Source organism: Bacillus sp. MYb56, from assembly GCF_002976445.1.
Classification (GTDB): Bacteria; Bacillota; Bacilli; order Bacillales; family Bacillaceae_G; genus Bacillus_A; species Bacillus_A mycoides.
Genome location: NZ_PCOH01000028.1, coordinates 1 through 55,865 on the forward strand (window position 1 = coordinate 1; position 55,865 = coordinate 55,865).

At 36.1% G+C, this 55,865-nt stretch carries 65 protein-coding genes, 6 pseudogenes and 1 other annotated feature (1 of these 72 running past the window's edge); of the genes and pseudogenes, 26 read left to right on the top strand and 45 right to left on the bottom strand.

Annotated features, from left to right (window positions below; all coding sequences use genetic code 11):
* Positions 1-628: alanine dehydrogenase (locus tag CQ058_RS24490; protein ID WP_142396408.1), on the bottom strand; the 628-nt coding region annotated here is incomplete at its 3' end.
* Positions 629-842: 214 nt separating this feature from the next.
* Positions 843-1,634, bottom strand: coding sequence for an SDR family oxidoreductase (locus CQ058_RS24495; protein ID WP_002034312.1), 792 nt, complete (start codon positions 1,632-1,634; stop codon positions 843-845).
* Positions 1,635-1,781: 147 nt separating this feature from the next.
* Here CQ058_RS24495 and CQ058_RS24500 point away from each other — a divergent pair, with 147 nt between their 5' ends.
* Positions 1,782-2,240, top strand: a complete 459-nt coding sequence (locus CQ058_RS24500; protein WP_001066676.1) for a universal stress protein — start codon at positions 1,782-1,784, stop codon at positions 2,238-2,240.
* A gap of 43 nt (positions 2,241-2,283) precedes the next feature.
* Here the strand turns inward: CQ058_RS24500 and CQ058_RS24505 are convergent.
* Positions 2,284-2,975 (bottom strand): annotated as a pseudogene (locus CQ058_RS24505) (hypothetical protein).
* Between the two features lie 225 nt (positions 2,976-3,200).
* Here CQ058_RS24505 and CQ058_RS24510 point away from each other — a divergent pair.
* On the top strand, positions 3,201-3,380 hold the full coding sequence (locus CQ058_RS24510) for a hypothetical protein (protein ID WP_002129390.1): 180 nt from the start codon (positions 3,201-3,203) through the stop codon (positions 3,378-3,380).
* Positions 3,381-3,477: 97 nt separating this feature from the next.
* Complete coding sequence (locus CQ058_RS24515) at positions 3,478-4,044, top strand: DinB family protein (protein ID WP_002138616.1); 567 nt, start codon at positions 3,478-3,480, stop codon at positions 4,042-4,044.
* Between the two features lie 37 nt (positions 4,045-4,081).
* On the opposite strand, the gene CQ058_RS24520 is transcribed toward CQ058_RS24515, so the two are convergent.
* From CQ058_RS24520 to CQ058_RS24530, 3 genes are all read right to left on the bottom strand, one after another.
* Positions 4,082-4,435, bottom strand: a complete 354-nt coding sequence (locus CQ058_RS24520; RefSeq protein WP_002190875.1) for a DUF3139 domain-containing protein — start codon at positions 4,433-4,435, stop codon at positions 4,082-4,084.
* A gap of 98 nt (positions 4,436-4,533) precedes the next feature.
* Positions 4,534-5,922 carry an argininosuccinate lyase gene (argH, locus tag CQ058_RS24525; RefSeq protein WP_105590024.1) on the bottom strand — a complete coding sequence of 463 codons (1,389 nt, stop codon included), beginning with the start codon at positions 5,920-5,922 and terminating at the stop codon, positions 4,534-4,536.
* Positions 5,919-7,124 (bottom strand): argininosuccinate synthase, encoded by a 1,206-nt coding sequence (locus CQ058_RS24530; RefSeq protein ID WP_105590025.1) that lies wholly within the window; start codon positions 7,122-7,124, stop codon positions 5,919-5,921. The genes argH and CQ058_RS24530 overlap by 4 nt, the downstream gene beginning before the upstream one ends.
* Positions 7,125-7,291: 167 nt before the next feature.
* On the opposite strand from CQ058_RS24530, the gene CQ058_RS24535 reads away from it, so the two are divergent.
* Positions 7,292-7,609: a radical SAM protein gene (locus CQ058_RS24535; protein ID WP_105590026.1), complete on the top strand. Its 318-nt coding sequence runs from the start codon at positions 7,292-7,294 to the stop codon at positions 7,607-7,609.
* 28 nt (positions 7,610-7,637) lie between these two features.
* Here CQ058_RS24535 and CQ058_RS24540 read toward each other — a convergent pair whose 3' ends face one another.
* Positions 7,638-7,832, bottom strand: coding sequence for a hypothetical protein (locus tag CQ058_RS24540; protein WP_002034321.1), 195 nt, complete (start codon positions 7,830-7,832; stop codon positions 7,638-7,640).
* 856 nt (positions 7,833-8,688) lie between these two features.
* On the opposite strand from CQ058_RS24540, the gene CQ058_RS24545 reads away from it, so the two are divergent.
* Positions 8,689-9,351, top strand: coding sequence for a YitT family protein (locus CQ058_RS24545; protein WP_002015542.1), 663 nt, complete (start codon positions 8,689-8,691; stop codon positions 9,349-9,351).
* Positions 9,352-9,382: 31 nt separating this feature from the next.
* On the opposite strand, the gene CQ058_RS24550 is transcribed toward CQ058_RS24545, so the two are convergent.
* Entirely contained in the window at positions 9,383-10,216 is an 834-nt protein-coding gene (locus tag CQ058_RS24550) for an EcsC family protein (protein ID WP_002129397.1), read from the bottom strand.
* Positions 10,217-10,353: 137 nt separating this feature from the next.
* Between CQ058_RS24550 and CQ058_RS24555 the strand changes: the two genes are divergently transcribed.
* Positions 10,354-10,989 (top strand): DUF1796 family putative cysteine peptidase, encoded by a 636-nt coding sequence (locus tag CQ058_RS24555; protein ID WP_002129398.1) that lies wholly within the window; start codon positions 10,354-10,356, stop codon positions 10,987-10,989.
* A 71-nt stretch (positions 10,990-11,060) separates the two neighbouring features.
* On the top strand, positions 11,061-11,495 hold the full coding sequence (locus CQ058_RS24560; protein ID WP_002190878.1) for an NUDIX hydrolase: 435 nt from the start codon (positions 11,061-11,063) through the stop codon (positions 11,493-11,495).
* A 28-nt stretch (positions 11,496-11,523) separates the two neighbouring features.
* Here the strand turns inward: CQ058_RS24560 and ackA are convergent, their stop codons facing one another.
* The 5 genes from ackA to CQ058_RS24585 form a co-directional block, all read right to left on the bottom strand.
* Positions 11,524-12,717: an acetate kinase gene (gene ackA, locus CQ058_RS24565; RefSeq protein ID WP_002129402.1), complete on the bottom strand. Its 1,194-nt coding sequence runs from the start codon at positions 12,715-12,717 to the stop codon at positions 11,524-11,526.
* A 299-nt stretch (positions 12,718-13,016) separates the two neighbouring features.
* The gene (locus CQ058_RS24570) at positions 13,017-14,003 is read right to left on the bottom strand and encodes a class I SAM-dependent methyltransferase (protein WP_002088985.1); all 987 of its coding nucleotides are present in this window, start codon (positions 14,001-14,003) and stop codon (positions 13,017-13,019) included.
* A gap of 211 nt (positions 14,004-14,214) precedes the next feature.
* Positions 14,215-14,715 carry a thiol peroxidase gene (tpx, locus tag CQ058_RS24575; RefSeq protein WP_002015549.1) on the bottom strand — a complete coding sequence of 167 codons (501 nt, stop codon included), beginning with the start codon at positions 14,713-14,715 and terminating at the stop codon, positions 14,215-14,217.
* Between the two features lie 135 nt (positions 14,716-14,850).
* The gene (gene ytfJ, locus CQ058_RS24580; RefSeq protein ID WP_000350005.1) at positions 14,851-15,246 is read right to left on the bottom strand and encodes a GerW family sporulation protein; all 396 of its coding nucleotides are present in this window, start codon (positions 15,244-15,246) and stop codon (positions 14,851-14,853) included.
* 12 nt (positions 15,247-15,258) lie between these two features.
* The gene (locus CQ058_RS24585) at positions 15,259-15,897 is read right to left on the bottom strand and encodes a DUF2953 domain-containing protein (protein ID WP_002129404.1); all 639 of its coding nucleotides are present in this window, start codon (positions 15,895-15,897) and stop codon (positions 15,259-15,261) included.
* 205 nt (positions 15,898-16,102) lie between these two features.
* Here CQ058_RS24585 and CQ058_RS24590 point away from each other — a divergent pair, with 205 nt between their 5' ends.
* The gene (locus tag CQ058_RS24590) at positions 16,103-16,906 is read left to right on the top strand and encodes an NAD kinase (RefSeq protein ID WP_002015552.1); all 804 of its coding nucleotides are present in this window, start codon (positions 16,103-16,105) and stop codon (positions 16,904-16,906) included.
* Positions 16,907-17,167: 261 nt separating this feature from the next.
* Here the strand turns inward: CQ058_RS24590 and CQ058_RS24595 are convergent, their stop codons facing one another.
* The 8 genes and pseudogenes from CQ058_RS24595 to CQ058_RS24630 all read right to left on the bottom strand — a co-directional run.
* On the bottom strand, positions 17,168-18,736 hold the full coding sequence (locus CQ058_RS24595; protein ID WP_002190881.1) for an amidohydrolase: 1,569 nt from the start codon (positions 18,734-18,736) through the stop codon (positions 17,168-17,170).
* 88 nt (positions 18,737-18,824) lie between these two features.
* Positions 18,825-19,256 carry a VOC family protein gene (locus CQ058_RS24600; RefSeq protein ID WP_002190882.1) on the bottom strand — a complete coding sequence of 144 codons (432 nt, stop codon included), beginning with the start codon at positions 19,254-19,256 and terminating at the stop codon, positions 18,825-18,827.
* Positions 19,257-19,358: 102 nt separating this feature from the next.
* A complete protein-coding gene (gene mbcS / locus CQ058_RS24605) occupies positions 19,359-20,945 on the bottom strand; it encodes an acyl-CoA synthetase MbcS (protein ID WP_002167572.1) in 1,587 nt (528 codons plus the stop codon).
* Between the two features lie 212 nt (positions 20,946-21,157).
* Complete coding sequence (locus CQ058_RS24610; protein WP_000168891.1) at positions 21,158-21,352, bottom strand: alpha/beta-type small acid-soluble spore protein; 195 nt, start codon at positions 21,350-21,352, stop codon at positions 21,158-21,160.
* A gap of 79 nt (positions 21,353-21,431) precedes the next feature.
* A complete protein-coding gene (gene thiI / locus CQ058_RS24615; protein ID WP_002067574.1) occupies positions 21,432-22,646 on the bottom strand; it encodes a tRNA uracil 4-sulfurtransferase ThiI in 1,215 nt (404 codons plus the stop codon).
* A gap of 6 nt (positions 22,647-22,652) precedes the next feature.
* Positions 22,653-23,795: a cysteine desulfurase family protein gene (locus CQ058_RS24620; RefSeq protein ID WP_002190883.1), complete on the bottom strand. Its 1,143-nt coding sequence runs from the start codon at positions 23,793-23,795 to the stop codon at positions 22,653-22,655.
* Positions 23,796-24,069: 274 nt separating this feature from the next.
* Positions 24,070-25,779, bottom strand: a complete 1,710-nt coding sequence (gene ezrA / locus CQ058_RS24625; RefSeq protein WP_002190884.1) for a septation ring formation regulator EzrA — start codon at positions 25,777-25,779, stop codon at positions 24,070-24,072.
* Between the two features lie 248 nt (positions 25,780-26,027).
* Positions 26,028-26,321, bottom strand: a pseudogene (locus CQ058_RS24630) (LysR family transcriptional regulator substrate-binding protein); the annotation flags it as partial.
* Here CQ058_RS24630 and CQ058_RS32920 point away from each other — a divergent pair.
* Positions 26,269-26,397: pseudogene (locus CQ058_RS32920) on the top strand (EamA family transporter); the annotation flags it as partial. The pseudogenes CQ058_RS24630 and CQ058_RS32920 sit on opposite strands and share 53 nt — an antisense overlap.
* Before the next feature lie 11 nt (positions 26,398-26,408).
* On the opposite strand, the gene refZ reads toward CQ058_RS32920, so the two are convergent.
* Complete coding sequence (gene refZ, locus CQ058_RS24635) at positions 26,409-27,047, bottom strand: forespore capture DNA-binding protein RefZ (RefSeq protein ID WP_002160225.1); 639 nt, start codon at positions 27,045-27,047, stop codon at positions 26,409-26,411.
* 147 nt (positions 27,048-27,194) lie between these two features.
* On the opposite strand from refZ, the gene CQ058_RS24640 reads away from it, so the two are divergent.
* A complete protein-coding gene (locus CQ058_RS24640; RefSeq protein WP_002190885.1) occupies positions 27,195-27,674 on the top strand; it encodes a GAF domain-containing protein in 480 nt (159 codons plus the stop codon).
* A 62-nt stretch (positions 27,675-27,736) separates the two neighbouring features.
* Here CQ058_RS24640 and megL read toward each other — a convergent pair whose 3' ends face one another.
* Positions 27,737-28,915, bottom strand: a complete 1,179-nt coding sequence (gene megL, locus CQ058_RS24645) for a methionine gamma-lyase (protein WP_002190887.1) — start codon at positions 28,913-28,915, stop codon at positions 27,737-27,739.
* 398 nt (positions 28,916-29,313) lie between these two features.
* Between megL and rpsD the strand changes: the two genes are divergently transcribed.
* Positions 29,314-29,916 (top strand): 30S ribosomal protein S4, encoded by a 603-nt coding sequence (rpsD, locus tag CQ058_RS24655; RefSeq protein ID WP_002015568.1) that lies wholly within the window; start codon positions 29,314-29,316, stop codon positions 29,914-29,916.
* Between the two features lie 308 nt (positions 29,917-30,224).
* A complete protein-coding gene (locus tag CQ058_RS24660) occupies positions 30,225-30,563 on the top strand; it encodes a GNAT family N-acetyltransferase (RefSeq protein WP_002190888.1) in 339 nt (112 codons plus the stop codon).
* 139 nt (positions 30,564-30,702) lie between these two features.
* Here the strand turns inward: CQ058_RS24660 and CQ058_RS24665 are convergent, their stop codons facing one another.
* Positions 30,703-31,176, bottom strand: coding sequence for a hypothetical protein (locus tag CQ058_RS24665; protein WP_002190890.1), 474 nt, complete (start codon positions 31,174-31,176; stop codon positions 30,703-30,705).
* A gap of 244 nt (positions 31,177-31,420) precedes the next feature.
* Between CQ058_RS24665 and CQ058_RS32405 the strand changes: the two genes are divergently transcribed.
* Entirely contained in the window at positions 31,421-31,570 is a 150-nt protein-coding gene (locus CQ058_RS32405; RefSeq protein ID WP_002190891.1) for a hypothetical protein, read from the top strand.
* 187 nt (positions 31,571-31,757) lie between these two features.
* Entirely contained in the window at positions 31,758-32,180 is a 423-nt protein-coding gene (locus CQ058_RS24675; protein WP_002190892.1) for an immunity 70 family protein, read from the top strand.
* A gap of 345 nt (positions 32,181-32,525) precedes the next feature.
* Here CQ058_RS24675 and CQ058_RS24680 read toward each other — a convergent pair whose 3' ends face one another.
* Positions 32,526-32,654 (bottom strand): hypothetical protein, encoded by a 129-nt coding sequence (locus CQ058_RS24680; RefSeq protein ID WP_000050938.1) that lies wholly within the window; start codon positions 32,652-32,654, stop codon positions 32,526-32,528.
* A 150-nt stretch (positions 32,655-32,804) separates the two neighbouring features.
* Between CQ058_RS24680 and CQ058_RS24685 the strand changes: the two genes are divergently transcribed.
* On the top strand, positions 32,805-33,107 hold the full coding sequence (locus tag CQ058_RS24685) for a YjdJ family protein (RefSeq protein ID WP_002190894.1): 303 nt from the start codon (positions 32,805-32,807) through the stop codon (positions 33,105-33,107).
* Between the two features lie 78 nt (positions 33,108-33,185).
* Here the strand turns inward: CQ058_RS24685 and tyrS are convergent, their stop codons facing one another.
* The 6 genes from tyrS to acsA all read right to left on the bottom strand — a co-directional run bounded on the left by tyrS (position 33,186) and on the right by acsA (position 38,469).
* Positions 33,186-34,442 carry a tyrosine--tRNA ligase gene (gene tyrS / locus CQ058_RS24690; protein WP_002190895.1) on the bottom strand — a complete coding sequence of 419 codons (1,257 nt, stop codon included), beginning with the start codon at positions 34,440-34,442 and terminating at the stop codon, positions 33,186-33,188.
* Between the two features lie 70 nt (positions 34,443-34,512).
* Positions 34,513-34,741: a binding site (T-box leader), on the bottom strand.
* Between the two features lie 77 nt (positions 34,742-34,818).
* Complete coding sequence (locus CQ058_RS24695) at positions 34,819-35,064, bottom strand: hypothetical protein (RefSeq protein ID WP_002190896.1); 246 nt, start codon at positions 35,062-35,064, stop codon at positions 34,819-34,821.
* Positions 35,045-35,590 carry an RNA polymerase sigma factor gene (locus CQ058_RS24700; RefSeq protein WP_002190897.1) on the bottom strand — a complete coding sequence of 182 codons (546 nt, stop codon included), beginning with the start codon at positions 35,588-35,590 and terminating at the stop codon, positions 35,045-35,047. Before CQ058_RS24700 ends, CQ058_RS24695 begins: the two co-directional genes overlap by 20 nt.
* On the bottom strand, positions 35,571-36,026 hold the full coding sequence (locus tag CQ058_RS24705) for a hypothetical protein (protein WP_002190898.1): 456 nt from the start codon (positions 36,024-36,026) through the stop codon (positions 35,571-35,573). The genes CQ058_RS24700 and CQ058_RS24705 overlap by 20 nt, the downstream gene beginning before the upstream one ends.
* A 66-nt stretch (positions 36,027-36,092) precedes the next feature.
* Positions 36,093-36,650 (bottom strand): maltose acetyltransferase domain-containing protein, encoded by a 558-nt coding sequence (locus CQ058_RS24710; protein ID WP_002129424.1) that lies wholly within the window; start codon positions 36,648-36,650, stop codon positions 36,093-36,095.
* A gap of 100 nt (positions 36,651-36,750) precedes the next feature.
* On the bottom strand, positions 36,751-38,469 hold the full coding sequence (gene acsA / locus CQ058_RS24715; RefSeq protein ID WP_002190899.1) for an acetate--CoA ligase: 1,719 nt from the start codon (positions 38,467-38,469) through the stop codon (positions 36,751-36,753).
* Between the two features lie 176 nt (positions 38,470-38,645).
* On the opposite strand from acsA, the gene acuA reads away from it, so the two are divergent.
* The 4 genes from acuA to CQ058_RS24735 all read left to right on the top strand — a co-directional run bounded on the left by acuA (position 38,646) and on the right by CQ058_RS24735 (position 42,107).
* Positions 38,646-39,278, top strand: coding sequence for an acetoin utilization protein acetyltransferase AcuA (gene acuA, locus CQ058_RS24720; protein WP_002190900.1), 633 nt, complete (start codon positions 38,646-38,648; stop codon positions 39,276-39,278).
* A gap of 17 nt (positions 39,279-39,295) precedes the next feature.
* Positions 39,296-39,940, top strand: coding sequence for an acetoin utilization AcuB family protein (locus CQ058_RS24725; RefSeq protein ID WP_002190901.1), 645 nt, complete (start codon positions 39,296-39,298; stop codon positions 39,938-39,940).
* Positions 39,937-41,103: an acetoin utilization protein AcuC gene (acuC, locus tag CQ058_RS24730; protein WP_105590027.1), complete on the top strand. Its 1,167-nt coding sequence runs from the start codon at positions 39,937-39,939 to the stop codon at positions 41,101-41,103. Before CQ058_RS24725 ends, acuC begins: the two co-directional genes overlap by 4 nt.
* A gap of 143 nt (positions 41,104-41,246) precedes the next feature.
* Positions 41,247-42,107, top strand: a complete 861-nt coding sequence (locus tag CQ058_RS24735) for an alpha/beta fold hydrolase (protein WP_370458374.1) — start codon at positions 41,247-41,249, stop codon at positions 42,105-42,107.
* Positions 42,108-42,173: 66 nt separating this feature from the next.
* On the opposite strand, the gene CQ058_RS24740 is transcribed toward CQ058_RS24735, so the two are convergent.
* The 3 genes and pseudogenes from CQ058_RS24740 to CQ058_RS24750 all read right to left on the bottom strand — a co-directional run bounded on the left by CQ058_RS24740 (position 42,174) and on the right by CQ058_RS24750 (position 44,712).
* The gene (locus tag CQ058_RS24740) at positions 42,174-42,443 is read right to left on the bottom strand and encodes a hypothetical protein (protein WP_002129432.1); all 270 of its coding nucleotides are present in this window, start codon (positions 42,441-42,443) and stop codon (positions 42,174-42,176) included.
* A 123-nt stretch (positions 42,444-42,566) separates the two neighbouring features.
* Positions 42,567-43,256: pseudogene (locus CQ058_RS24745) on the bottom strand (response regulator transcription factor).
* 1 nt (position 43,257) lies between these two features.
* Positions 43,258-44,712: a sensor histidine kinase gene (locus tag CQ058_RS24750; protein ID WP_002129434.1), complete on the bottom strand. Its 1,455-nt coding sequence runs from the start codon at positions 44,710-44,712 to the stop codon at positions 43,258-43,260.
* A 171-nt stretch (positions 44,713-44,883) separates the two neighbouring features.
* Between CQ058_RS24750 and CQ058_RS24755 the strand changes: the two genes are divergently transcribed.
* The 3 genes from CQ058_RS24755 to mscL all read left to right on the top strand — a co-directional run bounded on the left by CQ058_RS24755 (position 44,884) and on the right by mscL (position 47,157).
* Positions 44,884-45,564 carry an ankyrin repeat domain-containing protein gene (locus CQ058_RS24755; RefSeq protein ID WP_105590028.1) on the top strand — a complete coding sequence of 227 codons (681 nt, stop codon included), beginning with the start codon at positions 44,884-44,886 and terminating at the stop codon, positions 45,562-45,564.
* A 136-nt stretch (positions 45,565-45,700) separates the two neighbouring features.
* Positions 45,701-46,627 (top strand): Gfo/Idh/MocA family protein, encoded by a 927-nt coding sequence (locus CQ058_RS24760; RefSeq protein ID WP_002129436.1) that lies wholly within the window; start codon positions 45,701-45,703, stop codon positions 46,625-46,627.
* 128 nt (positions 46,628-46,755) lie between these two features.
* Positions 46,756-47,157, top strand: a complete 402-nt coding sequence (gene mscL, locus CQ058_RS24765) for a large-conductance mechanosensitive channel protein MscL (protein WP_002015591.1) — start codon at positions 46,756-46,758, stop codon at positions 47,155-47,157.
* A gap of 50 nt (positions 47,158-47,207) precedes the next feature.
* Here the strand turns inward: mscL and CQ058_RS24770 are convergent, their stop codons facing one another.
* Positions 47,208-47,480, bottom strand: coding sequence for a DUF3917 domain-containing protein (locus CQ058_RS24770; protein WP_002129437.1), 273 nt, complete (start codon positions 47,478-47,480; stop codon positions 47,208-47,210).
* Between the two features lie 111 nt (positions 47,481-47,591).
* Between CQ058_RS24770 and CQ058_RS24775 the strand changes: the two are divergent.
* Positions 47,592-47,699: pseudogene (locus CQ058_RS24775) on the top strand (DUF3949 domain-containing protein); the annotation flags it as partial.
* Between the two features lie 15 nt (positions 47,700-47,714).
* The gene (locus tag CQ058_RS24780; protein WP_002190907.1) at positions 47,715-48,077 is read left to right on the top strand and encodes a DUF4288 domain-containing protein; all 363 of its coding nucleotides are present in this window, start codon (positions 47,715-47,717) and stop codon (positions 48,075-48,077) included.
* A 34-nt stretch (positions 48,078-48,111) separates the two neighbouring features.
* Here CQ058_RS24780 and ccpA read toward each other — a convergent pair whose 3' ends face one another.
* The 5 genes and pseudogenes from ccpA to CQ058_RS24815 all read right to left on the bottom strand — a co-directional run bounded on the left by ccpA (position 48,112) and on the right by CQ058_RS24815 (position 52,006).
* The gene (gene ccpA / locus CQ058_RS24785; protein WP_002034370.1) at positions 48,112-49,110 is read right to left on the bottom strand and encodes a catabolite control protein A; all 999 of its coding nucleotides are present in this window, start codon (positions 49,108-49,110) and stop codon (positions 48,112-48,114) included.
* 275 nt (positions 49,111-49,385) lie between these two features.
* Positions 49,386-49,865, bottom strand: a pseudogene (locus CQ058_RS32410) (bifunctional 3-deoxy-7-phosphoheptulonate synthase/chorismate mutase); the annotation flags it as partial.
* 172 nt (positions 49,866-50,037) lie between these two features.
* On the bottom strand, positions 50,038-51,054 hold the full coding sequence (locus tag CQ058_RS24805; RefSeq protein WP_002190909.1) for a CamS family sex pheromone protein: 1,017 nt from the start codon (positions 51,052-51,054) through the stop codon (positions 50,038-50,040).
* Between the two features lie 113 nt (positions 51,055-51,167).
* On the bottom strand, positions 51,168-51,494 hold the full coding sequence (ytxJ, locus tag CQ058_RS24810) for a bacillithiol system redox-active protein YtxJ (protein ID WP_033728252.1): 327 nt from the start codon (positions 51,492-51,494) through the stop codon (positions 51,168-51,170).
* A 2-nt stretch (positions 51,495-51,496) separates the two neighbouring features.
* On the bottom strand, positions 51,497-52,006 hold the full coding sequence (locus CQ058_RS24815; protein ID WP_050001013.1) for a DUF948 domain-containing protein: 510 nt from the start codon (positions 52,004-52,006) through the stop codon (positions 51,497-51,499).
* Between the two features lie 187 nt (positions 52,007-52,193).
* On the opposite strand from CQ058_RS24815, the gene CQ058_RS24820 reads away from it, so the two are divergent.
* A complete protein-coding gene (locus CQ058_RS24820; protein ID WP_002167560.1) occupies positions 52,194-53,309 on the top strand; it encodes an aminopeptidase in 1,116 nt (371 codons plus the stop codon).
* Positions 53,310-53,346: 37 nt separating this feature from the next.
* Here the strand turns inward: CQ058_RS24820 and CQ058_RS24825 are convergent, their stop codons facing one another.
* The 5 genes from CQ058_RS24825 to CQ058_RS24845 form a co-directional block, all read right to left on the bottom strand.
* Positions 53,347-53,781 carry a hypothetical protein gene (locus CQ058_RS24825; RefSeq protein WP_002190911.1) on the bottom strand — a complete coding sequence of 145 codons (435 nt, stop codon included), beginning with the start codon at positions 53,779-53,781 and terminating at the stop codon, positions 53,347-53,349.
* 16 nt (positions 53,782-53,797) lie between these two features.
* The gene (locus CQ058_RS24830) at positions 53,798-53,980 is read right to left on the bottom strand and encodes a hypothetical protein (protein ID WP_078175974.1); all 183 of its coding nucleotides are present in this window, start codon (positions 53,978-53,980) and stop codon (positions 53,798-53,800) included.
* Positions 53,977-54,381, bottom strand: coding sequence for a PH domain-containing protein (locus CQ058_RS24835; RefSeq protein ID WP_002164959.1), 405 nt, complete (start codon positions 54,379-54,381; stop codon positions 53,977-53,979). Before CQ058_RS24835 ends, CQ058_RS24830 begins: the two co-directional genes overlap by 4 nt.
* 77 nt (positions 54,382-54,458) lie before the next feature.
* Positions 54,459-54,950, bottom strand: a complete 492-nt coding sequence (locus CQ058_RS24840) for a GNAT family N-acetyltransferase (protein WP_002190912.1) — start codon at positions 54,948-54,950, stop codon at positions 54,459-54,461.
* Positions 54,947-55,495 (bottom strand): GNAT family N-acetyltransferase, encoded by a 549-nt coding sequence (locus CQ058_RS24845; RefSeq protein WP_002034364.1) that lies wholly within the window; start codon positions 55,493-55,495, stop codon positions 54,947-54,949. Before CQ058_RS24845 ends, CQ058_RS24840 begins: the two co-directional genes overlap by 4 nt.
* 143 nt (positions 55,496-55,638) lie before the next feature.
* Here CQ058_RS24845 and CQ058_RS24850 point away from each other — a divergent pair, with 143 nt between their 5' ends.
* Positions 55,639-55,865 carry the 5' portion of a PadR family transcriptional regulator gene (locus CQ058_RS24850; RefSeq protein ID WP_002190913.1) on the top strand. Its footprint extends 118 nt past the window's final position, so 227 of the gene's 345 nt are visible here — the first part of the coding sequence; the start codon lies at positions 55,639-55,641; the stop codon falls past the right edge of the window.

Sequence of the window (55,865 nt, forward strand, 5' to 3'; positions counted from 1 at the left end):
AAATGTCATCTAATTGACGAAGACGTTCTGCACTTAAGTCGATGATTGTTACATCTGCACCTAAACCTACTGCAATTTTCGCTGCGTTTGTACCAGCTTGACCACCGCCGATAATTGTTACTTTACCGCGTTTCACCCCTGGAACACCTGCAAGTAAAATACCTTTACCACCTTTGTTTTTCTCAAGGAACTGTGCACCGATTTGCGCAGACATACGACCAGCTACTTCACTCATAGGTGCAAGTAATGGTAAAGAACGATTGTCTAATTGTACTGTTTCGTATGCAATTGATACCACTTTGTTATCAATTAATGCTTTCGTTAATTCTGGCTCTGGAGCTAAGTGTAAGTATGTGAATAAAATTAAACCTTCGCGGAAATAACCGTATTCACTTTCAACTGGCTCTTTTACCTTCATAACCATATCTTGATTCCATGCTTCTTCAGCAGTTTCAACAAGTTTCGCACCAGCTTGTACGTATTCTTCATCTGTAAAGCCTGATCCTACACCTGATCCTTTTTGAACAAAAACTTCATGACCATTTTGTACTAAATGTACAGCTCCCGCTGGCGTCATTGCCACGCGGTTTTCATTGTTTTTAATTTCTGTTGGAATACCGATACGCATTATTAGTTCCCCCTTGAGTTATGAAATGACCCCTGAATCATTTTTTAAAGCGCTTTCTATACTCTTATATTCTAACATAATATCTCAATATTTGACAAAAAAATAATACAAGTTTTCCGATAGATTTAATCTTACATGAAAGGACAGTATTATCCGTACCTCTCAGTATAAAGGATAAACTGTCCAATTATTCGAAACTTCACTTTATTTAATTCTATCGATGTCTATGAATAACATCAACAGCGCCTGTTACTTCAATAATCGTGCCAGTAATCATATCAGAATCGTCCTCACATAAAAACGAAATGGTTCTTGCGATATCTTCCCCTGTTCCAGATCTACCAATTGGTGTGTTACTACCTTTCAGATTTCGTGCTTCTTCAATCGTTGCCTCTTTCATTTCACCAATTATATCACCAGGACATACCATATTCGCAGTAATACCGTATTCAGCTTCTTCGTATGCGACTGTTTTCGTTAAAGAAACAAGTCCGACTTTCGCAGCTGCAAAGGCTGAACGATAAATCCATCCAGGCGCGCTATCTGCCCCTTGAAATCCATAGTTAATAATACGGCCAAATTGCTGGTTTCTCATAATCGGTACGACAAGTTTTAATAAATGAAACACCGCTGTTAAATTACCCTGGATCATTTCATTCCATTCGTCTTCTTCGTAATCGACTAATTTTTTCCTTTCAAATACGTAAGGACCAGCATTATTAATTAAGAAGTCAATTTTGCCAAAACGGCTCATCGCTTCTTCTACTATTTTATGTAAATCTTCCTTTTTCGTGACATCAGCTTGCACGAACTGTAGACGTTCTTCCATATTTTTATATGTTTCTTTCATTGTTTCCATAGCACTTGTATCGCTATGATATGTTACTGTTACTGAATATCCTTTAGCCAATAACTTTTCTGTTACTTGCTTTCCTAAACCTTTCGTACCGGCTGTAATGAGCGCGTGTCTCACAAACATGCCTCCTTTTAAATTGCTATACTCCATATGTAACAAGTTCTCGCTTCAATTACAACTAAAATGAATTAAGGCAAAGTTTTCAAAATTCTGTAACGTTTCCAACAAGCACATTACCAAAATTTGTTTTATAATAAAGTTGTAAACGGTAATAAAAATGATTGGGAGGAATTTACTATGAATAATACATATACAAATATTTTAATTGCGGTGGACGGTTCTAAAGAAGCAGAAAAAGCCTTTAAAAAAGCAATTCAAGTTGCAAAACGAAACAACGCAACATTAACAATTGCTCATATCGTTGATGTAAAAGCATACTCAGCAGTAGAGGCTTATAGCCGCGCAATTGCTGAACGTGCAAATCTATTTGCAGAAGACTTATTAGAAGACTACAAAAAAACTGCGCTTGAAGCTGGTCTTGAAAAAGTGGAAACTGTATTAGAATTTGGTAATCCTAAATCTAAAATTTCAAAAGAAATCGCTCCAAACCATAAAGTGGATTTAATTATGTGTGGTGCAACTGGTTTAAATGCTGTAGAACGTTTCCTAATTGGTAGCGTCTCTGAACATATTATTCGCTATGCGAAATGCGATGTCCTTGTTGTTCGTGGTGACGAGGAGCAAGGTGATCTTTAATTTATAATAAAAAAACACCAAGTCCACATGGGCTTGGTGTTTTTCATTTCACATATTTCACTACAAATACGAGACAAGCTAGAACAACAATGACAACTGCAAACACATAAGGCGGAAGGAACTTCAAAGACCATAACGCCATCATTAACGTCGCAACCGTTAAGTACGTTTGTTTTGCATCTTCTGTCATTTTTTTGCGAAGTAAAAAAACATACAAATAACCAATTGGCGGCGTAATAAAACAAAGAACATATATGATTTTAGATTTTAAATACCACTTGTGTTCTCCAAGTTTCTTTATGTCTTCTTCTATTCTCTTACTCTCTTGTTCTCTCGCTTTTCTTTCATATAAGGAAGAAAGTGCATGAAAAAATAACATGTAAATATAATTGCCCAAAATTCAATATCCAATCTTTCTAGTGGAATATGCTCACTAAAAAATGCAGCAGCAATCACTAAAGAAAAACAATACGTCATCATCCAAAATGAACGTTTTCTCTTTTTCCGTTCTATTTCTTTTTTATCTTTTACTTCTTGTACTTTCTTTTTTCTAGAAAGCCATACAGAAATACAGCAATCTACTACAAATAAAGTAAAGATAAAGATTGCTATATGCATTGTTGTTACATTCTCAAATGAAAATACTTCTGGGAATGCAACGTGTAATACAATTAGCGTGTACAAAATTAACCCTACAAAATAAAGTGAAACTTTAATCAGTGGGGTTTTGTTCATCCCCCACTGATTATTAGTTGAACCAATCGGGCTTTTACGGGCAGTTGATCCCCCACCTAACTTCTTTGCTTTCGCTGAATTTTGAGGTGGGGGTCTTACTGCCCGTTAATGCGGGATAAATACGTCTCATCTTCCATTCCTTTCTCATTTCCTAACATTAGGTTAACATACATTTTTTAGAAATAGACGGACAAAATATATGTGTTTAGAAAAGGAGGATGCTACATGGATGATTATGAACGCATTATTTTAGATGTGAATGGGAAAGAAATCGAAATGTTAGATATGATTCGCGAGCATTTTAAAGAAAAACATGGTGTTGAACTAAGTCACGGTGCATTACTTAGAGATTTAATGGATATTGAATACATTCGAATTACAGAAGATCGCCACAAGTATGATTAATCAATGAAGCTTTAAGCCTAGAACATATTGTTCTAGGCTTAATTACATCTATACGAAAAATGTTATAATTAGGAAAAAACGCAGAGGATACCAGAATATGAAATCTGAAAATATCTCAAAACATTTTCACACATTACATGTGCAAAGAAACCAGTTCCTTCCTGAGCTTCATTCACTTTCACAAGAACAACTATGGCATAGAAAAGAGGACGGAAAATGGTCTATTGGTGAACACTTTTATCACTTATATTTAATTGCAAGGATGCTAAAAGTAGCGATTAAATTCTCTTTCACTCTTATCCCTTATGCCAAACTAAGAAAAAACGCCCCATTTGCAACTGACATGCATGACATTTATGCCGAATATAAAGAAAAACACGGTAAAGGAATGAAAGCTCCTTGGATTTTAATCCCTTCAAAAAAAGTCTATTACTCTATGAATGTAAACGAATTAGAAGAATTACTTTCACGTGAAACAGATGAAATAAAAAAACTAGTTCAAAATATAGAAGAAGATATTGCAGGACATATCGTATTTTTAGATCCAATTGCTCACTATCCTAACCTTATTCAATCTATCCAACTATTAGCGATTCATGAGAAGCATCATTTTAGCATTATGAAGAACAACTATAAAATGCTCGACTCCCTTCTAAAAATATAAAAGACTGCTCATATTACTTATCAGCAGTCTCCTATATCTATTTAAGCTCTTGATGCTTCCCACCCATACCACCTGGCTCATTGCTATCTTGGTGTACAGTTATTTTATTTATTTTAGCATCTTTCGAAACTCTATATGTATACGATTCATTTGGTTCATCTTTAAACTGTACATTCATACCGTAAGAACCGATTTCACTATAAAAGGCCGGTTTTATGTATGAAATATCACTTTCTTTATATCCTTTCTCTTGCAAGTGCCACATCGTTGCGATAATCGCTTCTTCTCGCTTTTCTTGTTCACCAACAAACATATATTTGTCCAAAAGAAATACTTTCACGTTTGCAATTAAGCTAATTAACAGTAAAATGATAAATACTATTTTTTTCATAAATTTCCCCTAAATTGTGTTTTTTCACTATACTATAACTTACACACTAGTAAAAAAGAAAGTACGCCAGACTTTCACAGACTGGCGTACTTTCCAACTCAATTCCTAATAACTTCTTTAGTTAACCCCTTCGCCTTCTCCAAAGCCTTTTCAATCTGCTCAAATCCTGTCCCGCCAGCACTGTTACGGCGCTTTACAGCTGCATAAGGTGAAAGAACTTCATATAAATCTTCTTCAAATAACGGACTCATTTCTTTATACGTTTCAAGTGGTACATCTAATAAATAGATTCCTTTTTGCGTACAATGAAGAACTAGTTTCCCGACAATTTCATGAGCTTGACGGAACGGCAGTCCCTTGCTTGCTAAATAGTCGGCAATTTCTGTTGCGTTAGAGAAGTCTTGCGTCACAGCTTGCCCCATTTTTTCTTTGTTTACAGTCATCGTTTCAAGCATGCCTGCCATAATATGAAGGCATCCTTCTACTGTTTTCACTGTATCAAACATTCCTTCTTTATCTTCTTGTAAGTCTTTATTGTAAGCGAGCGGCAATCCTTTCATTACTGTAAGTAAACTGAATAAATTACCGTATACTCTGCCAGTTTTACCACGAATAAGTTCCGCCATATCCGGATTTTTCTTCTGCGGCATAATACTGCTTCCTGTTGCGTATTGATCGCTCATTTCAATAAATTGAAATTCTTGACTACTCCATAAAATAAGTTCTTCGCAAAAGCGTGATAAGTGCATCATAAGCATAGATGAGTTACTTAAAAACTCCAGTATGAAATCACGATCACTTACCGCATCTAAACTATTTTCATAGATTCCATTAAATCCAAGAAGCTCCGCACTATATTCTCGGTCAATCGGGAATGTTGTACCAGCTAGTGCTCCTGCTCCTAATGGTGAAATGTTAATACGCTTTAACGAATCTTCATAACGATTCACATCGCGCTCTAACATCCAAAAGTAAGCAAGAATATGATGCGCAAATGAAATCGGCTGTGCACGTTGCAAGTGCGTATAGCCGGGCATAATTGTTTCAATGTTATTTTCTGCTTGATGAACAAGAACAATTTGCAATTGTTTTGTAGCTTTTATAATATCTTCTACTTTTTCTTTTAAATACAAATGCATATCTGTCGCTACTTGATCGTTACGGCTTCGGCCTGTATGAAGTTTCCCTCCTACTTCACCGATTCTTTCAATTAACATCTTTTCAATGTTTAAATGAATGTCCTCAGCCTCAACTGAGAAATTCAATTTATTTTCTTTCGCTTCCTCTAGTAAATATTGAAGCCCTATCTTTATTTTCTCTGCTTCTTCTTTCGTAACAATGCCTTGCTTTGCTAACATCGTTACGTGTGCGATACTCCCTTTTATATCTTGATTTACTAATTGTTGATCAAAGGAGATGGATGCTCCAAACTCTTCAACCCACGCTTCCGCTTCTTCTGTAAAACGTCCGCCCCAAAGTTTGCTCACGCTTCCACCTTCTTTTGATTCACTTGGCTGTATACTTTCGTAGGTAAACCGAATAATGAAATGAATCCAACTGCTGCATCATGATTAAATTCATCCTGGGCAGTATACGTTGCTAATTTTTCATCGTATAAAGAGTACTCAGATTTACGCCCTTCTACAATCGCATGACCTTTAAATAATTTCACACGTACTGTACCTGTTACATTTTTTTGCGTTTCTTGTAAGAAAGCATTGAGCGCTTGTTTTAAAGGTGAGAACCATAAACCGTTATAAATTAATTCTGTTAGTTTTTGCTCAATCATCGGTTTGAAATGAGCGATCTCTTTCACAAGTGTTAAATCTTCAAGTTCTTTATGCGCTGTTATTAATGTCATTGCTGCTGGGCATTCATATACTTCACGAGATTTAATACCGACAAGGCGATTTTCTACATGGTCGATACGTCCCACGCCATGTTTTCCAGCAAGTGCATTTAACGTTTTAATTAGTTCTGAGAGTGGGTATGCAGTGCCGTTTAAAGTCGTCGGTACCCCTGCTTCAAATCCGATTTCTACAAACTCTGGTTTATTCGGTGTATCTTCTAATGCCAACGTCATCTCGTATGCGTCTTCTGGCGGCGCTGCCCATGGATCTTCTAAAATTCCACATTCGTTGCTGCGTCCCCATAAGTTTTGATCGATTGAAAACGGGCTATCTAAATTAATTGGAATCGGTATATCATTTTCTTTTGCATATGCAATTTCTTCTTCACGTGACCATTTCCATTCACGTACGGGCGCAATAACTTCTAAATATGGATTCAACGCTTGAATAGAAACTTCAAAACGAACTTGGTCATTCCCTTTTCCTGTACATCCATGTGCAACTGCACTTGCGCCTTCCTGCTCTGCAATTTCTACTAATTTTTTTGCAATAAGCGGACGAGATAATGCAGAGACAAGAGGATATTTCCCTTCGTATAACGTGTGAGCTTGCATCGCTATCAATGCATATTCATTCGCATATTCTTCTTGAACATCAATCATATATGATTTAATTGCACCTACTGAAAGTGCTTTTTCTTTTACAAACGCTAAGTCTTTACCTTCCCCTAGATCTAAGCAAAGCGCGATAATATCATAATTTTTCTCTTGTAACCATTTAATTGCAACGGAAGTATCAAGACCTCCGGAATATGCTAATACAACTTTTTTCTTCTCCATTTTGCATCCCCCTAAAGAATAAATATTCATATTTTCTTATAATAATCCAAACTTTATCACCTTTCATAAAATGAATCAAGGGGAATTTATAAAATTTTTTCAAACAATTTCGTCGAACTTCTTTCTTTTTTTATGTAAAATAGAGGAAGGAAAATGGAGGGGTGTCCATGAAAAATTATTTTATATACAATGAACATCTAGGAATTGAAGTACCGAACATACAAGAAAAATGGGAAGACATCTCTGAACAAGCGCAGCATTCTATTTTATTAAAATGGGAGCAAGTTCGCGGAAAAATACCTGATCGCATAAAGGAACTTGAGCACCATATTAACGCTAAACAACACCACTTAAATAACGAAGAAGACTTTGGAATTTCTTGCAAGCTAAATTCAGAAATTGCCGATCTTGCTTCAATTATTAACGATCTTTGGCTTTGGTATCGTCTAACCCAAAACGTATCTGAGGGAAAAGCACACCAATGAAAAAAGCATGCCCCTCAATTAATTTGGGTCATGCTTTTTTGTCGTAACAAGCTTTGCAATATATTTCTTGCGCCGTTTTTGCTAAACATACATCAAACGGGCCTACTAATATACTTCTTTCTTTCGGCAACTTTACAAAAGCAACTAGCTCTTCTTCATATTGAATCTTTTTCTGACATGAAACACATTTTAATTCTTTTCTTTTAAACATGTCTTTTAGCATATCTCCATTCTCCCCCTCATCTATCTATATTAATATACTCTCATAATAGTTAGAGCTTGTAAAAAAATGACACATTCCGAAACAAATTATTCATATACTATGTACAAAAGGAGGTCTCAAACTTATGCGAGCTTTCATTATTATCGCTTTAACTTTTTTAAGTATCATTAGCTGGGATGCATTTTTTAAAGATAAAAGTGATGAGAACAATACAATTGAATAAAAACCCTTCTTTTCTTACTTATTGGACAAACTTCTAAAAACTGCCCAATCCTGCAAAATCACTTAGGCTTTTCTACAAAAATATTTAAACATAACATTTTTTGTAGATTCCCTCCGGTTATTGTCGGTTTCCATCCGCATGTATTTTTTGAAAGTATGATATAATAATATAAATCTTGAAGGAAGGGATTTTGATATCATGATCGCTCGAAGGAGCATGTGGCATCGTATTGACGAATCATACACGTAGCGTATTTTTCAGCTCAGATACTTTAGTCTAGCGAAAAAAATACGAGAGTGGGGAAATTATGATTGCCCGAAGGATAATTTGGCAAAAAAAAGACTCTTCTTACACATAGCGTTTTGTTTAGGACTTAATTGTTACTAGCTAAACAAAACAAAGAAGAGCAGGATTGCTAAATGAAGAATCCTACTCCCCGTTTTGTTTAGTCGCTTTAAGACTTAAACTAAAACGAAGGTAGGGAGAATTGATGGACGAGAGGATTATTCGTTATTTCTTCAGCGACATATAGCGTAGTTAGTTTTTTTCGTAAACTAACTGAAAGCTACATGTGAGCTCGTAGTTAGTTTACAACACCAAAAGGACTACTAACTGCGGAAAGAAGGAATAACGATGAGGAACATCCAAAGTCGACAAATTATTAAAGAAGTTTTTATGGTTTTAATCGGTTCATTTATATTAGCAGCAGCGCTATATCACATTCACTTCCAAAACCACTTAACAGAAGGTGGCTTTGTAGGTATTGCACTATTTATCCAAAATTTTTATGATATTTCACCATCTATTTCAACTGTAGTAATGGATATCCCTATTATTTTACTATGTGCTTCATTTTTAGGTAGAAAAATGGTTGGCTATTCATTCTTAGGTTCACTTTCATTTGGAGTATTTTATTCCCTTATGGAAAATTATTCTCCTTTTACGGTAGATTTATCAAATAATTTATTTGTAGCTGCAGTAGTTGGCGGTGCGTTAGCTGGTATTGGACTCGGTTTTATATTGCGATTTGGCGGTGCAACCGGTGGAGACGATATTTTAACAATTATATTAAGTAAACGAACTCGGTTTACAATTGGGCAAATTTTCTTCGTCTTTGACGCGATTGTTCTTGCGCTTTCATTATATTATTTAAATTGGACAGAAATTGCTTTTACTATTCTTTCGATTGCCGTACAGGCAAAAACATTGGATTTAATTTACTATCCAAAAACAGAAAAGAAAGCAGCAAAGCAACCCGTTTCTATTCCAATATCCAAAAAACATGCGACAAACTAAAAAGCGAAAGGCTTCGGCCTCTCGCTTTTTTTCATGCTCTCTTTTCTTTTTCTAATATGTAGCGTACTTGATAAAACTTATTTGCAAATTCAGTAACATTCCTCGTTAAGCGATAGTTCACTGTAGAGCCAATTGCCATTCCAAGTACAGGAATGCCTTGGAATACTTTACGACGGAGAGCATAAATCGAAAACGTCTTCAAAATTTGTTTTAACACAACCTCAGTAGAAGCTGGCTTTAATACTGCTTCGTCTCCTTCATAGAAGAATGAATCCTCTTGTTCGAGTTCTCTCAGTAAATTGTACCATGCATATTGCTGAAGTCTCGCCGGCAATAATGCTGCATGGAATACCTTTAACGCAAGCATCATTTCATACGGCTTGTTCACATCATGCCCAAATGATGTCGCAACAAGTTGGACAGCCTTCACATTTAACGCAATCATAACCGGAAAATCAGCCGTTAATAATAATAAACCACCAGCACCTGTTGCTCCGCCTTGTACGAATGAATATAGACGATGACGTGCTGTTTGCTGCTCTGCTATGTATGTTAATTGATCAATAGATAACGCCTTCAAATCTTCAAGTTGCTCAATCGATTCATCAAATAATCTCGACGTTCCTAAAATACGATTACGTGCATCTAGCTGTGATTGTGAACTTTGAATAAGCGCATGCAAATGAAAGAGCCATCCATCTGCTTTCGTAAAAAAGTCTTTTCGTTTTTTCTCAGGCAGTTTCGCAATTGTCGTATGCAACCACTTATCAAACATCTTTTGAAAATCGGTCGCTTCTTGCTCTACTAATTGCCCTTCCCACTCTTTTATATTGTCTAAAATGGCTTGTTCTCGCTTCGATCGCATCGTAACAACCACCTCGTTCGATTTTTTTCTATTGTAACATATTTCTGCTTCTTCTTTGCAAATATGCTTGTCTATCTTTATTCACATACCATTTTTTAGTGACATAAAATATTAGCAAAAAGGATGAGATGAATCACATGAATCTATCCAATATAAAAAAAGAATATAATGCAGTATTCAGCTTAGGACAAAACTGCTGGCCTGCTTGGGCTTTATATCAATTCGAATTATCACCATTTTTTGGTGTTATCGATTTTATGCTAAGCCCTTCATTAGAAAAAGTGAATTTATTATTACAAAATCGATTTGACCGTTTTTTACAGTTCGAAAACTTATCCTTCATCTCATTTTGGGATGATGATGCGAAATTAAGACTCCGTGACAACCTATATGAAATCGACTCCTGTCACGACTTTAAAACAGATGTAAACACACCAACATCCTGGCCTTCTTATACAGAAATTAAGTTAAACTATGAGCATCGAATTAATCGTTTTCTAACTACAATCGAAACGGCAGAATCCACATTGTTTATTCGAACGGGAGGAACATACGAAGAAGCACGTTCCTTGGAACAAATTTTATCTCAAATAGTTAAACATACATTCTCTGTCCTATTACTCATTCCTGAAGATGTACCAACTATCGCCCAAGAAGATTGGGGATTACAAAATATTTGTGTTATAAAATGCCCAGTGATGGATATATACCAGTACAATGAAGCATTTTGGAATGACTTATTTAATGGCATCACAATTCGGCCAAACGCTTAAATACACGTCACCTTTTATCACACCCTGCCTTATAATCATCCTTATACAAAATAAATAAGGAGTGATTATATATGTATCCACGTGCAAAAGCTTTTGGCATCGCTATACATCACGGTCGCCTTCTCGTACAAGAATATCATACAGGCGATGAAACATATTACCGACCTCTTGGCGGATCAATTGAACTTGGTGAAAAATCAGCACATACTGTTATTCGCGAATTTCAAGAAGAGCTTCACACAGAAGTGGAAATCACCAATTATTTAGGCTGCTTAGAAAACATCTTTCATCTAGATGGAGAAATTGGTCATGAAATCATTCAGCTATATTCTTTACGCTTATTAGACATGTCACTATATGAAATGGAAATACTGAATATATCAGATGAACAAACACTGTCATATGCAAAATGGATTTCCCTCACTGCATTCATTCAAAAAGAAAAATTACTATATCCGGATGAAATTTTGAAATATATCCAAAAGAAAAAAGACGAGATCCTATAGGATCTCGTCTTTTTTTTCATATAGTATATTAACCAATATCTCCAAGACGTAATACGTCACGAGCAATCATAACTTCTTCGTCAGTTGGAATTACGATAATTTTTACTGGAGAGTGTGGGAAGCTGATGAATGCTTCTTCACCGAATACGTTATTGCGTTTTACGTCGAAGTATACGCCCATGTACTCAAGGCCTTCTAATACGCGCTCACGAATAATTGCACTGTTTTCACCTACACCAGCTGTAAAGATGATAGCGTCAACGCCTTTCATACGAGCTGTGTAAGAACCGATGTATTTATGGATACGGCTCACGAACACGTCAAGTGCTACTTTCGCACGGTGGTCGCCTTCTTCTTCTTTCGCAATGATGTCACGTAGGTCACTAGAGTAACCAGTAAGACCTAACATACCACTCTTCTTGTTTAATACGCTAACTACTTCTTCTACAGTTTGGCCTGTTTTTTCCATGATGTATGGAATTAACGCAGGGTCAATGTTACCAGAACGTGTACCCATTGTTACACCAGCAAGTGGAGTGAAGCCCATAGAAGTATCGATAGACTTACCACCTTCTACTGCTGCGATACTTGCACCGTTACCTAAGTGACAAGAAAGTAGGCTTAAGCTTTCAAGTGGACGACCTAATAATTCAGCCGCACGCTCTGTTACGTATTTATGAGAAGTTCCGTGGAAACCGTATTTACGGATGCCAAATTTCTCATAGTATTCATATGGTAAGCTGTATAGGAATGCAGATTCCGGCATTGTTTGGTGGAATGCTGTATCAAATACTGCTACTGCTGGTACGTTTGGTAGTACTTCTTGGAATGCTTTAATACCAACAAGGTTTGCTGGGTTGTGAAGTGGTGCTAAATCGCTTAATTCTTCGATATCAGCTAATACTTCAGCATCAATTAAAACAGAATCAGCAAATTTTTCGCCGCCGTGTACAACACGGTGACCGATACCGCCAATCTCATCAAGAGATTTTACGATTCCGTTTTCAGTTAATTTCTTAAGAAGCATGTTAACTGCTACTGCATGATCTGGGATGTTTGTAATTTCTTTTTGTTTTTCGCCATCTACAGTAATAGTGAAGATACTATCTTCTAAACCGATACGTTCTACTAAACCTTTTGTTAATACTGTTTCACTTGGCATTTCAAATAATTGGAACTTTAAGGAAGAGCTTCCTGCGTTAATCGCGATGATTTTTGACATCTAGTCTTTCGCCCCTTTTTCTCTTGGTAGTTGTGTGGATCATTCCACAAACCGCTCGATTTTATCTAATTAAATTCACTCATTATGAAAACGTTTCATCATTAGTAAATTTTATACTCACGATTTTAATTTAAACATCGTCCGACATATATTTCAAGTGAAAAAATTATAACACCAAGAAAAAAAATATATTACAGATTTCAAAAAAATTCAGTTAAATCTTGTATATATTAAAAAACATTACATATCCTATAAAACTGTACTACATTAATTACTAACCCTGTTACATATATATCGTATTATTTATGTGTTGCAAACCAAGTATTCAATTGATCCATAATGTTCTCCATAGCCTTCATGTTAGAGAATTTAGGTAATTCCACTAGTAGTGCCTGTTTCGGCATTGTTACACCTTGGCCTTTCTTTTGGAGAACAAATATACTTTTTGCATTTTTCTCGTTTTTAAACATGGAAACAGGAAGCTGTAATAATCCTTGAATAAAGCATGTCTCTTTAATGAATGCATGTAGCTTTGGCGCTTGATCACTTTCAAAAATGAAGTTTGGTACTAAGAAGAATAAATACCCGCCTTCTTTCGTATGTTTCACACTTTGTTCAATAAATAAGTGATGTGCATATGACATTCCTTCATCTGCTTTTAATGTATATTCACTTGCAACAATTTCATTTGGATAATAACCAATTGGTAAATCTGAAACGACTGCATCAACTGGATCAATATAAAGTGGTGCTAGTCCATCTTGGTGGAAGAATTCGATTGCATGCTTTTGTAAATTTGCATTTACTAAAGCAAGTTTAATTAACACCTCATCCACTTCTACACCAAATCCACTCATTGTTAGTTCTTCTTTGGCGCTATTAAACAATGTAGTCATTAAGTTACCAGTTCCAATTGCAGGGTCTAAAACAGTAATTTCTTTTTGACCTTGCATAAATTTATGGAATAAGTAGCTCATGAACATTCCAACTGCATCTGGCGTCATTTCGTGATTCGCTTGTACGCCCTCTTTCATTCCTTTTAAAATGGCTAGCTGAAATGCTTTACGAATTTCTTCCCCTTTATATGTTTCTTCATTAAACGTACTATATTCACGATTCAACCTTTCAATTGTTGATTCGGATAATTCCTCTTGTAAAATCGCTCCTTCAAACAAGTTATCACCTGTTTCTACAAGCGCCTCTAAATATGTTACATCTAATTCTTTACGTAAAACTACCGTAGAAGAATCAAAAATAGAAAATAATGTTTCTACTGCCTGACTCACGTACATTCCTCCTTCTCTCTTTTACACATAACTTATATCATACCATAATCTAAATTTTTCCCAAAAGAAAAAGCGACCTCTTGCAAAGAGCTCCCCTTCAAGTTGTTTATGATGTAACGTCTTTTCTCATGTATTGGTTCAGTTAACAATACATGAGAAAAGACGACCTCTTCTAAAGTAAAACTTTAATGAGAGGTCGTCTTCATTTACATTACTTCGCAGATTTAGCTGCTTCTAATGCTGCTTCATAGTTTGGATGGCTTGTACCTTCGCCTACGTATTCTGCGTAAACTACTTTGTCATTGCTATCTACTACGAATACTGCACGAGCAAGTAAACGAAGTTCTTTCATTACTAAGCCGTAAGCTTCACCGAATGAAAGGTCACGGTGATCAGAAAGTGTTACAACATTTTCTAAACCGTTTGCTGCACACCAGCGTTTTTGAGCGAATGGTAAATCAGCGCTAATTGTTAATACTTTCGCGTTTTCAATACCTGCTGCATCTTCGTTAAAACGACGAGTTTGTGCATCACATACACCTGTGTCGATTGAAGGTACAACACTAATTAATTTCACTTCACCTTTGTATGTTTCTAAACTTACTGGAGATAAGTCATTTGCTAATACTTGGAAGTTAGGCGCTTGATCGCCAACTTTAACTTCTGTTCCAACTAAAGTCATTGGGTTACCTTTAAAAGTTACATTTGCCACTTAAAAATCCTCCCTTATTTTAAACAAAATATGTACAATGTAAATGATAGTTTGTCCCTATCGATAATGCAAATAAAATCGCTTTATTTACAAAAAAATTAAAGAAGCTAATCCACTGATCAGCTTCTTTATTCGTTAAATTTGAAATTCAGGATCATCTTCTTTTCGTTTATCCATCATTTCTTTCACTTTATCAACAGCTTGTGGCGCTAATTCAATTATTTTATCGATGACGTGTGTTTGCTTATCTAAGTGTAATACTTTCACACCTTCTCCATTTATAACAAGAAAGGCAACAGGATTAATAGAAACTCCTCCACCACTTCCCCCGCCAAATGGATGACGGCCTGAATGTTCTACTTTACCAAATTCACTTCCACCAGCAGCAAATCCAAAACTGACTTTCGAAACTGTAAGAATTACACTTCCATCTGCCGCTTTAATTGGGTCACCAACAATTGTATTTACATCAGTCATTTGTTTTAAATGCTGCATTGCGGTTGTCATTAAACCTTGAATTGGATGGTCCATTCTATATCCCCCCTATGCTTGAACAGATTTTTCTGTCATACCAGATTTTTGCTTTCTCATAAACATGAGTAATTTTATCGCTGTTTTTACAGTACGGAATATACGAAAAGATGCTGTTAACTCGCATCTTGATGCAAATCCCTTTCCTTGAAAAACAGGAGTAATTTCAAATTCTGGTACGTCGACAATATGCATATATTGTCCTACAACTCCAGCAGCCATTCCTTTTGTCCCCCATGCATATCCAGTGACAATTCCAGTACTAGCCGCGTCGCCTGCTCCAATTTGCGTATGCCATTTCCAACCATTGATTTTCACTCTTTTGAGAAAATCTTTAACAATAGTATGAACGTCTTGAAGCTTTTTTATCAGTTCCCCTATACTATCGAGTTGTGCCATAATTTTATTATCTATTCCGCCGTCCTCTTCAGCTTTTTTAATTTTTTGTCCTGTCTTCTTCTGCTGTTTTTCAATTCTTTCCAATACATCAAACGTATATCGAATCATCCATATTTTCACTTGAAACAAACATTGTTTTTCCATTTCTGAATATAAAAACGTCACCTTAAGCGATATTTTCGATAATAGTATAAGCAAAATAAAAAGTAGAAGAATTATCATTCCAATTACGAGCCACTTCATTCGTACCATCCTTTCACTCCATACCCATTATCGACAAGTTTATTCATCATTAAACAGACTTTGATAAAATTGAATATAAAAATTTTTCTAAAAATAAAAAGGAATTTTGACAATTTATATCGAAATATACTATTTGAACATATCATCCAGAAACATACTCTGACGATATGTAGCACTAAGACTAGAAAATTTAACTGCAGTGGAGGGATACATAATGGCAAATCGTCGCAATTTATTTTTCTTTTATGGTGATGACAAAGTAACGCTCGTTGAAAAAATGAAACCAGTATATCGTATTTTAGAGGAGAATGGATTTACCATATTAGATCATCCAAAAAATGCAAACGCTATCGTCAGCGTTGGAGATGATGGGACTTTCTTACAAGCCGTTCGTAAAACCGGCTTTAGAGAAGATTGCTTATACGCAGGTATTTCTACGAAAGATGAAATTTCTTTCTACTGCGATTTCCACATCGATCACGTTGATACAGCCCTTCAAGAAATTACAAAAAACGAAATTGAAGTGCGAAAATATCCAACAATTAAAGTAGATGTAGATCACGGTACATCTTTCCATTGTTTAAATGAATTCACATTACGCTCTAGTATCATTAAAACATTTGTCGTAGATGTACACGTCGACAATTTACATTTCGAAACCTTTAGAGGTGATGGATTAGTTATCTCCACACCAACAGGAAGTACCGCTTACAATAAATCATTACATGGTGCAGTTGTCGATCCACTTATCCCATGTTTCCAAGTAAGCGAACTAGCATCTTTAAATAACAACACATACCGTACACTCGGGTCACCGTTCCTTTTAAATCACGAGCGTACGTTAACTTTAACACTTAAACCAGATGGAAATGATTATCCTGTTATCGGAATGGATAACGAAGCACTTAGCATTAAACAAGTGGAAAAAGCCGTTGTTCGTTTAAGCGATAAACAAATTAAAACTGTTAAATTAAAAAACAACTCTTTCTGGGAAAAAGTACAGAGAACATTTTTATAGTAATCAAAAAACCCTCGAATTATGGGATTTCCATAATTCGAGGGTTTTTTATTTATCAAATGCAACTTGATGCTGTTTCACAAAACATTTTGGAACAGGACAACAGTATATGAAATTATATCAACGATTTTTCGAATGTATCTATCACAAGTCAAAATATATCAACGATTTTGCCCAAAATATCAATTTACGACATCATCAGCCTATCTAAAAAGAGGAAGCATCACCAACATGTATTTTCGGAGCCGCTCCCTCAAATTTTTAGACGTCTTTTCTATAAACAATCTTCCCATCAATGACGGTCATTTCTGCCTGTACTTCTTTTATTTCTTCCGCCTCAATTTCAAAAATATTGCGGTCTAATATCGTAAAGTCTGCTTCATATCCTTTTGTAATTTGTCCTCGCTTTCCTTCTTTTCCAATTGCATACGCACTTCCTGTTGTAAATAAAGAAACAGCCTCATATACCGTTAATCTTTCTTCTGGCATATAACATACACCATCAATAAAACTTCTACGTGTAACAGCACTATATATACCTAAAAACGGATTCACTTGTTCAATTGGAGCATCAGAGCCTCCATTACAGTGTAATCCTGCATCCAGTAACGTCTTCCAAGCATACGCATAACGAAGACGATGGTCTCCTAGTTTTTCAATCACTGATGGAAAATCCGATGAAACAAAGACTGGCTGAATATCAATAATAGCTGGCAATTGTTTCATTCTTTCAATCAACTCTTCACGAGCTAGCTGACAATGAATAATACGGTCACGTAATCCTTCTGCTGGTGGATGTAATTCAAGCGCATCAATGACATATTCAAGCGATAAATCACCAATTGTATGAATCGCAACTGGCATATGTAAATCTCGTGCTTTTTTCACTAAACCTGCAAGCTCTTCACGTGAGAAAATGGCAACTCCATTTGTTTCCTTCGCATCTTCATACGGTTCACTTAATAAAGCTGTTCTTCCGCCAAAAGAGCCGTCAGAAAAAATTTTCATCGCACCAAATTCAATATAGTGCTCATTTTCATATTCTTTTCGTTCATTCGCTACTTCATGGTGAACGAGTAAATGCGCTTTAAACCGCATTTCTTTTATAACGTGTGAAAACGCATTGTACGTTTTTTGAAAGCCGCCATAATAATTTAAGTCTTCCGTATGTCCGCCAACGAGTCCGTATTGCCAGCAGTCTGAAATCGCTGTTTGCAGAGCACTTTGCAAATACACTCCATCTATTTCGGGCTGAACATGTTTAATTAACTCTTGTCCTTGCTCATATAAAAGTCCTGTTAAATTATTTGACGCATCACGGCCAATTTTCCCGCCCTTTGGATCTTGCGTCGCTTCTGTTATGTTCGCTTCTTGCAATATGTATGAATTCACCCATGTCACGTGACGACAAACACGCTTTAATAAAATCGGATGTTCTTTAGAGATTTCATCTAAATCACGTACATGAACTTGTTTTGTATCTGTAAAATTATTTTCATTCCATCCTTCTCCGATAATCCAAGATCCTTTTGGCGCTTCTTCTACGCGCTTCTGAACAAGAGTAAGTACTTCGCTATAAGATTTGCAATTTGATAGATCTAGACGAAGCAACCTCTCCCCATGCCCAATAAGATGCATATGGCTATCAACCAGCCCTGGAATCATCGTTTTCCCTTTTAAGTCATATAACTTCACTTCTGAATATCGGTTTTCTAACTCTTCTTTATTCCCTATATCAACAATGACGCCATTTTCAACGTAAATAGCTTCTACTTTTTCATTCTCTTCTCGCATAGTGTAAATGGTGCCGCCATACCAAATTTCTCCCATATACTCATCCCCCTTTTCCCTTTAGTCTACGAAATTCATTCGTATAAAAAAAGCACCATTTCGATTAAAAATGGTACTTTTCCAAAAATTAATTTTGTTCAGTAGGATTCGTTGTAATTTGCCATTCAATGCTAAATTTATCTTTTACTTGTCCGTAAGCTGGGCTCCAGAAAGTTTCTTGAAGTGGCATAATAACTTCTCCACCTTCTTGTAACTTATCAAATACTTCTTTCGCTTTTTCTGCATTATTAATTTGAATTGCGATTGTTACTTGAGATCCGATTGCGTGCCCTTGACCTGGGAATGTATCAGAAATCATAAGGTCCGTATTACCAACTTTTAAAGTAGCATGTAAAACGCGCTCTTTCGCTTCAGCTGGAATTGGGTATTCTGGATTTTCAGGCATGTCACCAAAAGTTTGCATTACTTCTACTTTTGCGTCTAACGCCTCTTTGTAAAACTGTACAGCTTCTTGCCCACTACCATCTAAAACTAAGTACGGATTAATACCTAAAATCATACGGACACCTCTTTTTTTAGTTTATAAAATCGAACTTATGTTCGTTTTTATAATATCATCGTTTTACATTTCATTCAACTATTTACTTCCCTATTTTCAAAATTATTTTGAAGGAAGCTCCATTTCTTGTTTTCTAAGTTCAATACGGCGAATTTTTCCGGAAATCGTTTTTGGTAGTTCATCTACAAATTCAATTTTGCGAGGGTATTTATATGGTGCAGTCAATTCTTTGACGTGTTGTTGGAGCACTGGAATTAATGTTTCTTCGTTCTTGTCTATATTCTCTCTTAATACGATAAATGCCTTCACGACACTTCCGCGAATTTCATCAGGGCTTGCAACAACCGCACATTCTCTTACATATGGATGTTTTACAAGTGCATCTTCGACTTCAAACGGTCCGATTGTATAACCAGAGCTAATAATAATATCATCACCGCGACCTTCAAACCAAAAATAGCCTTCTTCATCTTTTTTCGCTTTATCACCGGTAATATAATAATCACCGCGGAATTGCATCGCTGTGCGCTCATCGTCTTTATAATATTGTTTAAAGAGTGCTGGTGTTTCAATGTGAACTGCAATATCACCAACTTCTCCTACCTGTACAGGAGTTCCTTCTTCATTTACGATATCAACATGATTTCCTGGCGTCGGTTTTCCCATTGATCCTGGTCTAATGTCCATCCCTTTCATTATTCCAACGAGTAATGTGTTTTCCGTTTGCCCATAACCGTCTCTTACCGTAATATCAAAATGCCTTTGGAACGTTTCAATAACTTCCCTGTTTAACGGCTCACCAGCTGATACAGCGCTATGTAACGCTTCTAAATTGTACTCACTTAAATTTTCTACCTTTGCCATTAATCTATACTCAGTCGGCGTACAACAAAGCACATTCACCTTATTATCGCCTAATAAATTTAAATACGTTTTTGGTTCAAACTTACCATTGTATACAAATCCTGTTGCACCTGAACCGAGAGTCGCTACAAACGGGCTCCAAATCCATTTTTGCCAACCTGGACTAGCCGTTGCCCATACAACATCTTCTTCTTCGATTCCGAGCCAGTTCGGGGCGCTTGTACGTAAATGAGCGTATGCCCATGCATGCGTATGAACAACTCCTTTTGGATTTCCTGTCGTCCCTGACGTATAAGATAAAAAGACCATATCTTCTTTATCCGTCTTCGCCATTTCTAACGTATCACTTTCCGTTTCTAATGCTGTTTTTAAATTCGTCCATCCATCTACTGAACGCTCGCTCAAAACGAATTTTTGAAGAGATTCCACCGCTTCTACGCCGTCGAATTGTCCAATATACGGTTCGTAACTTACAATTGCTTTCACTTCTCCGTGCCCAATACGGTACTCAATATCTTTTTTACGCAACATTTCTGAGCTTGGAATAACGACAAATCCTGCTTTAATCGCAGCAATATACGTCATGTAAGCTTCAATTAAGCGCGGCATCATAATAAGGAGCTTGTCCCCTTTTTGTAAGCCACTTTTTATAAAAGCATTTCCAATTTTATTCGCACCTTGCATTAATTCAAAATATGTAATCTCTCGTCTATTCCCTTTATCATCTTGCCAAATTAAAGCAAGCTTCTCTTTATCACTCGTATATTTCTCTATTTCCGAAACTAAATTATAAGACGGCGGCGCTAACAATTCTTCTCTCTTCATATAACATCCTCCTTTATTTCTATGCCTCCCTTATATAATAAAGAATTTTCAGTAAATTTTGAACCCTCTTCTTTTGACAATTTTTTTATATTTATGTCGAAATGATGTATGAATGTATAGCGACGATGTTTTTAACATAACGATTCACCGGCAAATAACGACAAAAAGAAAGAGCGGGAGAACCCGCTCTTTCTAAGCCATCGTATATGGGATTATTTTTGGTAACCGCCTAATTGTTGCTCAGCTAGTGAAACTAGACGTTTAGTAATTTCGCCACCAACAGATCCGTTAGCGCGAGATGTTGCATCAGCTCCAAGTTGAACACCAAACTCTTGAGCGATTTCGTATTTCATTTGATCTAATGCTGCTTGAGCACCAGATACTGCTAATTTATTTGTGCTTGCCATGTTGTATCACCTCCTTGTGAGTATAGAGTGTGATAAACAACATGACTTCATGCACATTTGAATGTGGTAATTTATGGGTTTAGAAAAGTTCTTCGAATTTTTCTTCTTCAGCCACTACTTCTACTGTTTGTAATACCATTGTTTCTTTGTTCGCTACAGCCTCTTCAATTAACGGCGCGAAATCGTACTTCGCTTCAAAACGATTTGCTTTCTCACGCTTCGGTTTCGTCGATGGACTTGCTGGTGTAAATACTGTACAGCAGTCTTCATATGGACGAATTGAAATATCATACGTTCCAATTTCTTTTGCAATTTTAATAATTTCTAATTTATCCATCGTAATAAGCGGACGAATAACAGGATAGTTTGTCACTTCGTTAATCGTATGCATACTATCTAACGTTTGGCTCGCTACTTGTCCAAGACTTTCACCAGTCGTAATTGCAAGTGCATTACGCTCCTCTGCAATACGCTCTGTAATACGCATCATCATACGACGCATAACTGTCATAGAATAGCTAGATGGAATTTCTTTATTAATCGTTTTTTGCACTTCAGTAAATGGAACAAGGTGAAGTGTTACACGTTTACAGTATTTCGTTAACTCTTGTGCTAAATCGATTACTTTTTGTTTCGCGCGCTCGCTTGTGAAAGGTGGACTATGGAAGTGAACTGCTTCCACAGATACGCCGCGTTTCATCGTTAAGTAAGTTGCTACCGGGCTATCGATACCACCAGAAAGAAGTACCATTACTTTTCCGCCAACACCAACTGGTAAACCGCCAGCTCCCATGTGCTCACCACACATAATATAGCTGTAACCACTGCGAATTTCTATACGTACATTCACATCTGGATTATGAACATCTACTGTGATATCCTCTGTATTTTCTAAAATGTGCCCACCGATTTCTGGAAGTAACTCCATCGTCTTCATTGGGAAGCGCTTATCAGAGCGGTGCACTGTAATTTTAAATGTTTTCACATCACCTTTTACTTGTAAGAAAGCTGCTAATGCACCTTTTTTAATATCTTCTAATTCTGATGGTACTTTCATTGCTAAGTTAAACTTATGAATACCAAATACATCTTTCAATCTTTCAGAAATTGCTTCATGGTCTTCACCATTTAACTGAATGTACATACGATCATGTGTTGCATCAATTTTAATGTTTGGGAATTTTTTTAATTTGAATTTCACATTATCTTTTAACGTACTTACAAACTTAGAACGGTTCTTTCCTTTTGTCGTCATTTCTCCATAACGAACTAAAATATATTCATATGTCATCATATTTCTTTACCTCATCACTTCATATAATTTTGGCATCGTCTCTTTAACAATACCTTCAAATTGTTTTACTTCTTCCATCGTGTTGTCTGGTGCTAGACTAATGCGAATCGCACTTGTAGCTGCCGCGTGCGGTACTCCCATTGCCACTAGTACTCTGCTCACTTCATTTGCTTTTGAAGAACAAGCAGACTTCGTCGATACATATACACCATGCTCTTCTAAAGCATGAACGACTACTTCTGGTTTTAAACCGACAAATGATACATTTAAAATGTGCGGTGCCGCATATTCAAGTGATGTATTAATCGTTACAGTTTCCATCTCTTTAAAGAAACGGACCAGCTCTGTTTGTAAATTTTGCAAATGAACTATCTTTTCTTTCACTTGTTCCATCGTCATACGAAGTGCTTTCACCATCGCTACAATACCAGGTAAATTTTCTGTACCTGAACGATACTTGAGCTCTTGTTGACCACCTGATAAGATTGGATCTAATCTTACACCATCACGTACGTAAAGAAGACCTGTCCCCTTTACGCTATGAAATTTATGTCCAGATATTGAACAAAGGTCAATATGAGAAGCGTATAAATCAAGTGGTACTTTTCCTATCCCTTGTACATGGTCCACGTGAAATCTTATTTTCGGATAGCTCGTTAATAATGTTCCAATTTCAGCAACGGGCTGAATCGCTCCAGTCTCGTTGTTCACGTGAATAATTGACACAAGAATCGTATCTTCACGAAGTGCTCGTTTTACATCTTCTACCGATACAACACCGTGCTCGTTAACCGGTAAATACGTTACATCAAAACCGAGATCTTCTAATTGTTTATATGCTTCAAACACAGACGCGTGTTCAATATTTGTTGTAATGATATGTTTGCCGCGCGAACGATTCCTCATCGCTATCCCTTTAATCGCAAGGTTATTCCCTTCCGTTCCACCTGATGTGAAAATAATTTCAGAAGGTTTAACGTGAAGGAGCTGTGCCGCAATCGTTCTCGATTGTGTTAATAGACGCTCTGCCTCTCCTCCAAGCGAGTGGATAGAAGAAGGATTACCAAAATATTTCCCTGCAACCGTTACGTACGATTGAAGCGCTTCTGGATATGGCTTCGTCGTCGCACTATTATCAAAATAGATCATCGTTCTTCCCCTTTCAGCGCTATCACATCATATAATCATATCACAAATACGTGTAATTACGCTAAGACTACTCAAAGGTTCCGTTTTTATATAAAAGTGTACATTTCCCCCGGCCATTTGCAGGCATACTGAGTGGTGAAGATTAATAATCAGTAGTGGATGAAACCCCATCACTTATGGTTTCACTTTATTTTGAAACGAACAACCTTACTGTATTCCGCTATTCATTATAGCAACATCGACTTCAAAATTACACAAAAAAACAAACCCTTTATTAAAGGGTTTGCTCATTGTCTACATATTCAGCTATTTTTTGAACAACACCAGGTTCAAGTTGCTCTAATATAGAAGCCGCTTGTTCTAAAGCTGCATCGTATTGATATTCACGGAATAATTTCTCCGCATAATTTAAGCTTTCTGCAAGATTCTCATCATGACTGCGGTATCGGTTACCGTATTGAATTAGTTTTTCAACTAAATAAGCTTGTCCAATTAATTCTTCTGTCATTTCAGATACACCATTCACAACTGTGTATGCTTCTTCTAAACTGCTATTTACAGTATTCATATTTAACGGCTTTACTTCTAATTGCTCATATACAGCCTGCATCGCCATTTGCCCTTTTTGTAAATCTTCCATAATACTCTCTGGAAGACCTGGTAAATTCGACTTTTGCATAAAACGTTTCGTCTCAAAAATTGTATTTCGCATTTCTTGTAACTTCTCACGTGCTTCAAATTCTTCTTTGCGCATCGTTTGCAGCATTTCTTTATATTCTGCATGAAGTACTTTTAAAGTTTCACATTGCTCATAAACCTCTTCTAGTTCCTCACGAATAATAGAGAATGCAATATCTTGTTCAGCAACGCGTATTTGTAACACTTCAAAACGTTTCATTAAAATATGCATTTGCTTTTCAATTACTTTTTGTGACTCAATATCTTTGTCTTGTAATTGATAACTTTGTTTCACAAGTTGTGTTTCTATTTTCGTTTCAATTGTTTCTGTACGAATTTCTTCTAAATCTTCATAAACAGACAGTGTTTTTTGCTCCACATAATGTTTCGCATGCACTTCTTGTTCAAGTTGATCATAAAAACTGTCTAAACGAGTTTTTAAGTTCTCTACTTTTTCTGCTGCTTCTGTTATATGAAGTTCCTGTATATCCATTAAACATGTGTGTAGTTGTGTCGTCATATCGCGGACTTCTTTAGGGATTTCCAAATACTCTAATACATAGCCTTGTCTTATCATATCATCATGACCTTGTAATAAATCTTCCAGCTGAACTGGTAATGTCGCTTGACACTCTACCAATAAATCCGGAATTTGATGAATAACGATTTCTAAACTTGCTAAACCTTCTTCTAAACTAATAACAATTTCTCTCGCTTTTAAATAATCACCATTATCTGTTGCCTCTTCAAAAGTTTTGAACTTCTCGGATTCACCATCTAACATCTCTTCAATTTTTTGCTCAGCTGCTCCATACATGTGTCGATGAGCAAGAACGCTCTTTTTCATACTACGATATGTATCACGTAACCCTTCAATTTCCGCGCTATTTTTCTCATGGCTTTCTAACAGTTGCTGTAATTCATTTAAAATGTCTGTAATACGATTATCAGCGTCATCTAAACCACTTATGGATTCTTTCATCGCATGCTTTGCTTTGCGGAAGGAGAATTGCGAGGCGAATTTTCGCGCTTGCCCTAAATCTTTTTCAGCTTTCGGAAGAGTTGTTGATACAATTTCATCCCACTCTTCACGCCATTTACCAAACAGCTCTTCCGTTTGACCTGTCATATTTAAATCTTTTACCCGCTTTAGTTCATCTGCCACAGGTTTATCTTTTATCTCTTGTTTCCACTGCTCCAGTGCTTCAATATCTTTATATGAACGATTTCTTATCACAAGCTCTATCATGAGCAGCACTAGAATAGAGCTTACTACAATGATAACGATCGTCAGGATAGAATCCATGCAAAAAAGCCTCCTAGTTATATCTCTTTTTTTGTCCGTTCCGTTTATGAAATGGAAGGCATTATGTATAAAAAGGGAATTCCCCTATATTTAACAACTAACAATGTTCTAATCATACCATGTAATGACGTGTTTTTGACCTAGTTTTTTTTAAAATTTCATGTTTCTTTACATGTGATTGTAATATTTCTTAATATTCCACTTATTCCATTATCCGTCCTCAAATGAATGCAATAAAGGTAAGACTTTTACGGGCAGTTAATGCAGGATAACGAGCTCTCTTTCATATGAGAGACGAAATAAATCTTTCTCATTAGTGGTGGTTCTACAGAAATCGCACGTACGTTACCTTGCATTACGGCTTACTGTAAAGCGGTTTCCGGAAGCAATGTTATACCAAGTCCAGCTCCTACCATCGCAATCATCGGTTCTGCATAAGATGTTTCAACCGCAATTATTGGTTTCGCGCCCATACATTGAAACACATTCATAATCATTTTCCTTACATCACATATTTCTGGGTATACAATTAGCTGTTCATTAACAATTATTGCGCTAGTATGCAACAATTTATGGCAAAGAAAACAACATATAAAAATCCCCACCTCAGTTCGTTAGGTGGGGATTTTTCACATATGAACAGCTCTTGGTAGTTCATAATACATACTCGCTTTATATAATGTTCGTTCCATCCATTGCTCAATTTCCTTCGTATACATTTCTAAGAAAAACGTCTCAGACGGAAATGAGTGTAGCACCTCTGATATATATTGTGGATATAAAAACGGCATATTCATCATGCCTTTTAATTGCGTCATAAACATTGTAAAAGATACCTTTTTAAATTCTTGCTTCATTTGTCCTTGTTTAATGATTTGCTCTATATAATATCTTTCTCTAGAAAAATAAACGGTCATCACTTCACGAATTAATGTCGTATCAAGCGAAAGCTCTCTATAAAAAAAACGTGTCAGTTCTCTATTATCAAATTGATATCGTAAAATCCCGCGCACCATTTGCACCATCACATCTTTAGCCGATAAATATTCTCTCTGTTCAAATGACGTTTCAATTACGTGAATATATCCTTCTAAAAAATCAGTAATAAGCTGTTCTAATAACCCTTGCTTTCCAGCAAAATAATATGAAATATTCGCTACATTCACATCCGCTCGCTTTGCAATGTCTCGCACTGATGTCCCGTCATAACCTTTCGTATTAAACAACGATATTGCCGCATCAATTACTTTTTGTTTCGTCTGCTTCATGCGCTCACTTCCTCTCAATGAACAGCTATAGTTTAAATTTCTTGACTTTTAAGACAAATCCCTTTAATTTTCTATCGACAAAGTCATGTGAAATACATCGTATTTTGCTATCGTTTTACATATCTCGCTAAAAAGGGAGTTGTTTCCATGTTTACAAAAGAAAGTTATGCAGGATCTCGTGAAGAGCAATATGAGACAGTAATTAAACAACTGGATGCATTATTAACTGGCGAACCGAACGTAGTCGCAAACTTATCAAATGCGTCCGCACTATTAAATCAATTTTTAGATCGCGTTAATTGGGTTGGCTTTTATGTAACAGAAGGAAATCAACTTGTTCTTGGACCATTCCAAGGGATACCAGCTTGCGTGCGTATTCCGTTCGGACGTGGTGTTTGCGGCGTTGCAGCTGAAACAAAAACAACGCAACTTGTAGCAGATGTTCACCAATTCCCAGGACATATCGCTTGCGATAGTGCCTCTAATTCTGAAATCGTTGTACCGATTATGAAAGAAGGAAATATCATTGGTGTGCTTGATATTGATAGTCCTGAAAAAAATCGTTTCGATGAAGTAGATCAGCACTATTTAGAAAAGTTTGTGGAAACACTCCTAAAACATATTTAATAAAGAAAAGAGTGAGCTATCGATTACGTACGTAACGTACGAAACCGATAGCTCACTCTTTTTTATTGATTACTCACAGTAGATATCTTCTTTAGCGCCTGTTCTAAATCAGAAACGATATCTTCCCATGATTCTAAGCCGACAGATAGGCGTATTAAATTATCGAAAATACCCATTTCTATTCTTAGTTCAGCTGGAATAGCTGCATGCGTCATCGTCGCTGGATGCTGAATTAACGTTTCTGTATCACCTAAACTTACGGCAATTGTAATAAAATGGAGGTCATTGATAAACGACTGTGTTTCCTCTTTCCCGCCTTTAATTGAAAAAGAAATAACGCCCCCGCCTCGTTTCATTTGGTGGGATGCTAATTCTCCCTCCGGATACCAAACACCTTCTACTGCTTCATGATTTTTCAAAAACGATACAATTTTTTCCGCATTATCACAATGACGATCCATTCTTACTGCTAATGTTTTTAATCCGCGTAACAATAACCATGCGTCAAACGGCGCCATAATACCGCCGATATCTTTTCGCATCGGACGAATTTTATCAGCTAACGCTTTCGTTCTACAAATTGTTACACCCGCTACAACATCCCCGTGACCACCAATATATTTTGTCGCACTGTGAACGACGGCGTCACAACCGAGCTCAAGAGGTCTTTGTAAATAAGGGGAACAAAACGTATTATCGACAATAACAAGCAAATCATTGCGCTTCGCTACCCCGATCACCTTTTCTAAATCAATTAATTTCATCGTTGGATTTATCGGTGTTTCAACGAAAATGAGCTTTGTATTTGGACGAATTTTATTTTCAATATCAGTCTCTGTCTCCATATCACAAAACGAATGCGTAATCATAAATTTCTCTTCTAATACTTCTAAAAAACCGTACGTACATCCATATAATCCATTTGAACAAATAATATGATCTCCAGCCTTTAGAAAACCGATTAAAGTTGCTGAAATGGCTGCCATACCTGAACCGAACGCCAGCGCTTCCTCTCCATCTTCTAAAACAGCCATACGTTCTTCAAATAATTTCACTGTTGGATTCCCAAGCCTTGAATAAATATAAGATGGATCTTCTCCCGCAAAACTCGCTTCTCCTTGCTGTGCTGTCTCAAACGTAAATGTAGAAGTTTGAAATAAAGGTGGTGTTAAACTCCCTTTATTTTCATTTGATTCATATCCGTGATGAATTAATGCTGTCTCTATATGTTTCTTTTTCATAAAAACATCCCCCTTATGTCTTTATTTCCACATATCCACCAGGAAAAATATGATGAACGTCTTTACTACATTTTATGTAAGCGTTTCACTTCTGTTTCTATCTCTTCTTTTATATTGTTTTAAATTCCTTCTTGTTAATTTCCAAAATTTATCTGCATAAAACAAAAAGGGAGTCTCTTGACGAAACTGTAAGTAAAAGATATAATAGCGTTTGTGTAAAATAAAAAGGCAGCCTTGTAATGTGAGTTTATCGTTTGTATTTTGTTCCTCTGCGGAGGTGTATCTCGTAACTCCCTGCTGCTGGAGCGAAGGTACATGAAAACAAAATACCCGTAAATATCGATTACGTCTGTTTTTATTTTACGAAAATAAAAACATTTTTAAAGGAGGAGTCAACTATGGCTCGTTATACAGGTCCAGCATGGAAACTGTCTCGTCGTCTTGGAATCTCTCTAAGCGGCACAGGAAAAGAATTAGAAAAACGCCCTTACGCACCAGGTCCTCACGGTCCTAACCAACGTAAGAAACTTTCAGAATACGGTTTACAATTACAAGAGAAACAAAAACTTCGTCACATGTACGGCATGACTGAGCGTCAATTCCGTCGCACATTTGACCAAGCAGGTAAAATGCCTGGTAAGCACGGCGAAAACTTCATGATCCTTCTTGAAGCTCGTCTTGACAACCTAGTTTACCGCATGGGCTTAGCTCGCACTCGTCGTGCAGCTCGCCAATTAGTAAACCACGGTCACATCACGGTTGATGGCGCTCGCGTAGATATCCCATCTTACCGCGTTAAACCTAACCAAACTATCAGCGTTCGCGAAAAATCTAACAGCCTTGTTGTTGTTAAAGAAGCGATCGAAGTTAACAACTTCGTACCAGAATACTTAACTTTCGATGCTGATAAGTTAGAAGCTACTTACACTCGTCACGCTGAGCGTTCTGAGTTAGCAGCTGAAATCAACGAAGCATTAATCGTAGAGTTCTACTCTCGTTAATCTCGGTACTCTGCAAAGAGTATTATTAAAAGCCTTAGGAACCTTGTTTATCAAGGGGCCTGGGCTTTTTTTATTTATCATTAACAATGCAAAATAACACATAAAAAAGAATGTACCTGGGGCTAAGTGGGGCTAGTTTGGGGCAAAAAATATAATGGCTGGCGTGTGTATAGAAATGGATAAGCGCAAAAAACAGATGATAAAAGGAGTTAATTGTTTTGAAAGAAAAATTCAACGAGATCACTCTTCATGTACAAGACTTTCAAAAATTAAAAATGTTATTAGACGAATTAGTATAAGATGAAATAATGTTCATAGAAGGGGTTTCTAAGTATGCTTTAAATATTTCTTCTAAAGAATCTAAAGTCACCATTAACCTTAGAAGCGAGTTTTACCCCGATCCATACTTGGCGATTACTGCTATAAACATTACACCAAGTAATCAAGGTAAGGGAAGTATTGTTCTTGAATGGTTTAAAACATTCGCTAAAGAAAAAGGCTTCGAGCGATTAGTATTACAGGAAGTTATAACTGAAGAAGGTTACCATTTTGCATTAAAAAATGGTTTTTCAAAAAGGGTTGGTCCATTCGAGGAAATATTTAGAAAGCCTGATAGTACCGACGGAAATTATGAATTACATTTATAAAGAGTAAAATAAAAGTGAACGAATATTTTTTCATACCCGTTCACTTTTTTTACTTCAGTGCATTATCTAATGTTACCCATTCTTTCCACATACAAGCATATTCAATGAATAGTAAAAAGCCACACTCTATTAAATGTGACTACATTAATTTTTCAATTGATTTATTTTCTTCTTCAATATACTTATCAATTAAAACCCATATATGTTTCCTCTCTTGATTAGAAGAATTCTTATAGTTATTCTTTTCTTCCTCTTTCGATGAATCTACAAAATCAGCACACCACGTAATATATAGGTTACATCTCTTCCTTAAATCTTCCTGAAAACAATTTTCCCTATCTAAATTAATCCAAATGAACGGTTTATGATTTAATAATTCATATTTCATCTTTTGTTTTTCGTTCTCATCCGTTTCTTCAAGACATCTTCTACCAAGATCAAGAACTTTTATAATATGTTCAAATAATTCATTTTGCATTCTTCTTTTTTCAGGTAACACCACGGCTATCCTACGATCTTTTTTCCTAGTAAGATAATCTTTTATAGAATTGATGATTACCATTACTGCTGTAATACCAGAAAAAATTAGCGTAATAATTTTAATCCAATCCATTTTCTACCTCCTTATGTTGTAAATACATATTACAACATAAGGTTATTACTATATAAGAAATTCCCTTTATTACAGTACTTCCTTTTTAGCTTCTTCTGCCACTTCCATTTCCGCTAATATACGAGGTACCGAAGTTCTCATAAAAAAACTCGCTCTAAAGTAGACAAAAAGAGTTAATGAGTATTTGATAAAAGGCGAGATACCAAAAGACTATTTCAAAATTCATGAATAAGAAGGTGCAAATATGAAATTATACTTTAAAGTTGCTTTTAAAGATAGAGAAGAAGTTTCAAAAGTTACAAAAGGTAGTACAAGACCTGATTTTTACACAAAGGATCACAGCTTGGAAGTGAAAAATTATGACTTGTCTACTTCATCAAAAAAAGTAACCTAGTTAGAGTTATTGTTAAACAAGTTAATGATAGGGTTGATAATTTACCTATAGGTACAAAGCAAACTGTCATCATTGATATACGAGGACAAACTGTTCCTGAAGAGGCTTTATTTGATATCGTAAGAAAAATAAGAGAAAAGTCTAAAGAAACACCCGAGGTAATATTTAAACGAGAGGATTGATATTAATGGCAGTAGGATTTAAAGTAGATATATTTTTCTATGAAACAGGACACCCTGATTTTTTACATAGCTTTTTTTCAACCATGTCATATCATACAGAGTCTGAAGGTTGGGGCACTAAGTACCCACTATTAATGAAGAATTTATATTTCGACAAGTTACGTTGGGAGGACACAGAAGAAGCACTTCAAAATGTAGAAGAGATAAGAAAAATTTTAAGTGAATTACCTCCTGCAGAAGTCATTTGGGATATTGAGCACATGGAAAAACAGCCACCTTGGGGAAATAAAATCCCTAATAAAATAACTAATTTAGCCAATTATCATGCTACTCCAACAGGTACAATTTTTTTAGATTTACTAAGCAACGCTTTAAACACTGCAAAAAGAAACAAAATTGATATAACAATTTCAAATCTAGGAAAATAAATCCTGCTAGATATCTTATGGTTTCATTTGAGTTTTAATCACTTTACGCTTCGAGGCTGAGGCTGAATAAAAACATTTAAGTCACACTCATATGAGTTGTGGCTTTTATTATGTAATAATTTATAGATTTTCGTAGACATTTCACACCCCCTTTATTTTTTAAAAAAGACTTTTTTAATTTACATCTAATAATTACAGTTAAAACTACGCATATAATAACGACATTTTCTCTTTGATTTATCGACGACGTCCTTAGACAGATTTATTCTTTCTAGCTAAAAAAGACTGTTTAAAGCAACTAAACAGTTACTTCAAACAGCCTTTATTTTTATATATAAAATAAAATTATTTATTTTCCTCTTTTTGAACATATACATAAGCATCTTTCTGCTCTTTATGTACATCAACCTTCGAATGCTCTGCAAGCTGACCAGCGTTTAGCAAAGAAAAAATAATGAGCGCTTCTAGTGACATTTTGTTTTACCACTCCTTTCTATTTGTTATACATTTATCATACCGCTTACATGTGATTTCCGTATGAACTCGAAAAGGAGATTACAACAAAAAGGTTCCAGGAATACGAATGCACGCTATAATAACCATTAAATAGGAGGTTGTTTCATTTTGACAATAAACCAAATGGTTCAGTTAGGCAGTGCATTTATGCTGTTTATTACTTCAGCACTTATGAGTTGGTATCAAGGGAGTAATTTAATAGATTATCCTGATGAATGGAAATATAGCGCTAAGTTTACGAATTATTTTAAAGGGTACGTTTCACATTATGACGATATTTATCAAATCGATTTCTTTATATATGCGGCAAAATTTTATCCCGGGGCATTTGTCGTTATGCTAATTAGCTTACTTTACATGCTCGTATTAATTCTTCATATTCTATTTAAAAGAAATCATGAGGCAATTTAAATGCATACATAAAAACCCCGAACGATAGACTTTTCAGCCTACCATTCGGGGTACTATTTGTTTTAATTTCTTTTCTGATTAGTAACGAATTAAGAAATATTTCTTCTTACCGCGGCGAATGATTGTGAATTTACCTTCGATGCGGTCGTTTTCTGTTACAACGTAGTCTAACGCTTGTGTACGCTCACCGTTTACGTAGATTGCACCGTTAGTTACATCTTCACGTGCTTGACGTTTAGATGGTGAAATTTTGCTTTCTACAAGTAAGTCGATTAATACTGTATCTTCTGCAGTACGTTCTACAGATGGTACGTCTTTGAATCCTTGCTCGATTTCGTTTGCAGTAAGTTCCGCTACAGAGCCACTGAATAATGCAGCTGAAATTTTAATTGCTTGCTCTAACGCTTCTTCGCCGTGAACAAGTTTTGTCATTTCAGATCCTAATGATTTTTGTGCTGCACGTTTTTCTGGTGCTTCAGTTACTTGCTTCTCAAGCTCAAGAATTTCTTCATGAGATAAGAATGTGAAGTATTTTAAGTATTTAACTACATCGCGGTCATCTGTATTGATCCAGAATTGGTAGAACTCGTAAGGAGTTGTTTTCTCTGGGTCTAACCAAATTGCGCCGCCCTCTGTTTTACCAAACTTCGTACCATCAGATTTTGTAACTAGCGGAATTGTTAAACCGAATGCTTTCGCATCTTCTTCTGATTTACGGATTAATTCAAGACCCGCTGTAATGTTACCCCATTGGTCACTACCACCGATTTGTAGACGGCAATTATGGTTTTGGTATAAGTTTAAGAAGTCGTATGATTGTAAAATCATATAACTAAACTCAGTGAATGAAATACCAGTATCTAAACGAGATGCTACTGTATCTTTTGCTAACATATAGTTTAAACCGAAGTTTTTACCGATATCGCGTAAAAATGAAATTACATCTAAGTTACCAAGCCAATCATAGTTATTAGCCATTGTTGCTGGGTTGTCCACGTTTTCGAACTCTAAGAAGTTTGAAAGTTGGTTTTTAATGCTTTCTGTGTAGTAAGCAACTGTATCTTTCGTATTTAATGTACGCTCTGCTTTTTTACCACTTGGGTCACCGATCATACCAGTACCACCGCCAACAAGTGCGATTGGTTGGTGACCAGCTAATTGGAAACGACGTAACATTAATACTGGTAACATATGACCGATGTGTAAGCTATCCGCTGTCGGGTCGAAACCACAGTATAATTTAACGCTTTCTTTTTCTAATAATTGCTCAAGGCCCTCAGCATCTGTTTGCTGGTTAATTAGACCGCGAAATTCAAGATCTTGTAAAATACCCATATCCTACATACTCTCCTTTAAGTTCATTACTGGCGTGAAGGTTGAAAACATAAAAAAATCGCCCCTTTAAATAAGGGACGATTTTGATCATCGCGTTACCACCCTAGTTGCAGACAAAAAAAGCCTACCACCTTATTTACATAACGGCTTAGCACCGTCTTTTCCCTTTTGAATATAACTCAATCGAAAAAAGATGCTCTAGGGGCGTAATTCGCGATCATCTATGTGCTGATTTCCACCGACCATCAGCTCTCTAAAACAGGGAAATGATCACTACTTCTCCCTTTCCACGCTCAATTATTCATATACTTTTCTTTATACCATCATTTATATAGGCGTGTCAAATAGAGGTATGAGTTCTTTCCCTACCAATCCTTTATAAAGTCGCAAGGAATATCGTAATAAGAGAAATAACTGGAACACCAACTAATAACGACACATGAAACACAACCGATAAATCATTCCCAATCGTCGCTTCCACAGGATCTTTGGCCGGAGAAGCAAGAAATCCAAGTAATCGATCGAAGCGGCTTACCGTTTTCGGAAAATCCGGTATTTCTACATGATCGCTATCTAAATGCTGCTTTAATTTATATTCATTCTTAAAAGGATTTTCGCTCAATTTCATCCACCTCCAGCAATTGTTTCAATTTCTTTATCCCGTTATGAAGTCTCGACTTCACTGTTCCAACAGGAATATCCAGTACCTCTGCAATTTCTTTTTGCTGCATATCATGATAATAAGAGAGAATCAGGACCGCTCGCTGTTCTTCAGGAACTTTCAAAATTGCTTCTCTTACCGTGAGACGATCTTCGTGAGAAAACTCCTTTTCCTGAATCGGCACTAAAAATGGCAAAAGCGTGCGCCACTTTTTTCTCCTATTTAATTTATTAATCATGAGACGATAACCAATTTGAAATAAATACGTTTTAATTTTTCCTTTTCGGGTTTCATACATATGTTTCTTACGCTCTAGAGTCAAAAACGTATCTTGAACGAGATCTATACTCAGTTGTTCATCACGATTAAATCGATACAAAAATGTATATAGCGCTGGTTTGATTAAAACATATAGTTTTTCTCCGGCTTGCTTATCTCCATTTTGATAAGCAAGCATGAGCTCCTCCTCAATCCCAATCTGCGCCATTTTTTTTGATCTCCTTTATTCCTTTTAACGTTAATGAAATACGGGAAATTAAATATGCACTTGCAACAATAATCCATACTTGCGATTGATTCGCAAAAAATTGAACGTAAGGGTTTTGAATTGTATGGCCGGTTGAAACTAAAATGTTTAATGCTTGCACACATATGCATGCATACACGGCAAGACAAACCGAAATAGTATCAAATACATTCCAGCGAAAATACACTTTTGTCTTTGTAAAATCAATTTTATTTCCATTTTTTCGTACAATATACTTCTTATCAAACGGAATAAGGATTGAAAAAATAACAATCATAATAATCCCAACTGTAATCATTGAAATTTTAAATCCAATTGGTATAGGTAATAACATACCACAAGAAAACACAACTATAATTCCAATTAAAGCAAAAGTCAGCATCAATTTATTAGACATAAAAAAGCCTCCCTCATCTATTCTTTCATAAATGTATACAGACGAGGAAGGCGCTTCGTTCAAATATTATTTTATTTTTTTTATGATTCTCGCAGGATTCCCGCCAACTACTACATTATCTGGCACATCTTTCGTTACAACAGCACCAGATGCGATGACAGCATTATCTCCAATTGTTACGCCCGGATTAATAATCGCTCTTCCGCCAATCCATACGTTATCGCCAATTGTAACTGGTTTTCCGTACTCTGATCCGCTTATGCGCTCTACTGGATCAAGCGGGTGCGTTGCTGTATAAATGTGAACACCTGGAGCTAACATACAGTTCACTCCGATTGTAACTGGGCATACGTCTAAAATCGTACAGTCAAAGTTTGCGTAAAAGTTTTCACCAACGTGAATGTTATAACCGTAATCACATCTAAAAGAAGATTCAAGATGAATGTTATCTCCAGTCGTTCCGAATAGTTCTTTTACGATTGCACTACGTTCTTCTAGTTTTACTTCTGGTGTTTCATTTAATTTTCTCGTTAATATACGAGCTTGCTCCCTGTCCTTTACTAAAACGGGATCAGCCGGTATGTACATTTCCCCTTGTATCATCTTTTCTTTTTCTGTTTTCATCATACTATCCCCTTTAACTCATATATATAAGTTGAACAACTACATCATAACATAAAAAAAGAAAGGTCTGAACATATTACTTGTTCAGACCCTTCCTCTTTTAATCTTCCATCGTTGATAAGTCACCTGTTGGTAAGTTTAGCTCCCAAGCTTTTAATACACGGCGCATAATTTTACCACTTCTCGTTTTCGGTAATTTATCTCTAAATTCAATTTGTCTTGGAGCTGCATGAGCTGCTAAGCCTTTTTTCACAAATTGACGAATCTCTTCTTTTAATTCTTCAGATGGTTCGTATCCCACGCGAAGCGCGATAAATGCTTTAATGATTTCCCCGCGTACTGGATCAGGAATACCAATTACACCAGCTTCTGCTACAGCAGCATGCTCGATTAATTTACTTTCTACTTCAAACGGACCAACACGCTCACCTGACGTCATAATTACATCGTCAATACGTCCTTGGAACCAGAAGTATCCATCTTCATCCATATAAGCAGAGTCACCTGATACGTACCAATCTCCCGGCATGAAGTAAGAATCATATTTTTGTGGGTTATTCCAGATTCCACGCATCATAGATGGCCAATCTTTACCAATTGCTAAGTTCCCCATTGTGTATGGAGGCACTTCATTTCCTTCATTATCAACAATCGCTGCTTTCACACCCGGAATTGGTTTCCCCATTGAACCTGGACGGATTTCCATACAAGGATAGTTACAAATAACTTGTCCGCCTGTTTCTGTCATCCACCACGTATCATGAATACGAAGTCCAAATGCGCTCATACCCCAGCGAATTACTTCTGGATTTAATGGCTCACCAACACTTAATACGTGACGCACTTGTGATAAATCATATTTTTTAATTGCGTCTTGTCCAGCTCCCATTAACATACGGAACGCTGTCGGTGCACTATACCAAACTGTTACACCGTAATCTTGCAGTGCTTCATACCATGCCTCTGGACTAAATCTCCCGCCTAAAATAACATTTGATGCTCCCACTAACCACGGTGCAAAAATACCGTAAGCTGTTCCAGTTACCCAGCCTGGGTCAGCTGTACACCAATATACATCATCTTCTTTTAAATCTAATACCCATTTCGCTGTTTGATAGTGCTGAACCATTGCGTTTTGAGCATGAAGGACGCCTTTTGGCTTACCAGTAGAACCAGATGTGTAATGTAGAATTAAACCGTCTTCACGGCCTAACCACTCGATATGTAATTCTTTTGAAGCTTGTTCAAATAAAGGATTGAACGCTACAGTTTTACCGCCTTCTTCTGCATTGTCTCCAACAAGGAAGACTGTTTTTAAAGCAGGTAAATCATTTAATGGTATGCGCTCTAACAATTCAGGAGTTGTAATTAACACCTTCGCTTCGCTATCTTCTAAACGATCGCGAACTGCGCCTTCCATAAATGCTTCAAATAATGGTCCAACAATTGCCCCTAATTTCACTGCACCTAAAAGTGCGAAATATAATTCTGGGGAACGCGGCATAAAAATAAAAACGCGATCGCCTTTCTCAACATCGCCATAGTTTTTCAGGACATTTCCTGCTTTATTAGAAAAATCCTTCATTTCCTTAAACGTATATTTCTCTTTTCGCGATCCATCTTGATAATAAAGTGCTACTTTATTCTTTCGATCTGATTTCGCATGCTTATCAATTGCCTCATACGCCATATTTACTCGTCCTGTTTCATTCCAAGTAAAATTTTTATTAACCTCTTCCCAGTTAAAATTCGCGTATGCCTCTTCATAATTCGGCAAATTATTTTCTCCTTTAATGACAGGAAGCGTTTCCACTTTCATACTTTACATCCCCCTCCTATGTATTCTATTATCTATTATAATGACATTATTTAAAATTTTCAGTATTTTTGTTGATTTTTAGACAAATTTTTAATGACAAAATTCGATTCACATCGCATATATTATAAAGTACGATATTAATAGATTCACAAACCCTCAAGGTGGTGAGCAATAAATTGATTCATAAAAAAATATATAATGCCAGAAACTTAAAAACAGCGAAAGGCACTTTAATTATTGAAGGTCCTGTCTCTACACATAATCTTGAAATGTATGAATTTCATCCAGACTTAATTGCGTTTCGTCCTGCCGAGCAGCAATATAAAGCAATTGTCGAAATTTCTAAATTACCAGAAGCTCGTCTCATTATTGCTAGACATGACCAAACGATCGTTGGATATGTTACATACTTATATCCTGATCCGCTCGAGCGATGGTCAGAAGGAAAGATTAAAAACTTAATTGAACTCGGGGCGATTGAAGTTGTCCCAGCCTTTCGTGGTTGCTCTGTCGGAAAAAATTTATTAGAAGTTTCAATGATGGACGATCATATGGAAGATTACATTATATTAACGACTGAATATTATTGGCACTGGGATTTAAAACAAACAGGCTTAAATGTTTGGGAATACCGAAAAGTAATGGAAAAAATGATGAATGCTGGTGGTTTACAATGGATGGCTACAGATGATCCTGAAATTTGTTCACACCCGGCTAACTGTTTAATGGTTCGCATCGGTAAACGCGTCGATACGGATTCTATTCAAGCATTTGATCGTCTACGTTTTCACAATCGTTTTATGTATTAATAAAGGGGGCAACTGGAATGATTGTAGAAGAAATTATGAATCAAGATGTAGTGACACTGCATCCAAACGATACAATTGAAACAGCAATCCGAACGATACGTACGAAAGGCATTCGGCACATTCCAATTGTCGATCAAAATAATCATGTCGTAGGCATTATTTCTGATCGGGATGTAAGAGATGCAAGTCCGTCTATTTTAGATGAACAAGTTTCACTCGATATGCTGAAGCAACCGCTTGAACTCATAATGAAACACCCTGTTATGACTTGTCACCCTCTCGATTTCGTTGAGGAAATTGCGACTTTATTTTTTGAAAATAAAATAGGCTGTCTTCCTGTTACGAAAGCTGGAAAACTCGTAGGTATCATTTCTGAATCTACAGTGCTGCACACGTTAGTAAAATTAACAGGAGCTCATCAACCGAGTTCACAAATTGAAATTCAAGTGAAAAATGAACCTGGTATTCTTGGAAAAGTCGTTGCTATTTTTAGTGATTTACAAATAAATATTGTGAGCGTTCTCGTCTATCCAGCAAAAGATGAGAATGATAAAGTACTCGTTTTCCGCATTCAAACGATGAATCCTCTAAAAGTGATTGATGCACTCGAAACAGAGGGCTACCGCGTATTATGGCCAAACATAATGGGGATGCAAGCATGAGCAGCGCCTTCATTTATTCGGATGACTTTCGGGGCTATTCTTTTAGCCCTGATCATCCTTTTAACCAACTACGCGTCACACTCACGTATGATTTATTACAAAAGAGTGGTTTTATCTCCCCTTCTCAAGTCATCTCGCCAAGAATCGCTACAGATGAGGAAATTGCATTCATTCATACAGAGGAGTACATAAATGCGGTAAAACTTGCTGGAGAAGGAAAGTTAGAAAAATCAATTGCGATGACATATGGACTTGGAACAGAAGATACACCGATGTTTCCAAATATGCACGAAGCAAGTGCATTACTCGTTGGCGGAACATTAACAGCTGTCGATGCTGTTATTTCTGGGAAAGTAAAGCACGCCCTCAATTTAGGTGGTGGCTTACATCATGGCTTTCGTGGTAAAGCATCTGGCTTTTGTATTTATAACGATAGCTCTATCGCAATGAAATATATTCAGAAGAAATACGGTTTACGCGTTTTATATATTGATACAGATGCTCATCACGGTGACGGGGTACAATGGTCTTTTTACGACGATCCTAACGTATGCACCATTTCATTACACGAAACTGGGCGTTATTTATTTCCTGGAACTGGCGCAGTAAATGAACGTGGACAAGGAAATGGATATAATTATTCTTTTAACGTTCCACTCGACGCTTTTACAGAAGACGAATCGTTTTTAGATTCATATCGAACAGTTGTAAAAGAAGTGGCAGCATACTTTAAACCGGATATTATTTTAACGCAAAATGGTGCTGATGCACATTATTACGATCCACTTACACACCTTTGCGCAACGATGAACATTTACCGTGAAATACCGAAGCTCGCTCGTGAAATCGCTAATGAATATTGCGACGGTCGCTGGATTGCTGTCGGCGGTGGTGGCTATGATCACTGGCGCGTCGTACCAAGAGCTTGGGCACTCATTTGGCTCGAAATGAACAACATCCAAAACATCTCAGGTTATCTCCCTCCAGAATGGATTGACGCTTGGAAAGGACAAGCAGAAACCGACCTTCCCCTTACATGGGAAGATCCAGACAACATGTATCAACCTATCCCTAGAAAACCAGAAATCGAAGAAAAAAATGCATTAACTGTAGCGAAATCTCTTGAAATTATTCGGAATAATATGACAAAATCTTTATATTAAACAGAGAGGAGGCTCGCTTTTTGAACAGCCTCCTTTCTTTTATAGTTTGTTTGCTACTATTGTTGTGTTTTGTCGTTAAATCGATATTCCGTGTCGAATCGATGATATATTTTTTATTTATTAATGAACTAACCCCAACTCTAATGAGAAAAGGTAGTGACACTATGTGGAAACAACAAATAATCAACACGAAACGCGGCACATTCGAACTCTTTACAAAAGGAAATGGCGAACCGCTTTGTATTACACATCACTATTCACAATTTAATGACACTGGCGATTACTTTGCGGATGTTTTCACTGCTACGCATCGTGTATTGCTCATTAATTTACGAAACGCTGGTAACTCAGCAAAAGCCAATTCAGAAAAAGAATTAAGTATGATTGAAACCGTTCACGACTTAGAAGCAATACGAGAAGCTTTACAACTCCCAACATGGCATTTCGCTGGCCACTCAACAGGCGGTATGCTTGGACTTTTATATGCGATTACATATCCAAATTCCTTACAATCATTAGTCATCGTTGGAGCCGCAGCAAGTAACTATACCGAAACACTATTTTGCATTTATCACCCAGCACATCCTCAGTTTCATTATATGCAACAACTCATCGAAACTTTAAAAAGCCCTCACCTTACAAGTGAAGAACGGAAAGAACTATCTACTAAGAGAACAAAATTATCATTGTATAAACCCGAAAACTACAAATTTTATTTTTGTAAACCAATCAAAAAAACTATGTCCGCTAGCCGGATGAACACTTTCGCCAATGAATATCCGTCATTTGATTTAAGAGAGAATTTACCTTCCATCCAAACAAAGACCCTTATTATATGCGGAAGATATGATGTACAGTGCCCGATCCAATATTCTATCGAGATGCATGAGGGTATACGTAATTCTATCTTTGTGATATTTGAGGAGAGTAACCATTATCCTTTTTTAGAAGAAGCTGCTCAGTTTACTTCTACTACTCAAACATTTTATAAATCGTTACACTAGTACCGTTATTACTAAGGAAAGCTCACAGCCTCTATAAGAATATGAACTTTTTTCAAAAGAAATATTTCACACTAGAAACAACAAGAAGAACAAAAAAATCATTAAGCCTACATCAATGAATATCGACTTTTTATCTCCTGCTTTTATACTCATCATAAAATTAGAAATTATTTTAATTCCAAAAAAGACCATCATAAATAACCCACCGAAATGATCATTCGTAGAATCTTCATCATAAAACATTTGTATTGCACCGATAATTAATAAGATAAGTATGATATTGGTTCCAATCTTTAAAGCCTTGTTTGATTTATTATCTTTTAATGTATCTCCCAAAATGTAGCACGCCCTCTCATGCTCTCCTATGTTTTATCTCTCTTTATATTTTAACATAAATTACCTATTATTCCCTTTTTGTTCGAATAACATAAAAAACCTACCAATTACTTGGCAGGTACATTACACGTTAAAGCGATAACCAGCTCCCCACACTGTTTCAATATATTGCGGGTGAGCAGGATCTCTTTCAATTTTTTCACGTAGCTTTCTAATGTGAACAACGACAGTGGCTAAATCGCCAGCTGATTCTAGTCCCCAAATACGTTCAAATAACTGTTCTTTATTTAATACTTGGTTTGGATGCGTTACAAAGAATGTTAATAAATCAAATTCTTTCGTTGTAAACGCAATTTCTTAATTGTTTATAAAAACTTTTCTCGCTCGCTGATCGATAGAAATTCCATGAATATATAACGTATCGCGTTGCTTACTCACATTTCCTGATAATCTTTCATAACGAGAAATATGTGCTTTTACTCTTGCGACTAATTCACTTGGACTAAACGGCTTCGTTATATAATCATCCGCGCCTAAACCGAATCCGCGAATTTTATCTATATCCTCCTTCTTTGCTGAAACAAGTAAAATCGGAATGTCTTTTATAGCACGTATTTGTTTACAAATTTCAAAACCATTCATTTTCGGAAGCATAATATCTAAAATAATTAAATCATAGTCTTCCTGAAGAGCCATTTGTAGACCTATTTCACCTGAATACTCTACATCGACTTGAAAATCACTAATTTCTAAATAATCTCGCTGTAATTCTGCAATACTTATTTCATCTTCTACTAGTAAAATTCTCTTCATTCTACTCACCACATTCCTGTACTTTTTTCAATGAGAAGAAAATACTTGTACCTTCCCAAAGCTTACTTTCCGCCCAAATTTCCCCGCCATGTTCTTCAACAATTTGCTTCGCTATCGCTAAGCCAAGTCCACTTCCACCTGTGCTAGAATTTCGCGATTGCTCTGCACGATAAAACCGCTCAAATATATACGGCAGCGTATCAGCTTCTATACCTGACCCATTGTCCATCACTTTCACAATAACTTTATTGTTATCACTCAATACTGTTACAGTAATTTTCTTCTCTTCTTTATCCATGTATTTCACACTATTATGAATCAAATTTGATATAACTCTATTTATCTTTTCGCAATCAGCCGTTACATATAGTGGTGATGATTGTAATTGTAAGTAAACTTCTATACCTTCCTCACTTAAATCCATCTGCATCTCTTCTAATAATTCCTGCATAAACACGTTTAACTCTATCGTTTCAAACTGAAAGGGAACTCGATTCAAATCAAGCTTTGAAAACAAAAAGAGCTCATCAATGAGTGTATCCATATGTTTTGCCTTCGTATGAATGGTCGTTAAATACTTATCCATTTTTTCTGGCGTATTTGCGACTCCATCTTTTATGCCTTCTACATATCCAATAATAGATGTAATCGGTGTTTTTAAATCATGAGATATGTTTGAAATGAGTTCTTTTCGATTTTCTTCATACTGTGCTTGCATCTCTATCGACTCTTTTAATCTCTTCCTCATTTCCTCAAACCCTTGATTTAATCGCCCAATCTCATCATAGGATGTAACTGGAATTTGAAAATCTAAATCCCCTTCTTTAATTCTCCCAGTCGCATCTTTCAATACAAAAATTGGTTTTATCACACTTCTTGAGACGAAATAACTTAATAACCCTATGAGTAAAATGGCTAACAGTAAAAGCGCTCCGAACAAAATTGGAAATAATTTTTGTGTAAGATCGACAAATGAACTCTGCCTTTTTAGTACAAATATACTCCCTTCTTCATCTCCGGGAAAATAAAAATCAAATTTTACATATCGATAAAATGTATCGCCTAGTTCCGTTGTACCACGACTATTAATATTTGCTGATTCAAATTTCGGAATGGCTTCTTTTAAAGATACACCTTCAAATATTTTTGTAGCATAAGAAATGGTTTCTCCCTTTCTTACAACTATTTTCACACCTTCTTTTTCAAGTGATGAAACGAACGATTCATCTAATAGTTGTGATTGATTTTTCTTTGCCGCTAATTTCAATTCAATATACGTATTCTCTTCTTCTGGCGTAAGCGGCTTTTGAATATAGGAACTTTTATAGAAATTTTTCACTGATTCCAAGTCTCCTGTTATGGAAAAAACAATTAAAAATCCCGCGACTAATATGAGCGTGATGGAAACGAGAATAACAGCGATATAAGAAAATAAAAATCTTGTTTTAATAGACATATCTTACATCCTCACTTTAACAAACCTTGTTATTCATAAGCATAAAAATATATGTTCAAATACTCAAGCGATTTTATAGTAATTTTAGCACCAGTTTATAAAAATTTAATGTTCCTATTTTACAGTTTAAATTAGGATACCGAATTGCTTGCAAAAGGAGGTTGAAATTCCATGTTCAAAAAAACATTAAGCATGATATGTTGCGTAATTTTTTTACAAGGATGCTCACAAGAACAAGAAGTTAAAAAGGAGATGACAAACATGGAGACAGCACTACTAACAGCTACTGAGAAACAAGAAACGAATACTGTTATATCATTACTCAAAAAAGGGGCTGACATAAATATAACGGACAATAAAGGACGTACTTCTCTTATGATTGCTACATACAAAAATGATGTAAAAACTGCAAAAGTGCTTATTGAAGCAGGGGCTGACGTAAATATCCAAGACGATATGAAAAACAATCCCTTTCTATACGCCGGTGCAGAAGGTTACTTTGATATTTTAAAACTAACGATTGATGCCGGTGCAGATCCATCGCTTACAAATCGTTACGGCGGAACAGCTCTTATCCCCGCCTCAGAACATGGCTATATTGATGTTATTAAAGAACTCCTTACGCGAACAACTATTGATGTTAACCATGTAAATAATCTCGGGTGGACCGCTTTAATGGAAGCCATCGTACTAAGTAATGGAAACGAAACACAGCAACGAGTCATTCGCCTTCTTATTGAACATGGTGCTGATGTAAACATTCCCGACAACGATGGTGTTACCCCGCTAGAGCATGCCCGTGTTCATAACTTTGAAGAGATAGAGAAGATTTTGTTAGCGACAAATAAATAAAAGCTCATTTCCTATAAAAAACGTATCATTTTCAAATCTATTTTTTGCCATTCTCCCCAGTCTATGCTACAGTTATTTCGTCACATAGCTATACAGCTAGACAACTTATATATTTATAATAGGGTGGGAAAAAAACATGAGCAAACCTCGTATTGGAATGATTGGATTAGGTAGTATTGCACAAAAGGCTTACCTTCCAACACTGACAAAGGAAACTGATTGGACTTTTGTGGGAGCGTTTACACCTAATGTTAATAAAAGAAAACAAATTTGCGAGCAATATCGTATTCAAGATTTCGCTAACCTTCAGGCACTCGCTTCAGAATGTGATGCGGCTTTCGTTCATAGTTCAACTGCTACACATTATGAAATCGTTTCTGAACTTCTGAAAAAAGGAATCGATGTTTATGTTGATAAGCCGCTAGCTGCTACTACTGAGCAAGCAGAGAAGCTAGTTGAAATGAGTGAAAAGTATAATCGAAAGTTAATGGTGGGATTTAATCGCCGTTTCGTTCCTATGTACGTTACTGCCAAAGAGCAAGCTAATGATACTTCATGGATTCGAATTGAAAAGCACCGAACAAATAAGGTGGGGCCATATACGTATGACTTTACTATGTTAGATGATTACTTACATATTGTAGATACTGCTCGCTGGTTAGCTAACGATGACCTTAACATCGTTCATAATATGATGCAAATCAATGAAAAGAACGAACTTCTTTACGGACATCATACATATACAACTGCAAATGGACTTTTACTTTCTACGGCGATGCACCGCCATGCAGGTACAAATTTAGAACAAATTGAACTTGTAACGGCAGGTAAAATCATTCGCGTAAAAAATATGAACACATTTGAAATTGAGCAAGAAAACTCCGTTTCACAAAGTGGTTCACCATCATGGGAGACAACGTTAAAGCAGCGCGGATTTGAAGATGCTGTTCATCATTTTATCCAATGTGTACAAGGTGATACACAGCCTATTGTAGATGGATTAGAAGGATTAAAATCTCAACAAATGCTCCAATCTCTACTGCAAGCTGTAAGCAAAAATTAAAACGGATACATTTTTCAGAATTTACTTTCATTCCCATTTCCTCTTTATTTCTATCACAAATTTCTATAGAATATGTTGATAGGAATTATAAATTTCATATTGAATCGTGGAAAGGATGGGATTAACACATGTGGAACGAGTTTAAAAAATTCGCATTCAAAGGGAATGTAATCGATTTAGCTGTCGGGGTTGTAATCGGTGCTGCATTCGGTAAAATCGTTAGTTCTTTAGTTAAAGATATCATCACACCATTACTTGGTATGGTACTGGGCGGCGTTAACTTTACAGATTTAAAACTTACATTCGGTAAATCATCTATTATGTATGGTAACTTCATCCAAACTATTTTTGATTTCTTAATTATTGCAGCTGCTATCTTTATGTTTGTTAAAGTTTTCAACAAACTAACATCTAAAAGAGAAGAAGAAGAAAAGAAAGAAGAACTTCCAGAACCAACAAAAGAAGAAGAAATTCTTGGCGAAATTCGCGACTTACTAAAACAACAAAACTCTTCTAAAGATAGAGCATAATTGAACGGATAAAAAGGCATGCCCCCTTGGGACATGCCTTTTTTTATATGCTATAACGTTTCCGAATTCATATGAATAAATGCAATAATACCTGCAACCATAAGTACCATAATGCTACCTGCAAATAGTGTAATACCCATGAACATTAAACTTGTGCTCATGTCCACTGATACACTTTCAATAAAAATAGAAATTACATACGTGATAAGGGCGATTCCTGCAAGAATACTTCCTGGAACAAATCGCTTTAAGCCATTTTGTTTTAACGTCATATATGCAAAAATAGCAGTCATGCAAAGCGTAATTATCCAAAGAACGATCATCTCTTCTCCCCCCTCACAAGCCTTTTCTTTCTATTATACATGACATTGCCCTATAATAGTTAAATTTGCACTTGTGTGACATATAACAAGGAATAACCCCAACTGTAGCGAATGTCTTATAAAGAATCCCAAATACATTACCATTATCAAAGCAACGTATTTACAATACCCGCTTCACTTATCGCGAGTATTGTTTATAAAGTAAAACATTCAGCATAAGGAGACTGATCTCATGTGTATGCTGTAAAATTATTATTTGAATCTGTCCATTCAAGTGAGCCTAATCCTAGTAAAATTGATGAACATTATGAAGAGAATCACGATACACTTTTTGAAGAAAGTATCATTCTCGTTAAGGCGAACAGTTTAGAGGAAGCTCATGAGCTAGGTGAAAAGATAGCTCTACAGTCTGAAGATACGTACGATAATATGTACGGTGAGCAAGTAACATGGACGTTTAGAAAAGTGTTGCATGTTTTCGAATTAGATGACACACCATTTGAGACAGGAAAAGAATTATATGCACGCTTTTTACATGTTAAGAAAACTGAAAATGTAGATACAGTAGTTAAACACCATTATCCTGAATATGAATAAAAGCTCACAGCTATCGCTGTGAGCTCTCTTATTCTTACTTCGTTGAATCTCTAAATTGGATACGGTGAGGTAAGATAACTGAGTGATCTTCTACTTTTTCTTTGTTCATATATTTCGTTAGTAGACGCATTGCTACTGCACCGATATCATACATTGGTTGTACAACTGTCGAAAGTTGCGGACGAACCATTAATGCAAGACGTGTGTTGTCAAAACCAAGCACTTCGATATCCGTTGGTACGTTTAATCCCGCGTCTTGTGCTGCGTGGATTACACCTAGTGCCATTTCATCAGAAGATACGAAGATTGCTGTTGGTTTTTCATCCATGCCCCAAAGTCTTTCAAACGCTTCTATACCTGAATCATATGTGTAATCTCCATCAATTATAAGATTTTCATCATATGAAATACCTGCTTCTTCTAAAGCTTTTTTATAACCTTGTAACTTCTTCGCGCTTCCTGCTTTATTAATGAAAGGACCAGAGACGAAACCGATACGTTTATGTCCTTGCTCAATAAAATGCTTCATTGCATCGTAAGCTGCTTGTGTATAATCAATATTTACTGATGACGTTTCATTTTGTTCATCAAATGACGCTGCTAATACAATTGGTACTGGAGATTTTTTGAACTCTTCAACGTGAATATCTGTAATATCTTCACCCATGAAAACAATCCCGTCCACTTGTTTCCCAAGCATCGTATTTAATAAGTGGAACTCTTTCTCTTTGTTCTGGTCAGAGTTACTTAAAATGATGTTATATTTGTACATTGTTGCGATATCTTCAATTCCACGAGCAAGTTCTGCATAAAACGTATTTGAGATATCCGGAATAATAACACCCACTGTAGTTGTCTTCTTACTTGCTAGTCCACGTGCTACCGCATTCGGGCGGTATCCTAAACGATCAATTGCTTCTAATACTTTCTTTCTTGTTGTAGGCTTTACATTTGGGTTACCATTCACAACGCGTGATACGGTAGCCATTGAAACATTTGCTTCACGCGCTACATCATAGATTGTTACGTTCATCTCTTCGCACACTCCTTCTATTTATGTTATCTATTTTTATGTATCGGTTCACTTGAATGAAAAAAAGACATCAACTCTATTTGCAGATGCCAACAATCGTCCCGAGTTCTTCCTTTTACTAATGATACGCTAAAAACACAGGGTCATACAATATTTTCCCGCAAAAGTTTCGAAAAAATTCGCTTCTTTTCTCGTATTTTCGTATTTTTTATGCAAAAAAGGTCAATTTTTGTAAAAAAGCTATGTAACAAGGCTACATAGACTAAGAAATCTTTTTATAATTTACTTCCGAATGCTTTTAATTCTTTCATAAACTCATTGAATTCTGGAATGTCCATTTGCTGCGCTTCATCTGATAATGCAACTGCTGGGTCTGGATGTACTTCAGCCATAATAGCAAAAGCACCAATTGCCATAGCCGCTTTTGCAAACGGTAAGAGAAGGTCACGTCGCCCTGTAGGGTGTGTTACATCGACAACAACAGGTAAATGTGTTTCTTTCTTTTAAATTGGCACAGCGGAAATATCAAGCGTATTACGCGTTGCTGATTCATATGTGCGAATACCACGCTCACATAAAATGATATTACCATTCCCCTCTGCCATACTATATTCTGCTACATTAATAAATTCTTCAATTGTTGCTGATAAACCACGCTTTAATAATATTGGTTTATTTACAGCACCAGCTGCCTTTAACAGTTCAAAGTTTTGCATATTGCGAGCGCCAATTTGAATAACATCAACATAATCTGACACTTTAAAGAAGGCACTGAAAGAGTCTATTTCATAAGAAAAAAGAGGTCATTCCCTACTATGTACAGGTAATGACCTCCTTTCTTCTTTCAACATCTTTAGGAAATTCGAAATGTTTTTCTCGAAGTATTCACTTTTTCAGTAGCCTCAGCTTAAAAACTGTCTTTTTTTATTATAGGAAAGAAACAAACGGTTTATCACTGTTCTTCTCTTTTATAATAACAGCCTCGATTTTATTCTCGGACTTTATTTGTAATTGAACTTTAGCATCTTTAGGAAATTGTTCTAACATACTTTGAGCAGCCGTTTGAGAGAGTGCCATTAATTCTGACTTACCGTTATATTTAACGACAATATCCATCTTTAATTTATCCATCTTATTTTGCTTATAAGAAATCTTAGCATTAACAGGGATATAATCTCCTGGAGAAAATGCCTTCATTGCTTTAGAAAAATTCTTTAGCGTATCATTATCTTCTCCATGTGCCCCCTCAAATTCTTGAGAAGGATACGAATACGACTTTTCATCAATAGTATCCCAATTTCCAAGATTAGTCTCGTTCTTTTGAACAGTAGCGCTTGAAATATAAGTACCATTCTTTAAAGAACTTGTACTTTCTTGCTTAAATATAGCAAACGTAATTGGAGATTTGTTATATTTATCATTTTTATTAATAGCTTCTATAAGCCCCTTAGCGACTTCAGTACCTTTAGAAATAGCTTCCTCATTAGATACACTTGAAGACATAGATAAACCAATAACAACACCAGATAAGCTTAGTTCATTTGAATTTTGTTTGCCGAAGTAGTCCTGTTCTATAATATTAGTCAAAACTGGTACTTCTTGTTTCGTAACTAATTCATCAATTGTTTTCTCTGGAATATATTGATTTAATTGTAATACGTAATTTTCTGTATCGAATTGTTTTGAAGCAATATCCATTAAACCATTTTCATATTCTGCTAAATCTAGTTTAGAATTAGTTTTAACATTAACTGTATTAATTACCTTTTGTTCTTTTAAAGGAATAACAGTTCTATAGTAATCCTTAGAAACAGCAGTTCTTGGAATCATACTTTTTTCTTTCGTATCTTTCTGTACAACTTCATCCTTCTTCTCAATAGTATTATTGCTGCAAGCCCCCAGTAATAAACTTAAGCTTGCGATGCATAATGCCATTTTCTTCATTGCTTAAAACCCACTTTCAAAAGTCAATTTACTTAGTTTTAAAGTATCTCTAGTGTACCACTAAATATATTGCAACAAAATAAAAAAGAAGCAAGCCCTTCGCTTGCCTCTCCCTATTTTACATTCTCTTCTAAAGCTTCTTTTTTAATATTCCAATGCGATGTATGCCATACTACCATTCCATCTTTTATGTATAACACTTGCGGAGATTCATGCTTAATGCTGTACTGCTCTGCAACATGGTTCGAAACATCTCTCGCCTCTTGTACGTATAAGTAATATGCTGGCACTTCTCTTTCTTCACCGCAATATGCTTGAAACTCTGTATATGCACCGTGACTAATTGGGCATGTCGTACTATGTTTAAAAAGAACGTAAGGCTCGTTCTTTTCTACTAACGCTTCAAATTCTTCAATTGTTTCAATCTTCATCATACTCATCATTACTCACCTCTCATGCGAAGTCTAGAGCGCTTCTCTCTCTTTTCAGCCTTCTGCTCAGCTCTCTCAAGTTTACGCTCTTCTTTTTCAACCTTTTTCTCTTGTCTCGTAGTACGGTAATGATTATATACTTCAATTGCTGCGCTGCTCCACTGTACAACTTGTGCTACTTTATCTGCATTATTTTCAATTTCGTCCGTAACAGACTCTGATACATTGCGAAGCTTCGTATTTAAAGAGTGAATCGTCGTTCCGATTCCATCCACACCTTCTACTACTTTATTTAGCGACTGTGACTTCTGTTGAATATCATCAGCTAACGCATTTGTCTTATGTAATAATTGCTCCGTCTCTACGCTTATTCCTTGCATTTGCTTTTCTAAACCTTCTAACGTGCTCGCAACGTTTTCTAACGTCTTCTGAACCGATAACAATGTTCTGCATACATACACTACTAATACTGCGAAAGCAACCGCGATAATAGCCGCACTTACATATAGAAGAACTTGCATTTCATCACTTCCTTTATCTTTTTCATACTTTCTCCCATTATACAATCATTTTCCGTTTCATTCTAATCCCTATCTTTTCATTAGAATTTTCATACTTATTCGTTAACTTTAACATAAATGATTCAACAAATTCCACTAAGTAGGTTACAATAGGAGAGGATACATAATTAGTAGGGAGGCTTTACATATGAAAGATCCACGCATTGAAAAGTTAGCATACAATTTAATTAACTACTCTATTCGTTTACAAAAAGGCGAAAAAGTATTAATTGAAAACTTTGGCTTACAAAAAGAACTTGTAACTGCACTTGTAAAAGAAGCATATGCAGCTGGTGGTTTCCCATTCGTTTCTTTAAAAGATCATCAAGTAGATCGCTCTTTATTAATGGGTGCTACTGAAGAACATTTCGAACAAATCGCTGCATATGAAGCGAGCGTAATGAAAGATATGGACGCTTATATCGGCCTTCGCTCTGGTGATAACATTAACGAACAAGCTGACGTTCCAAGTGAACGTATGAAAGTTCACGGCCAAACAGTTGGCAAAAAAGTTCATAGAGACATCCGTGTTCCGAAAACACGCTGGGTTGTTCTTCGCTACCCAAATGCTTCTATGGCGCAGCTTGCTAAAATGAGCACAGAAGCTTTCGAAGACTTCTACTTCGAAGTTTGTAACTTAGACTACGGTAAAATGGATAAGGCGATGGATAGCCTTGTTACATTAATGAATAAAACAGATAAGGTTCGCTTAACTGGTCCTGGAACTGACTTAACATTCTCTATTAAAGACATTCCAGCTATTAAATGCTCGGGTCATTTAAACATTCCAGATGGTGAAGTATACTCTGCACCAGTTCGCGATTCTGTTAACGGTACAGTTTCATACAATACACCATCTCCTTACAACGGTTATACATTTGAAAATGTACAACTTAAATTTGAGAACGGTCAAATCGTTGAAGCAACTGCAAATGATACAGAGCGCATTAACAAAATCTTCGATACAGACGAAGGCGCGCGTTTCGTTGGTGAGTTCGCAATCGGCGTAAACCCATACATCTTACATCCAATGGGAGACATCCTATTCGATGAAAAAATCGATGGCAGCTTCCACTTCACACCTGGACAAGCTTATGATGATGCATGGAACGGCAACAACTCTAACATTCACTGGGATTTAGTATGCATTCAGCGCCCTGAATACGGCGGCGGTGAAATTTACTTCGACGACGTATTAATCCGTAAAGACGGACGCTTCGTTGTAACTGAACTAGAAGCTTTAAACCCAGAGAACTTAAAATAATGAAAAACGCTCGGAATTTTCTCCGAGCGTCTTTTTATTAATATTGTAATAAATCTTTCGCCACATCTTCTGGCACTTTAAAACTCATTTTCTTATTTTTCATTTCAACTTCGACATAAGGGACATCTTTATATACTGTCATAGTACCAATTTCATGTAACTCTTTTTTATCTTTACTCGAATCCAATAATTTCGGTGTATCCTCTTGATACATTTTAAACGTTTTCCCTTGCGGAGTATCTAAAGGAGCCGATTCCATTTCCCACTCATCCATTTTGATTGATTCAAACAACTTTGTGATTTCTTTCTTATCGGTAATTGTTTTTTTATCACTCGAATCAATAAGCGATTCAATTTCAATTTTTTGTGCCTTTTCTAAACTAACATCAGACTTCTCTTTCTTCGCACTACATCCTATTAAAAGAATGGATGCAGTTAGCAGAAACAAAAACAACATATAGATCTTTTTCATTTCTAATCCCCCTACTTTATATGGAGCTATTTTTCTCGCTTTTTGTTTGCTGAAAATGAAAATAAAATAAAAGCGTCACTGCGATAGTACCTATTAATATTGGGACATATAAGGGCAGATCCCATTTCATATATACTCTAGTGCAACCAACAAGCACAAACAAAATTTCCAAACAAAACAAAAGTTTTACATATTTCATTTCTTACCTACCATTTCTATTTTCACATATGGATTTTCTTTCGCGATAAGCGCCAAAAATTCATCCGGATCTTGCGGCATCGCAATCATATGTACTTTATATGCATTCGTTGTAATCTCAAATGATTTTCCAACTTGACGAATAACTCTTATATCTTTTAATACAACGTCGTCATTTAAAATTCCGTATTTTAAAATACCATTTTCTACTTTATGTTTTTTAATGAACATTTCCCAAACGAGAGGGACATTTACAATAAAACATAATCCCATCCCAATTAGAGCTGAAGCCCAATCCCCTTTTCTTGTAAAGAACATAACTATTGGATATATCACCATAAAAGCTAACGTTATACTAACGAAAATTATTCCTAACTTACTTCTCTGAATTGGAAAGTTCATACCCACACCCCCTAATCCAAATTATACCATCATTTCCATTTTAGTTCATAAAAAAAGATCATTTATGAATGACCTTTTTAAACAGTATACCTATAAAATTTCTTATCTACCTCTAGCACTGGAAAACTTTTTGGCAACTCTTCTATACTCACACTTTGAAAACCATTCTTTTCGTAGAAACGGTGTGCTGCTAGAAATTTAACTGTTGTTCCTAAATAAATGTCTTCCAAGTTCTTTTCTTTCGCCCAAGAAATTGCCGTTTGAAGTAGCGTATGTGATGCGCCCCATTCTTTTCCGCGGAACTCTTTCTTCACGAACATTTTTCTTAGCGCTACTTGATGCTTCCCAATATCTAATAAAGCTATCGTTCCAACTACTTTCCCATCATAAGTTGCTACCCAAAAATTTCCGTTGTCCCTTTGATAGAACGTTTCTATTTCTAGTAAGTCCGGCTGCTCTTCTTTCGTAATAGGGACATTGTACTCTTTTTGCTGAATATGAACGATAAGATCTACTACTTCATCTTGAAACATACTTTCATACGGAATAATACAAATCTTCTCGTTCATCGAATCTTCTTCCATTCTGAAGCTAGTAAACTATACACAGCGATATCTTGGAAATGATCATATATCCATTCTTCATCTCTTAAAATACCATCTAATTTAAAACCTAAACGTTCTGGAATCGCACGGCTTTTCGCATTTTCAACACCGCAACGAATTTCAATTTTATTCAGCTTTAAATTATCAAATGCATAATGAAGCACAGTCTTCACACTTCGCGTCATAATACCTTTCGCGCCAGCATCTTCTGCAAGATAATATCCAAGACTCGTAGCTTTCTTACCCCAGCTCACCGGATGAATACCTACCATCCCAACGAGCTTTCCTTTATAGCGTATACCAGCCTCAAACCCATCTCCCTCTGCAAATTTCTTTAACCACATCGGAAAAATCTCATTATACGCATCAGCTGATTTCGTCCCATCTACCCACGGAAGCCATCTTCTTAAATGATTACGATTTTGATCTATTAATTCATATAGTCCCTCTTTATGATGTTTTTCTAATAGTTGTAATTCGATTTCGTCATCTACTCGGAGTGTGAACATGTTTTTTTAGCCCCTTTTAATTTTCCTATTATTCTAACACTTATAGGTGAAAAAAAGTTAAACATTCGCACTTTTTCAGTTTTATATAAGAATAATCACTATATATGATTGATATCTAGATATGAATCATATATAGTTAAAGTATGGAAAAATATGATAATTTTATAATTCAATTACGTAAAGGTGTTTTTGATCTCGCTATTTTGTCTTTAATAAGCAAACAACCTATGTATGGATACGAAATTACAAGTGCCTTACAAGATATCCCTGTGTTTCATATCCCGAACGGTTCGATTTACCCTATATTAAATCGAATCACGAAAAACAATTGGGCTGTTTCCTATTGGGAAGAGTCCGGTGATGGGCCAAA

Bases quoted from the DNA above. Each gene is read 5' to 3' on its own strand.
- CQ058_RS24820 (WP_002167560.1), top strand. From the start codon at position 52,194: ATGAAAGATCCACGCATTGAAAAGTTAGCATACAATTTAATTAACTAC.
- CQ058_RS24725 (WP_002190901.1), top strand. From the start codon at position 39,296: ATGATTGTAGAAGAAATTATGAATCAAGATGTAGTGACACTGCATCCA.
- acsA (WP_002190899.1), bottom strand. From the start codon at position 38,469: ATGAAAGTGGAAACGCTTCCTGTCATTAAAGGAGAAAATAATTTGCCG.
- CQ058_RS24515 (WP_002138616.1), top strand. From the start codon at position 3,478: ATGAAATCTGAAAATATCTCAAAACATTTTCACACATTACATGTGCAA.
- CQ058_RS24770 (WP_002129437.1), bottom strand. From the start codon at position 47,480: ATGATCGTTCTTTGGATAATTACGCTTTGCATGACTGCTATTTTTGCA.
- CQ058_RS24530 (WP_105590025.1), bottom strand. From the start codon at position 7,124: ATGGAGAAGAAAAAAGTTGTATTAGCATATTCCGGAGGTCTTGATACT.
- CQ058_RS24830 (WP_078175974.1), bottom strand. From the start codon at position 53,980: ATGAAATATGTAAAACTTTTGTTTTGTTTGGAAATTTTGTTTGTGCTT.
- CQ058_RS24500 (WP_001066676.1), top strand. From the start codon at position 1,782: ATGAATAATACATATACAAATATTTTAATTGCGGTGGACGGTTCTAAA.
- CQ058_RS24595 (WP_002190881.1), bottom strand. From the start codon at position 18,736: ATGGGAGAAATTTGGTATGGCGGCACCATTTACACTATGCGAGAAGAG.
- CQ058_RS24840 (WP_002190912.1), bottom strand. From the start codon at position 54,950: ATGAACGAGAAGATTTGTATTATTCCGTATGAAAGTATGTTTCAAGAT.
- CQ058_RS24805 (WP_002190909.1), bottom strand. From the start codon at position 51,054: ATGAAGAAAATGGCATTATGCATCGCAAGCTTAAGTTTATTACTGGGG.
- CQ058_RS24545 (WP_002015542.1), top strand. From the start codon at position 8,689: ATGAGGAACATCCAAAGTCGACAAATTATTAAAGAAGTTTTTATGGTT.
- CQ058_RS24620 (WP_002190883.1), bottom strand. From the start codon at position 23,795: ATGATCTATTTTGATAATAGTGCGACGACGAAGCCATATCCAGAAGCG.
- ackA (WP_002129402.1), bottom strand. From the start codon at position 12,717: ATGTCAAAAATCATCGCGATTAACGCAGGAAGCTCTTCCTTAAAGTTC.
- CQ058_RS24675 (WP_002190892.1), top strand. From the start codon at position 31,758: ATGGCAGTAGGATTTAAAGTAGATATATTTTTCTATGAAACAGGACAC.
- CQ058_RS24600 (WP_002190882.1), bottom strand. From the start codon at position 19,256: ATGATTTTAGGTATTAATCCGTACTTAGTTTTAGATGGTAGTGGGCAA.
- CQ058_RS24705 (WP_002190898.1), bottom strand. From the start codon at position 36,026: ATGTCTAATAAATTGATGCTGACTTTTGCTTTAATTGGAATTATAGTT.
- CQ058_RS24700 (WP_002190897.1), bottom strand. From the start codon at position 35,590: ATGGCGCAGATTGGGATTGAGGAGGAGCTCATGCTTGCTTATCAAAAT.
- rpsD (WP_002015568.1), top strand. From the start codon at position 29,314: ATGGCTCGTTATACAGGTCCAGCATGGAAACTGTCTCGTCGTCTTGGA.
- CQ058_RS24535 (WP_105590026.1), top strand. From the start codon at position 7,292: ATGAAAAATTATTTTATATACAATGAACATCTAGGAATTGAAGTACCG.
- ezrA (WP_002190884.1), bottom strand. From the start codon at position 25,779: ATGGATTCTATCCTGACGATCGTTATCATTGTAGTAAGCTCTATTCTA.
- CQ058_RS24555 (WP_002129398.1), top strand. From the start codon at position 10,354: ATGAATCTATCCAATATAAAAAAAGAATATAATGCAGTATTCAGCTTA.
- thiI (WP_002067574.1), bottom strand. From the start codon at position 22,646: ATGATGACATATGAATATATTTTAGTTCGTTATGGAGAAATGACGACA.
- CQ058_RS24815 (WP_050001013.1), bottom strand. From the start codon at position 52,006: ATGCAAGTTCTTCTATATGTAAGTGCGGCTATTATCGCGGTTGCTTTC.
- CQ058_RS24590 (WP_002015552.1), top strand. From the start codon at position 16,103: ATGGCAAATCGTCGCAATTTATTTTTCTTTTATGGTGATGACAAAGTA.
- CQ058_RS24660 (WP_002190888.1), top strand. From the start codon at position 30,225: ATGTTCATAGAAGGGGTTTCTAAGTATGCTTTAAATATTTCTTCTAAA.
- CQ058_RS24560 (WP_002190878.1), top strand. From the start codon at position 11,061: ATGTATCCACGTGCAAAAGCTTTTGGCATCGCTATACATCACGGTCGC.
- megL (WP_002190887.1), bottom strand. From the start codon at position 28,915: ATGAAAAAGAAACATATAGAGACAGCATTAATTCATCACGGATATGAA.
- ytfJ (WP_000350005.1), bottom strand. From the start codon at position 15,246: ATGGACCATCCAATTCAAGGTTTAATGACAACCGCAATGCAGCATTTA.
- CQ058_RS24510 (WP_002129390.1), top strand. From the start codon at position 3,201: ATGGATGATTATGAACGCATTATTTTAGATGTGAATGGGAAAGAAATC.
- CQ058_RS24680 (WP_000050938.1), bottom strand. From the start codon at position 32,654: ATGTCACTAGAAGCGCTCATTATTTTTTCTTTGCTAAACGCTGGTCAG.
- CQ058_RS24845 (WP_002034364.1), bottom strand. From the start codon at position 55,495: ATGTTCACACTCCGAGTAGATGACGAAATCGAATTACAACTATTAGAA.
- CQ058_RS32405 (WP_002190891.1), top strand. From the start codon at position 31,421: ATGAAATTATACTTTAAAGTTGCTTTTAAAGATAGAGAAGAAGTTTCA.
- ytxJ (WP_033728252.1), bottom strand. From the start codon at position 51,494: ATGAGTATGATGAAGATTGAAACAATTGAAGAATTTGAAGCGTTAGTA.
- CQ058_RS24665 (WP_002190890.1), bottom strand. From the start codon at position 31,176: ATGGATTGGATTAAAATTATTACGCTAATTTTTTCTGGTATTACAGCA.
- mbcS (WP_002167572.1), bottom strand. From the start codon at position 20,945: ATGAAGAGAGAAGAATTGTTAGCGCCGCCGTCTTATAATTTAGTTTCG.
- CQ058_RS24760 (WP_002129436.1), top strand. From the start codon at position 45,701: ATGAGCAAACCTCGTATTGGAATGATTGGATTAGGTAGTATTGCACAA.
- ccpA (WP_002034370.1), bottom strand. From the start codon at position 49,110: ATGAACGTAACAATCTATGATGTAGCGCGTGAAGCAAATGTTTCAATG.
- CQ058_RS24540 (WP_002034321.1), bottom strand. From the start codon at position 7,832: ATGCTAAAAGACATGTTTAAAAGAAAAGAATTAAAATGTGTTTCATGT.
- acuC (WP_105590027.1), top strand. From the start codon at position 39,937: ATGAGCAGCGCCTTCATTTATTCGGATGACTTTCGGGGCTATTCTTTT.
- CQ058_RS24640 (WP_002190885.1), top strand. From the start codon at position 27,195: ATGTTTACAAAAGAAAGTTATGCAGGATCTCGTGAAGAGCAATATGAG.
- CQ058_RS24710 (WP_002129424.1), bottom strand. From the start codon at position 36,650: ATGAAAACAGAAAAAGAAAAGATGATACAAGGGGAAATGTACATACCG.
- refZ (WP_002160225.1), bottom strand. From the start codon at position 27,047: ATGAAGCAGACGAAACAAAAAGTAATTGATGCGGCAATATCGTTGTTT.
- CQ058_RS24750 (WP_002129434.1), bottom strand. From the start codon at position 44,712: ATGTCTATTAAAACAAGATTTTTATTTTCTTATATCGCTGTTATTCTC.
- CQ058_RS24550 (WP_002129397.1), bottom strand. From the start codon at position 10,216: ATGCGATCGAAGCGAGAACAAGCCATTTTAGACAATATAAAAGAGTGG.
- CQ058_RS24755 (WP_105590028.1), top strand. From the start codon at position 44,884: ATGTTCAAAAAAACATTAAGCATGATATGTTGCGTAATTTTTTTACAA.
- CQ058_RS24835 (WP_002164959.1), bottom strand. From the start codon at position 54,381: ATGAACTTTCCAATTCAGAGAAGTAAGTTAGGAATAATTTTCGTTAGT.
- mscL (WP_002015591.1), top strand. From the start codon at position 46,756: ATGTGGAACGAGTTTAAAAAATTCGCATTCAAAGGGAATGTAATCGAT.
- tyrS (WP_002190895.1), bottom strand. From the start codon at position 34,442: ATGGGTATTTTACAAGATCTTGAATTTCGCGGTCTAATTAACCAGCAA.
- CQ058_RS24520 (WP_002190875.1), bottom strand. From the start codon at position 4,435: ATGAAAAAAATAGTATTTATCATTTTACTGTTAATTAGCTTAATTGCA.
- CQ058_RS24825 (WP_002190911.1), bottom strand. From the start codon at position 53,781: ATGAAAAAGATCTATATGTTGTTTTTGTTTCTGCTAACTGCATCCATT.
- CQ058_RS24585 (WP_002129404.1), bottom strand. From the start codon at position 15,897: ATGGTACGAATGAAGTGGCTCGTAATTGGAATGATAATTCTTCTACTT.
- CQ058_RS24495 (WP_002034312.1), bottom strand. From the start codon at position 1,634: ATGGAGTATAGCAATTTAAAAGGAGGCATGTTTGTGAGACACGCGCTC.
- CQ058_RS24610 (WP_000168891.1), bottom strand. From the start codon at position 21,352: ATGGCAAGCACAAATAAATTAGCAGTATCTGGTGCTCAAGCAGCATTA.
- CQ058_RS24735 (WP_370458374.1), top strand. From the start codon at position 41,247: ATGAGAAAAGGTAGTGACACTATGTGGAAACAACAAATAATCAACACG.